Origin of the sequence: Thalassospira australica (assembly GCF_000763295.1) — a bacterium.
In the GTDB taxonomy this organism is placed as follows: Bacteria; Pseudomonadota; Alphaproteobacteria; order Rhodospirillales; family Thalassospiraceae; genus Thalassospira; species Thalassospira australica.
This window is the reverse complement of record NZ_JRJE01000032.1, coordinates 1-57,671: the sequence shown is the minus strand read 5'-3', so window position 1 is coordinate 57,671 and position 57,671 is coordinate 1. Positions and strand designations below refer to the sequence as shown.

Sequence of the window (57,671 nt, the reverse complement as noted above, 5' to 3'; positions counted from 1 at the left end):
TTTGCAATTGGTCAGGCATTCGGCAGGGTGCAGCTCAAAGGGCAGATCACGCGTGGTACAGATTTCCTGCATCTGTTCGAACAGCTTCTTGCCGTGACGCGGATCGGTTTGGCCATCGGCGTTTGATGCCGTGCAGGTGATGCAAATGTTCAGGCGGGACTTGGTGGTCATGGGATCAATCTTTGTTGGGGCTGTGGGATGCATGTGCGATATGCGGGGCGCGCATCCAATCAGCTTGCGGCCCGTTGGGTCAAGTCATCATCAAGGTGCTGGCTGACAAAATCCTGAATGTGACCTGCCAGTTGGCGCGATACCAACGGGTGCGAGTCTTCCTTGACCATCAGGGCAACACCAACTGCCGGAAGTGGGGGAAAGCCATCGCGCCCGTCAAGGATCTGAAATTCATCGGTGACACTTGCAGCCGCCAATGCGGCAACACCAAGCCCGTCGCGCACCAGATGCAAAAGCGATGCGGCCTGTCGGGTGGTGGCAACCAAAGTGAACGGCCGATCGGATTTCGAAATGGCGTCAATTGCCCATGCATGGAATTTGCAATCTTCAGCCGGCAGAACCAGTGGCATTGGATCACGCCTGTGTTGGTTATGAACCGGAGATGTCACCCAGACGCCCGGCTCATGGCGCAGGAAATAGCCTTCCTCACCCGTGGCCGATCGACTGACAAGGGATATATCAAGCTCCCCGTGATCAAGCTGGCGTTGAAGAATGATGGTCGGATTGACCGAAATAAAGAATTTGGCATCGGGAAGGGTGCTTTGAATGGCACGCAGTACCACAGGTAAAATTTTCTGGGCATAGTCATCCGGGCAGCCGATGCGAATCGGGCGTGTCGTCCCTTGTGCGCGCATTTTGCCCATGGCCTCGTCCGTCAGGCTAAGGATACGCCGCGCATAACCAACAAAGGTAATCCCGTCGTGGGTCAGCAAAACATTGCGGCCATCGCGTTCAAACAGCTTTTGATCCACCAGCTCTTCAAGCCGCTTCATCTGCATCGAAAAGGCCGATGGCGTGCGTCCGATCCGGTCTGCTGCGCGGTTAAAGCTACCGCATTCGGCAAAGGCGACAAAGCTTCTTAACAGGTCGGAATCCATTTTGGCTCCTTTGATCAGAATTTATGATCAATAAAGTTGAACAATCAGGTCAAAACTATTCGATTGTTTGACAGTGTTCCAGCGGCAAATATCAAACCCGGCCGGCCAATGCTGAAACGCGAATGTTTTTAACGCATGTGCCACAGGGAATTTTACGATGATTTTGAACGACTATTTGATGTCGGGGAACGGCTATAAAGTCCGTTTGCTGCTTTCGATGATGGGAACGCCTTTTGAGTATGTCGAACGCGACATCATGAAGGGTGAAACCCGCACGCCGGAATACCTTGAAAAGGTCAATCCAAATGGCAAAATTCCGGCCCTTGTGCTGGATGACGGGCGTGTTCTGACCGAAAGCAACGCCATTCTGACCTATCTGGGCGAGGGAACCCGTTTCATTCCCACCGATGCCTTTGCGCGTGCAGAAATGATGGGCTGGTTGTTCTTTGAACAATATGATCATGAACCCAACGTCGCGGTTCTGATTTCCTGGTATGACTTCAAAGGCCTGCCCGAACATGGCGATATTCTCGAACCGATGAAACAGGTCGGGGCCAAGCGTGCGCTTGATCTGATGGAAAAACGATTGTCAGGTCATGACTGGCTGGTGGGGGAGGCCCTATCAATCGCGGACATCGCGCTTTATGCCTATACCCATCGGGCGGAACTTGGAAAAATCAGTCTCGCACCCTATCCCGGCATTCGTGCCTGGCTTGATCGATTTACCGCCCTTCCGGGATATGTGCCAATTACCTGGACCCCTTAAACCAGTTAAAAAAGCAGCCACCACAAACAGGAGTTCCGCCATTTTCATGGTGGGGGATAGGGGAATCTGACCCCTGCCCGTGGTGGCTGAAGTGCCCTGACGTGATTAAGGGAAACGTCAGGGCGGCGGTTAAATGGCTCTTATGCCGATTTCTGAAGTTTTTCGGGCAAGATTGGATCGGTTTGTATGGCTGAACTTCTGGCTTTGAAGCGCTGAAAGGCATCATTGACATTGGGCACATCTGCCAGCATTTCCGGCCCGCCGGGCATGGCATGCAGGTAATGCAGCATCGGCATGATCAGCATGTCGGGGATGGTAAACCGTTGCCCGCAAATCCAGCCATCGCCATAGGCGGCATCAAGAACCGTCAGGTCATGACGGATGACATCGGCAATCTGGTTCATCTGGGTTACGAAGGCGGGATCATGACGTTTTTGGCTGTCGGCAAATACCATCGGGATCACAAAGTTCCGGATGATGTTCTGATCAAGCCGGGTCATCGCCAGACTGATCCATTGGTTCATGCGTGCAAGTTTGTCGGCGCGAACCGGACGCAACAACGGACCAGAAAACTTGTCATCGATGTAGCGGCAAATGGCTGCTGTTTCAAACAGAACAAAGGTGCCATCGACCAGTATTGGCACCTTGCCAAACGGATTGATTTGCACAACAGCCCGCGTGGGAGGCTGACCCGGGGTCTGCACGTTTTTGCTGCTGAATTCAAAAGGTACTTCCTTTTCAAGACAGACAATGCGGACACTGCGCGTCAAGTTGCTGCGCGGCATTCCGATGATGGTCAACGAAGACATGGCACGGTCCTTTGTTGTTCCTGCTGTGGGTAGGGGGTCGTTTGTAAACAGTGCTGACCACCAAACTTGCCAACAGGATTGCTGACCTCATAATATGTTCAAGAACATATTGTCGGGATGTGTCATGTTGGGTCTGTCGCCCAATCCAGTCATCCGATTACGTGGTGGAATTTGAAATGCCCTATGCGCCGACACATAAACCCAAGACCCGCATTCGCATCATCAATGCCGCAGTGGCCCTGTTTAAAAAGAACGGCTTTGAAAATGTCACGATTGATCAGGTGATGGCCGCAGCCGGGCTGACGCGCGGCGGGTTCTATACCCATTTCAGAAACAAGGAAGACCTGTTTGTCGCCTGTGTCGAAAGCGGCATGTCGCTTGTGACATCACCGGTTTTGGCGAAATTGCGCAAGGCAGAGATGCGCGGCAATGATTGGGTGACGTCGTTTGCTGAATTGTATTTGTCGCGCCTGCATATCGAAAACCCGGAAATGGGCTGTGCCTTGCCAACGCTTTCGACCGAAGTTTCGCGATCCGGTAATGAGGCGCGTACTGCCTTTTCCCGCGTGATCCGTCAGGCATCAGACATGCTTGCCTGGAAGTTGGCCAAGGAAGACCAGGTGCCCGGTGTCGATCCGGGCATCAATCTTGATGCTGTCGACACGGCGCGCAATGTGCCGCCGGAATATGAAGAAGAATCAACTGCCATGCTGGCAATGATGGTCGGTGCTGTCGTACTGAGTCGGGCGGTGGATGGCGAAACAGCCGACACCATTTTGGATCATACGCGCAACAAGATCGTGAACAGCCGCGCAAAGCGGACTGAGCGTGATCAGGAAAAAATCAGCTGATCAGTCGTAAAACCCTGACAGGACTTCGGCATAGATTTTTACTAGGTTTTCGATGTCATCGACCATGGCGTGCTCATCGACCTTATGCATGCTTTGCCCGACCAGACCGAATTCGGCCACTTCGGTGTATTTCTGGATAAAGCGCGCGTCCGATGTCCCGCCGGTGGTGCTCATTTCCGGGCGATGACCGGTGACTTTTTCCGATGCATCGGCAATCAGGCCCGCGAGTTTGCCGGGGTTGGACAAAAAGGCCTCGCCGGAAATCTTGACCTTAAGGTCATGGGCACCGGCATGTTCGGCACAGACATCCTCGATCCATTTTTTAAGATCGCTACCGGTGTGCTGGTCATTGAAACGGATGTTAAACGCCGCACTGACCTTGGCGGGAACAACGTTGGTTGCGGTATTTCCGGCATCAACCGTGGTGATTTCAAGGTTGCTGGGCTGGAAATGATCGGTGCCCTGATCGAGTTCGCGGGAATTTAAAACATCAAGCGTCTTGATCATACGCGGGACCGGGTTGTCGGCCAGATGCGGATAGGCAACATGGCCTTGTGAGCCATACACCGTCAGCCAGCCGGTGATCGATCCGCGACGGCCGACTTTCATCATCTGGCCCAGATATTTCGGGTTGGTCGGTTCCCCCACCAGACAGGCATCAAGTTTTTCGCCCTGCTGATCGCACCATTCGACCAGTTTCACCGTGCCATTGATCGCGTCTGCTTCTTCATCGCCGGTGATCAAAAAGCTGATTGTTTCATCGAAATCCGGGTTGGCGGCCAAAAAGGCATCCACGCCGCCGACAAAGCAGGCAATGCCGGTTTTCATATCCACAGCACCCCGGCCAAACAGGCGACCGTCTTTGACTTCGCCGCCAAACGGATCGACCGTCCACGCCGCACTGTCACCGGCGGGTACAACATCGGTATGGCCGGCAAAACAGAAATTGCGGCCCTTGCTGCCAAGCTTGGCATAAAGGTTATCAATGGCATCACTGCCATCACCGTCAAAAACCTTGCGCGTGCAGACAAAGCCCCGTGCCTCAAGCGCCTTTTGCAAAACATCAAGCGCGCCTTCATCTGCCGGGGTTACCGACGGGCAGCGGATCAGGGATTGTGCAAGTTCAAGGGCGGTGGACATTGGCACTCTCTTGGTCTTTGGGTGTTAGACGAATATAGGAATTTGAACCTATATTTTATGTTTCACATGAAACATATCAGGAACAAATATGCATTAAGGGGCGAAACAGCCATCCGTTTCGCCCCTTATATCAGATATCATAATCGCTTCGCGGGCTGAAAATCAGTCGCGCAGAAGTTCGTTGATCGAGGTTTTCGAACGGGTCTTTTCATCAACACGCTTGATGATGACCGCGCAATACAGGCTCGGCCCCGGGGTGCCATCCGGAAGCGGCTTGCCTGGAATGCTGCCCGGAACGACGACCGAATATGCCGGAACGCGACCGACAAAGGTCTCGCCGGTGGTGCGGTCGATGATTTTGGTCGATGCGCCGATGAAGACACCCATCGAAATAACCGCACCTTCTTCGACGATCACACCTTCGACGATTTCCGAACGTGCGCCGATGAAGGCATTGTCTTCGATGATGACCGGGCCGGCCTGAAGCGGCTCAAGCACGCCACCAATGCCCGCACCACCTGAAAGGTGAACGTTCTTGCCGATCTGCGCACAGGATCCAACAGTTGCCCAAGTATCGACCATGACACCGGTATCAACATAGGCGCCAAGGTTGACAAAGGACGGCATCAAAACGGTGCCCGGTGCGACATAGGCCGAACGGCGCACGATGCTGCCTGGCACTGCGCGGAAACCGGCAGATTTGAACTCGGCTTCGCCCCAACCTTCAAATTTCGACGGGACTTTGTCCCACCAGTTGGTGTTTTCGCCCGGACCGCCAGTGATGGTGGTCATGTCATTGAGACGGAAAGACAGCAGAACCGCCTTTTTGGCCCACTGATTGACGACCCATTTGCCGCCGGTTTTTTCGGCAACGCGCAGTTCGCCGGAATCCATGGCGTTCAACGCCTGTTCAACAGCCTTGCGGATTTCGCCCTGTGTGCCGGAGTTGATCTCGTCGCGGTTTTCCCAAGCGACGTTGATCACGCCTTCAAGCTCAGATTTGTTCATTTTCGAGGGTCCTTGCGGTCAGCCAAAATTTCGTTGGCGGAGAATGGTCAATGCGCGCGCGCAAGTCAACTCCGCCAGTTTACGTAGAAACGCCTGTTTCAGGCAGGTCTCCGTTCCTGATCCCTTTTTGCCCGTCTATCCCGTTCTGGGGCGCGATAGACATAGCCGATCACACCGATAAGCTCAATCCTGGAACCATGACAAATCATCCTGGCCACACATTTTGCACCGGCGGATTGTTACGGCGCCACTGACTTCACCGTCGTCATGATTACGACGTGCGCGAAAGATTGCGCAAAAACCCAACGATATCATTGGTGTGATGGTCGATACGCGGGTCGTCGCGGCCATTTTGCGCCCATTCGACATCGGTATCCACCCAAACGGTGGTCATGCCCATTTCTTTGGCAGGCAGCAGGTTTTTGGCCATGTCTTCGAAATAGACTGCCCGTGCCGGATCAATGCCATCGCGGGCAAGCAGCAGGTCATAGGGTTCCTGTTCCGGCTTGGGGATGTAATTGGCATCAACGATGTCAAAGATGGTTTCAAACCGATCGGCAATGCCCAGTCTGTCCATGACACGTTCGGCATGACCGCGCGATGCATTGGTGAAAATCAGTTTGCGGCCGGGCAGATCATCAAGGGCGGTCGCCAAATCCGGTGCCGGTGACACGACGGAGACATCAATGTCGTGCACCTTGGCCAGATAATCGGCCGGGTCAACTTCATGTTCGGTCATAAGCCCGCGCAACGTCGTGCCATAGCGGTGGAAATAGTCCTTTTGCACCCGATAGGCTTCATCCGCTTCAAGACTGAGCGCATCGCGCACATATTTCCCGATCAAGTCAGAAACCTGCGAAAACAGGTTGCATGCCGCCGGATAAAGCGTGTTGTCGAGATCAAAGATCAGAACGCTTTGATCATCAACACGGGGCAGTGCGGCTTTGGGCTTTGGGGCGTTGATCATGGTCGGGCCTTTCGGGGCGGGCTTAGCAGAACGGGCAATGTTGCCAAATGATATGTGCCAGATGTGATTTTCAGATGACCTTTGTAAGCGATCCATACGGACTTGCAAACCATGAGGATCACCCAAGAATGCAAGCGGTCAGATCGGCAGGCCCAAGCAGCACCGGGGCCTGCGAAAATCAGCCGCAGGGGTTTAAAAAATCATGCAAGACCAAACATGTACTGAGGTCTTTGGTCTGCCTTTGTAACTGCCTGGGTGTGTGCACGCCGTTGCGCCGTTTTAAGGTTCTGTAAAACCCTTGTTAAGGACAATGGGCTGATTATGACCAAAAGCCGCAAAGGCAAACAAGGCGATTTCCGTGTTCGGGGGAAGGGAAATTGTCTTTAGATCCGGGCAGCGTGAGAGGGTGCATTGGATAAGCTTGTTAAAACTCGAACGACCGAACTACGCAACGAACGCAACCGTTTTGCCGCATTGGCCTTTGTATGGGGCGATCTTCTTCTGGAGCTGGATGGGGATCTGCGCATCGTTTTTGCCTCTGGCGCATCGGATGGCATTCTGGGCCGCCGACCGCAGGATTTGGCCGGAAAGATGTTTACCGGTTTTCTGGCAAAGCAGTTTCAGCCGCTGGTGACAGAGATGCTCCAGGTTGCCCGTCGACGGGGGCGGATGGATAATATTCAGGTGCGGTTCACTCAACAGGATGATCTTCTAAGCCCGCCCGTATCCATGAGCGGCTATTTCCTGCCTGATCTTGGCGATCATTTCTTTGTCGCCCTGCGTGTGGCGATCAATTCGCTTTCCCCTGATGTTGCGGCTACCATCCAGCGCGACAATGCCACCGGGCTTTTGGATGAGGAAAGCCTTTCAAGGGTGGTTACAGAACGGCTTGTCGCGCAGCGTGAAACCGGGACTGAGCACCAGTTTACCCTTATGACGCTGAATGCTTTTGATCCGCTGTGTGCGCGGATGAAACAAATAGAACGTGCGGAGTTGCTTTCCAGTGTTGGTGCGTTTTTGCGGGCCCATTCTGTCGCCGGGGACACGGCCGGTCGGCTGGGGACAGAACAGTTTGGTATGCTGCACAGGTCTGACGTGCCGATTGGGGATCTGGAAAAGCGGATCGGTGAATGCATTCGCGATGCCGATCCTGCCGGGGTCGGGGTTGAGGTCAACTCAAACGTGACTGATTTCACCGCCGAGGTGATGCCACCGGGTGATCTTGCACGCGGTGTGCTTTATTCCATTCGGCGTTTTTGTGACCGTCAGGAACACAACTTTACCTTTTCGCGCCTGATGGGGCAGGCCGACAATCTGGTGAATAATACCTTTTCGGCCATGCAGGATTTTGGCATGCGGGTCGATCAGCTTAAATTTGATACGGTCTATCAGCCGATTGTGCGTTTGCCCAATGCGGAAATCCATCATTTCGAAGTGTTGGTCCGCTTCTATGACGATGACGGAAAACTGATCCCGACCCAAGAGCTGATCGCCTTTGCCGAGCAGGTCAATATGGTCCATCGACTTGATATCGCCATGTTGCGCCGAAACATCAAATGGATCAGATCGCAACTCGATCAGGGAATAACAGCACGGGTTGCTGTGAATATTTCCGGTCATTCGTTGGAAAATCCGGAATTTTGCCAGTCGGTGATTGCGCTGTTTGAACGCAACCGTGACGCGCTTGGTCAATTGATGCTTGAGATTACCGAAACGTCAGAAATCCATGACATTGAAACAGCATCAAGATGGATCAGCCGGTTCCGCGAATTCGGGGTGGAGATCTGCCTTGATGATTTCGGGACGGGGGCGTCCAACTTCCGGTATCTAAGTGCGATGGAAGTCGATTATGTGAAGATTGACGGTGAATCCATTCGGCAATCGATGAAGACAACAAAGGGGCTGGCGTTCCTGCGGTCGTTGGTCGAACTGTGCCATGAAATCAAGGTTGAAGTCGTCGCCGAGATGGTCGAGACCGAAAAAATGCGGGAACTGGTGACCAAGGCGAAATTCGATTACGCCCAAGGATATCTTTTCGGGAAACCCGAAGCCGACATCACACTTTATTGGCGTGATGCAATAACCTGGCAGTAACCCGCGACCATTCCCGCCAAGAATTCCGCGGTAACTTCAAACAGGATGATGCGGGGATGTTTGGCGACAGGTGGTCACTTGGGTTCCGGGCAGAAGGGGGCGAGGTGCCTATTCGCGTAAAATCGATGTGTCGGTATCACTAAGGCCGTATTTGTCCAGAATGGCGTCATACAGGCCATTTTCCCGAACGGTTGCAAGGCCCTTGTTGAGTTCGTCCATGATTGCATCGGCATTGTCGATTTTGCGTGTGATGCAGGAATAATAAGGGCTTTCGGAAATCAGTTTGGCGGCAATGTCGACCGTGTCGTTTTCCTGTTTGGCACGTTCGCTCAGCAAGTGGTCCATTGGTGCCTTAAAGGACAGCGCCACATCAATGCGCCGGGTTCGCAGCATATCGACCAACGTGGCCTCGCTGTTGGTTATCAGAACATCCAGTCCGGCTTTTTTGGCGGTTGCTTCAAGGCTGTAACCGTTAACAACCCCAACCGTCAGGTTTGAGGCATCTTCGATCGTCTCAATCCGCGCAAGCATTTCGGGCTGGGTCGCATAGAATGCGACGCGAACATAGCCAAGGGTATCGGAAAAGAGAAAATCCGCGTCGCGTTCTGGCAGGTAACTACAGGAGCACAAGCCATCGACCTGCCCGGTCCTGGCCAGAAAATAGGCTCGCCGCCAAGGATAGAACGGGGTAATGACCGTAATATTGCGTCCGGCAAAAGCCGCCCGGAGGACTTCAACGTCATAGCCCGGCATTGGGCGTTCGGAGGCAATTTTTGAAGGCGGGAAAGGGTTGCAGGCCAATGTGATTGTCGGCTGTTGACCAGCAGGCGAGATCGGCGAATTTTGCGCATTCCCATCCGCGCTTGAGGCAATCAGCCCAAATAGAAACAGGCCGGGCAGAAACAGAGCGGGCAGAACCGTTTTCAGCAGGTTGGGTTGTTGCGGGTCAGAAAGCTGTCCATTTTTGACAGGGTTTCCGACCGCAAGACAACGTGAAATTACGTTTGAAAACAGATCGACCATGCGCGTCATGATTTCGCTTTTACCAACGGCAATGTGAAGCGGGAACAGCACTCTATCACGGTTTTTCACGCATTGCGTGCTTTGAATAATGACATCCGACTTGGGGCTGAATATTTGGGGTAGGGCACTTGGGGTGGATTTTCATCGGACATAAAAAAAGAAGGCCGGTGTCAAACACCGGCCTTCTTTATGGGCAGTTACGCCATGTTTTATTCGGCAGCTTTGACTTCAGCGCTGCTGCGAATGGAAACTTCGCGAACGTCTTCGGTGACATGTTCTTCGAACTTGGTGAAGTTCTTTTCAAACAGGCTGGTCAGATTTGCAGCGGCCTTGTCATAGGCGGCTTTGTCTTTCCAACTGTCACGCGGGTTCAGAACGTCTGCCGGGATATCGCCGCATGCCGTCGGATATGACAGACCGAAGAACGGATCGGTCGCAAATTCGGCATTTTCCAGATCGCCATTCAGCGCAGCATTCAGAAGGCCACGAGTGTAGGCAATCTTCATGCGTGAACCCACACCATAGCCACCACCGGACCAGCCGGTGTTAACCAGCCAGCAATTGGCTTGGTGTTTTTCCATCATTTCACCAAGCAGCTTGGCGTAAACCGACGGATGACGCGGCATAAACGGCGCACCAAAGCAGGCAGAGAAGGCCGCAGTCGGTTCCTTGACACCTTTTTCGGTGCCGGCAACCTTGGCGGTGTAGCCCGACAGGAAGTGGTACATCGCCTGCGGGGAGGACAGTTTTGCGATCGGCGGCAGAACGCCAAACGCATCACAGGTCAGCATGATGATGTTTTTCGGATGGTTGCCACGACCGTCTTCGGATGCATTCGGAATGAATTCGATCGGATAGCTCGAGCGGGTATTTTCGGTGTGACGGGCATCGTCGAGATCAAGCTCGCGCGATTGCTTGTTCATCACAACGTTTTCAAGCACGGTGCCGAAACGCTCGGTGGTGGCGTGAATTTCCGGCTCTGCTTCCTTGGAAAGCTTGATGACCTTGGCATAGCAGCCGCCTTCGAAGTTAAAGACGCCGTCTTCGCCCCAACCATGTTCGTCATCGCCAATAAGCGTGCGCGATGCATCGGCCGAAAGGGTGGTTTTACCGGTGCCCGACAGGCCAAAGAAGATGGCGGTATCGCCGTCTTTGCCCATATTGGCCGAGCAATGCATGGGCATGACGCCCTTGGCTGGCAGGATGTGGTTCAGAACCGAGAAGATAGATTTCTTCATTTCGCCGGCATACCAGGTGCCGCCGATGATCACCATTTTGCGTTCGAAGCTGACCATCACAAAGACGTTGGAGCGGGTGCCATCGTCTTCCGGGTCGGCCTGAAGGCCCGGTGCATGCAGAATGGTGAATTCGGGGGAGAAATCACGCAGTTCTTCTTTTTGCGGCTGGATGAACATGTTGCGGGCAAAAAGGTTATGCCAGGCATTTTCGTTGATCACGCGTACCGGCAGGCGGAAACGCGGATCGGAACCGGCAAAGCAATCCTGAACGAACAGTTCGGTGCCCTGAAAATATGCGCGCACTTTCTGGTACAGGCGCTCAAATACTTCCGGGCTGACCGGGCGGTTTACATCGCCCCAATCAATATCTGCCTTGGTGCTTTCTTCTTCGACGATGAAGCGGTCAAGCGGGGAACGGCCGGTATGTTCGCCGGTCAGCGCAACAAATGCACCGCCCTTGGCGATTTTGCCTTCGTTGCGACGGATCGCATGTTCGTAAAGGCCGGCAGCGTCAAGGTTCCAGTGAACGGCGCCAAGGTTCTTGAGGCCATGAGTTTCAAGGCCTACACGGCTGACAACGGGTCCTGATTGCAGCACGAATCTCTCCTGGTGGGAATTAAAAGCTGGGGGTTAACGTCCTAATTCTACACAAGCAATTGTGGGAAACTGATTGCGTCGAGACATATTGTTACAAAGGTGTCTTAAAAGCAACCGCTCCTTTTGCTTAATACCTAGGAAACCGTAGAGTTTATTGCGTTTGTGAACATTTGGTTTTCAGGGTCGCGGGTAAAATGTTCGAAATGCAAATAGTCCGATTTATGCGCGCGAAATTTTGCACATTTTGACCAAAATCTCACGGGCTTCACCGGGGGTATGGATGGTGCCGGGGAAGTCGATTCTGATTGCCGCGTAATCCCCCTGATTACCCGTCAGAACCATCCCGTCACAATCAATCGTGTGCATCAGCCAGCCTGCGTTTGGATCATGATCCGTGTAATGCCCGGTGATATCAGCCAGGGCATCAAGATGGTCTTGGTTCATATGCGCAACGATATCATCGTGCGCAGTCATAAGCGGATGGCAACCGGCTTCGATGAATTGGGTGCCAGGCAGGCGGCGTTGCTTGCCAAATCCGCCAACCCAATAGATGGCATCGACGATAATGCGGTAAAATCCAAAATCAGCGAAATCGGCATATTGGGCCGCATCGGGATGGGCACGCAAATAGCAGGTGCGCAGAGACGGGGCATCATCGCGTATTGCGCGCCCAAACAGGGTCAGGCGTGCGCTGTCGGTTTCAATGGTGTCTTGCTGGCCGGTTGATGGGGAGGAAAACAGCAACGAAACCCGATTGTCTGCAGCGATATGGCGTGTGTGATCGGCCAGATCGGAAATCAAAAGGATCGGTGTGCCATCAACATCAATGGCGGGCACGACCATGGAAGTCACTGGCCAGCCGTCATCGACCTGTTTGTGCCCAGCGGCAATGGTTGCAAGCGCAGCGGTCTTTGATGTGCGGCATAGACGGCGTAAGTCCTGTGCCGATGGGGTGGCATGGGCGTCCGACATTTTGCTGCTCCTTCACGGTGAGGATATGTCGCAACTATATCCTATGCAGAAGCCTTGTGAGCGCTTTTGCTTTCTTTGCGCCGGTTTGGCAATTTGGAAAGGATGCGTTTTTTGGTGCCGTCGCTTAGTCCCATCCACGCGCCGATTTCATCGCCGGTGCGAAAACATCCCACGCAATAGCCTGATTTTGGATCAAGGACACAGGTGCCGATGCAGGGCGATTTAACGGGCATGGGATTCCAATGCGTATGGCGTAAACGATCAGGGGTAAAACTCATTCAAATCCGCGAGACCGGGTCGGTGATTTGAAAGAGTTTGAATTCTGGCCCATACAAAGCAGCTTCGCCCGCATCGATCAAGCCTGAAGCGATCGATGCGGGCGAAGGTTGTTGTGGTGGCGGGCTATGTACGTGAATTAAAGGGGGGCGCCTTTAAAGGCGCGAAAACCAGTTGCGAACCTGTCGGTCGGCTTCTTCGCGTTCGACGCCATAAGCTTCCTGGATCAGCCCCACCAGTTTGTCGCGCTGACCATCTACGGCACCGACATCGTCATCTGTCAGGCGGCCCCATTCATTCTTAACTTTGCCGCGAACCTGTTTCCAGCGTCCTTCGATTTGGTCCCAATTCATGTTTTTCTCCTGCAATTGTCACCGGTTTGCTCGTTTCGCTGGCTTTTCGCCATATCTGTAGAGTCAACGAAACAGCAATGTGGATGTTCCAAGTTCGGGCGTTATGCAGGGGGATATTCCGGCTGGTTTTCTTGCCATCTTGTGCGCAGGCGGGTATAGCCGCACCCAGTTTCTGTTTATGGAGTTGTTATCGCACCCGCCCGTTTTGGGTTTTGCGTGCGGCACGGAGGAAGATATGCGCGGCTATTTCGGGATTGGAATTGAAGGGGCAAGCAAGCCTTTGAATGTGGGCACCCTGTTTCGTTCCGCCCATGCCTTTGGCGCAAGCTTTGCGTTTACGGTTGATGCGGCGTTTCGTCAGGAACGCTCCAATATTACCGATACCTCAAAGTCGGGCGAACAGATGCCCTACTACCATTTTCCGAACCACGACAATCTTCTGCTGCCAACCGGGTGCCGTCTGGTCGGGATCGAACTGACACCTGATGCGATTGAACTGCCAAGCTTCAAGCATCCGTCTCAGGCGGCCTATATCTTGGGCCCGGAACGGGGAAATCTGTCCGATGAAATGCAGGAACAATGCGATTTCATCATCAAAATCCCGATGAGTTTCTGTGTGAATGTGGCGATTGCCGCCAACATCGTGATGTATGACCGGCTGATCAATCTGGGCCGGTTTGCACCGCGTCCGGTACGTGCCGGTGGCCCGACCGAACCCAAGCCCGAAGGGCAATATGGGGGGTGGATTTCACGCACGCGTGAAAAGCGCAAAGCAGACCCGGAACAATTCCGCCAAACCCCGCCGCCGGATTATTCGGTGATCGACGGCGCACTGGATGACGACGACGCGTAGGCGCGCTTTTGCGATGGCATTTATCAGGTAAACGGCAAGCGGTTGGCTTGTTCGAGCTGTTGATGTGCAAATCGGGCAGGTGGCTGTCCGACCCTGCGTGAGAAGGCGACACTAAACGCGCTGGTCGATCCATAGCCGATCTTTTCGGCAATTTCCGCAATACTATATTGCCGCTGCCGAAGCATGGATTTGGCCAGCGTTATCCGCCAATTGAGGATGTATTCCATCGGTGCCAAACCCAGTTTGCGATTGAACTTCGTGAAAAAGGCGGAACGCGACATCCCTGCGGCCCGTGCAAGATCGGCAACCGTCCAGGCGGTCTGTGGTGCGTCGTGGATTTGGCGCAGAGCGCGGGCAATTTTAGGATCTGAAAGCCCTTTAACCAGCCCTTTGCCGTCGCTGGTTTCACCGGCCGAGCGCACGGTTTCAATCAGCAACACCTGCAGCAGGTGATCGAGCACAACATCCCGTGCCGGGCGTTCTGACAAGGCTTCGTCGCGCACCAGTTTTGCAAGGTTTTCAAGGCGTCGTTCTTTGCGAACGACAAAAAAGTCCGGCAATAAAGAAATCAGCAATTCCGCATCTGGCGCACCAAAATGGCAATAGCCGATCAGAAGCCGGACGTCTGGTTCATCGGCAGCTTGCCCAAGGCGCACTGTGGCATCTGGTTGAAGGACCGGCTGCGTTTGCAGACCGTCAGGGGCGGGCGGGGTGCGGCTCGACATGGCAAAATCATAGGCCGCCGGAATAAGAACAAAATCCCCGTCACCAAGATCAATCGAGTCAGGACCATCGACGTCGAGTTTGCATTGTCCGGCAAGGACCATGCAGTAAAAAGCTTGGCCGACTTCACTTCGCTGGACGCGCCATACGCCAGATGCATTGACCTGTTTCGAATGGCGGGCACTTGGTTGAAGAAGTGCGATCATTTCGGCGAGCGGATCGGACAAACAGTACTCTGACTAAATTATAGTGGACTTCTGATTATAGTGCGTACAGATCTTGCCGTCTAGGATGTGCCCATTCCATTTACGAAAATGAGGCACCGATATGAATAGTGTGATGATCACCGGATGTTCTTCAGGGTTTGGGCATGCGATTGCGTGCGCCTTTCTAGACCGTGGCTGGCGGGTGGTTGCAACCATGCGCACCCCGCGTGAGGATATTTTTCCCACGTCAGATCACCTTCTTGTTTTACCCCTTGATGTGACGGACGAGGACAGCATCGGACGCGCCGTCGCAGCGGCGGGAAAGATTGATGTGCTGGTCAATAATGCAGGGATTGGGTGGCTTAATGCGCTGGAAGGGACGTCCGATGACGTCATCCGGACGATTTTTGAAACCAACACATTTGGCACAATGGCAATGACCCGCGAGGTCCTGCCGCAGTTTCGCGCCCGGGGATCGGGCGTGGTTATCAATGTGTCGTCGACAACCGCCTTGGTGCCGATGGACCTGCTGTCGATCTATGGGGCAAGCAAGGCAGCGGTAAATCATTTTACCGAGACACTGGCACTTGAACTTAAGCCGTTTGGTGTTCGCGCGCGGTTGGTCGTGCCGGGGCGTGCACCGGAAACACCGTTTGGTGCCACGGCGAAATCGCGCATTCAAAAAGAAGGTGGTTTTCCGGAAGCCTATCAGGACCACGTTACCAAGGTTTTTGCCAAGCTTGAGCAATCTTCGGATGGTTTGGTGACCAAAGTTGAAGATGTTGTTGATGCTGTCTGGCAGGCCGCAACCGATCCTGAAAGCCCCATCCGGATACTTGCCGGTGCGGATACCAAGGCACTCGTTGCCTGAGGGGTGTGTGACAGCCCAAAAAGAAAAGCAACGGCCGCGAGGGAGGGGCGCGGCCGTTGCTGTGTTTGATCTGTGCGTTGGTGCCGGTTTGCAGGGGGGGATTGGCACGGCACAGATCAGGGCGTGGTGTTTGTTACATTCAGGCGGCCTTTATGTCGGTTGGGCCGGTTGTGTCTTTGTCATCGGTCGCGTCGTCCTGGTCCGGGACGCGGCCATGCGGATTGCGCAAAAGGTTGGCGATCATGCGCATGCCGACGTCCCCTTGCAGGGTGAGCAAGCTTTCCGGATGGAATTGTACCGCACTGATCGGCAGACTGCTGTGACGAATGCCCATGATCACACCATCATCGCTGCGTGCGGTCACCTTGAGGTCAGCAGGCATTTCGGTGGCCTTGGCAAAAAGGGAATGATAGCGGCCAACAACAATGTCGCCCGGCAGGCCTTCAAACAGTGGGTCGGTTGTATCAAGTTTCACCTTTGACGGTTTGCCATGCATCGGTGTGACAAGCTGACCAAGCGATCCGCCGAAAAATTCAACAATCCCCTGCAAGCCCAGACAGACCCCGAATACGGGCAGTCCCGCGGCCAGCGCACGTTCGATGCTGTCGCGCAGGTGATAATCATCGGGGCGACCGGGACCGGGCGAGAGAAACACAAGATCAGGTTTGAAATCCTCAAGGGCTTCATCGGGGAAACCCGGACGGAGCGTCAGGGTTTCGGCCCCGGTTGCGCGGATGTAGCTGGCAAGGTTTTGCACAAAGCTGTCTTCGTGATCGATCAGAAGGACGCGTTTGCCCACCCCGGAGCTTGCCGGATCGATGGCAACATCATCCTTGGCATCGCGGGTGACGGCATCAATCATTGCCGATGCCTTCAGCACAGTTTCGGCTTCTTCGGCATCAGATTCGCTATCATAAAGAAGGGTTGCACCGGCGCGGACTTCGGCGACACCCTGTTTCAGGCGCACAGTGCGCAGGGTCAGGCCGGTATTGAGGTCGCCATTGCACAGAACCGCACCGATGGCCCCGCCATACCATGCACGGGAACTGCGTTCGACGGCCTCGATATGTTGCATGGCGGCCCGTTTGGGTGCGCCGGTGACCGTCACCGCCCAGCAATGGGTCAGAAAGGCATCCAGCGCATCAAATCCGTCGCGCAGGCGGCCTTCGACGTGATCGACCGTATGGATCAGGCGCGAATACATTTCGATCTGACGGCGGCCAAGAATGCGGATGCTGCCGGGTTTGCAAACGCGGGCCTTGTCGTTGCGATCGACATCGGTGCACATGGTCAGTTCCGACTCGTCCTTGGTTGAATTCAGAAGTGTGCGGATGTTTTCGGCGTCCTCGATGGCATCGCGCCCGCGCGCAATCGTTCCCGAGATCGGGCAGGTTTCAATGCGCTGTCCCTTGACCCGGACATACATTTCCGGTGATGCACCGATCAGATGTTCGCCATCGCCAAGGTTGATCAAAAAGCCATAAGGGGCCGGATTGCGGCGTTTCAGGCGGCGGAAAATTTCTGACGGGGCGGTGGCGCAAGGGGTGCGGAAAACGCGGCTGGGGACGACTTCAAACAGCTCGCCACGGGCAAAGCGCGGCTTGGTGTCTTCAACAATTTTGGCGTATTCGCCGGTGTTCATGTCGTTCTGCACAACGGCATTGTTGCCGCGTGACGGCGGGTGGGGCTGTGATACACGCTCCAGTCCAAGGGTGCTTTGGCCATCCTCGGTGGTGAATTCATATTCGATTTTGGTGGCAACGCGTGAGGCGTGATCGACTGTGACCAGTTGATCGGGCAGGAACAGATGGACGTCCTTATGGTCAGACGGGCGGTCCTGGGTCAGGCTGATTTGTTCAAAATGAAGGGCGATGTCATAGCCAAACGCGCCATACAGCCCAAGGCGTTCATCGCCGGTGTGCCCGAACAGATCGCGGAGCGCACGCACCACGGAAAACAGGCTGGGTTGTTGGCTGCGTTCCTCTTCGGGGAACCAGGAGGCGGGTTTTTTGACCACACCATAAAGCCCGTCTTCGCCGTCGGTCAGGCTTTCGACATGCGGGTGATTGCCCAGGGCATCGGAGATGGTATCCAGCAAGACCCGTCCGCGATCATTTAGCGCACGAACCGAGAAACCCCGTTCGCGTCCGACGATTTCAAGCGGCGGGGCATCAAACCCCATATCCCAACGTGAATAGCGACCCGGGAATTCATAGCTTGATGACAGCAAAACGCCCTTGGTCTGATCCAGGGCGTCGATCAGGCCTTCGGTGGCATCTTCATAGGCAATTTTCGACATGCGGCGAAAGACCGACACACCGCCATCGGTGGTGTAGCGATACTCGCTGATGTCTTCGGAAATGCCGGTTTGCTGATGTGGGGTCGTCACGTTTTTTACTCCTGTCTGGGGCCATTTGCCGCAGGAGCCATGTGATCATCAGGGGAAAGGAAAGTCTGAAAACACAAAGCCGCCTGCAAGAATGAGGCGGCCGGTATGTTTAGGGCATGATTTTGGCCGCCCGCTTAAGCGAGCCACCACCAACGATTGGAAATCCGGGTCGGGTTCATGCTGTGTGTTTTCATGCTCCAACCATGTGCGCAATAAAGACGGGCGTCAAGACTTTTGCGGCGGGGGTGTGGTTTCTGTATCGCGCAGTTCAAGATGAAGGGGCTGATTACAGTGCGGACAGGTCAGGACCTCGTCCCCGGCATTGCGATGAACGTCGCGAATGTCTTCGATGATCGATTGCGCCTGTTCTTCGCTGATGCCCAGTTCTTCCTGATGGGAGCGCAATTTGTGGCGCACCCGCTCGGTCAGGCGTTTGCCCAGAAGCTGGCGGGTTGCCTGATGACGATATTCGGATTCCCGGCGGCGCAGTTCGGCGTTAAAGGCCGATGCCAGAATACCGGCCGGAACCGCAACAATGCCAATACCGGTCAGCGAGATGACACTGGCCAAAAACTTGCCAAAGGGGGTGACGGGAACAACATCCCCATAGCCGACGGTGGCAAGGGTAATGACGCTCCAATACAGTGCATCCAACAGATTGCCGAATTTATCAGGTTGGGCTTCGTGTTCGGCGATATAAATTGCCCCGGCGCTGAATACCAGCATGCAGGCCAATGCCGCACTGGCCGCGCCAAAGACACCAAGTTGCTGACGAAAGACCATCAACATCAATTCGAGCCCGGTGGAATAACGGGTGAATTTCAAAAGACGCAGCAACCGGATGATCCGGATAAAGCGCAGATCAATGCTGGTGAAGAACCACAGGAAGATTGGCAGGATCGCAATCAGGTCGATCAGCGCCATGGGGGTCAGCATATAGCGCAGGCGTGAAAACCGGCCTTCGAAGCGCGGATCATCAGGGGCCGACCAAACACGCAGGCCGTACTCCACAGCGAAAATCAGGGTGCAGATGATCTCGATCGCGGCAAATATCAGATAATAGCGATCTGCAAGTGCCTCGACCGAATCGAAGATGACCGAGACAACATTGATGATGATGGTGCTGGCCAAAACCAGATGAACGAGAACGGAAAATCGTGACTCCCGGTCCACGCCGTGCAGAAGTTTCTGTGTTTTGGAACGCAGGGTCGGTTTCATGGCGTGGGTTCTCTGTCCGGGCAATGGAGCACACGATTGCCCGGAGAGTTTTACGCCAATCATTTCAGAAAAGGTTAAACCACGAGTGCCTCGTGGTCAGTAGCCTTTGGCTGCCTGAATGAAAGCGGCAATCTTGCGCGCATCCTTAACGCCCTTTGTGCGTTCGACACCCGAAGAAACATCGACCCATGGCGCGCCGGAAATTCTCGCCGCCTCGGCCACGTTTTCGGGATCAAGACCGCCTGCCAGCATCCAGTTGCTTTTGAAATTCTGGCCGGTCAGAAGCGTCCAGTCAAAGGACACGGCATTGCCGCCGGGCAGAATGCTGTCCTTGGGCGGTTTGGCATCAAACAGCAGGAAGTCAGCAATGCCATCGTAGTGCGCCTTGGCGTTTTCGATGTCGGTTGCGGTGCTGACCGAGATGGCCTTCATGACCTTCAGGCCAAAGCGTTCCTTGACCTCTGCCACGCGTTGGGGGCTTTCCTTGCCATGAAGCTGAATGACATCAAGGTTGCCGGCCTCAATCGCGTTTTCCAGTGCTTCGTCCCCGGCTTCGACGAAAAGCCCGACCTTATAGATGCTGTTGGGGACGCGTTCGGTCAGGGTTTTGGCCCCGTTGAGCGAAATGTGGCGCGGGCTGGGTGGGAAAAACACATAGCCAAGCGCATCTGCCCCGGCACTCATGGCGGCAATCATTGCATCTTCGCTGTTGATTCCACAAATTTTGACCATGCAGCTCATTGGGGCATCCTGTTCTTGTCGTCGCTCTAAGTTCGGCGACAAAGGTTTGTCGCGTCAGACTGACTTACCAGAAACTGTCCCTTTCCAACAGGATATTTGCGGTTTGTTGTGGCTTTCCACTGGCAGGATAACCATTGCTGCGCTATTTTCCCGGCCATGAGCAAGAATACAGACCCTGCCGCGGGCGAAAACGGCGAAAACACAACCCACTTCGGGTTTCGGGATGTTCCCGAAAGCCAGAAGGCATCCATGGTGCGCGAGGTTTTCGACACTGTCGCGTCCAAGTACGACCTGATGAATGACCTGATGAGCGGTGGTGTGCATCGCTTGTGGAAGGACAGCTTCATCAACGAGCTTAAACCACGTCCGGGCATGAAGTTGCTCGATGTGGCAGGCGGCACGGGCGACATTGCGTTTCGTTTTCTTAAAAACGGCGGCGGGTCGGTTACCGTCTGTGACATCAATTACGAAATGCTTCATGTCGGGCGTGATCGCGCAGCCGATCACGGGATTTTGCAAAACATCAACTGGACGGTCGGCGATGCGCAGAAATTGCCGCTGCCAGACCAGTCGGTTGATGCCTATACCATCGCCTTTGGCATCCGGAATGTGACGCGCATTGACGAGGCACTTTCCGAAGCATTCCGTGTATTGCGTCCGGGCGGGAAATTCCAGTGTCTTGAATTTTCCAAGGTCATCGTTCCGGGCTTTGACAAGCTTTACGATACCTATTCGTTCAAGCTGTTGCCGGAAATCGGCCGATTTATCGCCGGAAATCGCGAAGCGTATCAATATCTGGCCGAAAGCATTCGCCAGTTCCCCGATCAGGAAAAATTCGCATCCATGATCCGGACGGCCGGATTCGAGCGGGTGAAGTACCGCAATTTGTCGGGCGGGATTGCCGCTATCCATTCCGGTTGGCGGATTTGAGGGCGTTTGACGCATGATCCGGTTCGTTCGTAACAGCTTTCGTCTGCTTGCCATGGCGCGCACGCTTGCGCGGTATGATGCCCTGTTCCCGCTTGATCTTGTGCCAGGCGGCAAGCTTGTCGCGTTTCTGGCCCGCCTGACAGCGCCGTTTTCGCGCCGATCCGATTTGCCGCCGGGCAAACGCCTTGCGCGTGCGCTTGAGGAACTTGGACCAGCGTTTATCAAGCTGGGACAGACTTTGGCGACCCGATCCGATCTGATCGGCGATGATGTGGCAGCCGACCTGTCGTCGCTTCAGGACCGATTGCCGCCGTTTTCGGCGAAAATCGCCAAGCGCATCATTACCGAACAATTGGCCGAGCCGTTTGATGTGCTGTTTGACGTGTTCGATGAAGAACCGGTCGCGGCCGCATCCATCGCACAGGTGCATTTTGCCACCACGACCGATGGGCGCGAGGTCGCCGTCAAGGTGCTGCGCCCCGATATCAAGGTGCGCTTTGCACGTGATATGGATCTGTTTTACTGGATCGCCGAACTTGTCGAACTGACCCAGCCGCGCTTGCGTCGCCTAAAGCCGATTGAAACGGTCAAGGCGCTTGAAGACAGTGTTCATCTTGAGATGGATCTGCGTTTCGAAGCGGCAGCTGCATCGGAATTTCGCGATAATTTTGACAGTGACCCGACCTATTACATCCCGCAGATTGATTGGGAACGTACCGCCGAACACGTGATGACCATGGAACGGGTCAAGGGCGTTCGGATTGACAATGTCGAAGCGCTTGATCGCATGGGCATTGATCGGTCAGACCTGTTGTCCAAGGCGGCAGGCGCGTTTTTCCAGCAGGTTTTCCGCGACGGATTTTTCCATGCGGACATGCATCCGGGTAACCTTTTTGTTGATGAAACCGGGCGGGTCAGCCTGGTTGATTTTGGCATCATGGGGCGGGTGGATAAACAAACCCGTCTTTATCTGGCCGAGATGCTTTTGGGCTTTTTGACGCGTGATTATCACCGTGTTGCCGAAGTGCATTTTGAAGCCGGCTACGTTCCGCGCAACCAGTCGCTTGAAAACTTCCAACAGGCCTGCCGTTCGATTGGCGAACCGATTTTGGGCAAGGAATTGTCCGATATCTCGGTCGGGCGCCTTTTGGGGCAGTTGTTTCAGGTGACCGAACAATTCGGCATGGAAACCCAGCCGCAACTTTTGATGTTGCAAAAAACCATGATCGTTGCCGAGGGGCTTTCGCGCATTCTGAGCCCGAACGAAAATATGTGGGAATTGTCGCGTCCGCTGATCGAAGACTGGATGCGTGAAAACCTTGGTCCGGAAGCCAAGGTCAAGGAAGCCGCCCTTCAGGCAGGCACCATGTTGCGCCGTTTGCCCCGTGTTCTTGAGGCCGCCGAACAGGCATCATCGGTCCTGACCGATCAGGGCCTGCGTTTGCATCCCGATACAATCGCCGCCATGCGGGGAAAATCGGGCAATGGCCAAAGCAAGAAAGGCGTCATATCACGCCAGACGCTGGTTCTTTGGGTGGCGATTGCCGCCCTTGCGGTTGCGGTTTACCTGAAATAATCGGCTCATCTTGAGGGGGCTCAAGTGATGGATCGCGGTGATAAAGTCATTGAAATCAGTGCGGATCGGGCGCGGCTTGATCTTGATTACTGCTATGATTTTATTGCGCAGTCCTATTGGGCCGGTGGGCGCACGCGTGGCGAATTTGATCGTTCCGTCGAGATGTCCTTTCCGATTGGGGCCTATTGCGATGGGCGTCAGGTGGGTTTTGCACGTGTGGTCAGTGACCAGATTGCCATTGCCTATGTCGCAGATGTTTTTGTCGACCCGGCATATCGGCGTTTGGGTATTGCCGCCAAAATGCTGGATGCGCTTCATGCCCTGCCTGATTTGGGGCGCGTGAAACGCTGGCTTTTGGCAACCCATGACATGCAGCCCCTGTATCGCCAGCATGGATATACCGATCTTGATGATGTGATGATGATGCGTCTTGACGAAGATGCGCGAAATCGTGATCCGCTGGGCTAAAGCGTTCCGCACCGGAATTGACCGATCACGTCGTGCCTGTAACCACACCCGTTTCGTTGAAATCAAACCGGAAAATCCACTTATTGGTAGGGATTTTTTGATAATTCATACTAATATTCTTATGTAATCCACTGCCGACTCGGATGGTGGGGCGGTGTGGCACGCGCATGTGCCATGCGTCTGGTATGGTGATGGCCCCGGCTTGGTCGTGGCATGGGGCGGGGGAGCGGAATGGCGAAAGCTGCAACTACACGAAAAAAACGGGCAACAAAGAAAACGACAAAGTCTGCAGCGCGCGGCACATCAGCCAAGGCTGAGGCCGCGACAGATGCAAAAGCAGAAAAGGCATCCCCGAAAGCGTCATTAAAGACTGCTGACAAGACTGACGACCTGACGGTGTCGGCAGGCAGTGATGCGACGCGCCAATCGGCAGAAGCCATCGCGCAAAAGCGCAAAAGCGCGGTCAGTGATTTGTTCCAGCGCGGGCTTGCGGCCCATCAGGCGGGCCAGATTGATGATGCGGTACGTCTTTACAGCACTGCATTGCGCCAGAACCCGCAACAGCCAGATGTTTGGAACAATCTTGGCGTTGCGTTGCGCCGAAGCAAAAAATTCGATGCGGCCCTTGTTGCCTATCGCCGGGCGGCGGACCTTCGGCCGGATAATGCCGGGCTGTGGTCAAACATGGGCAATTGCCTGCGCGAAATGATGCGGTTTGACGAAGCATTGGTTGCGCATAAGAAGGCGCTTGAACTTGATGACACAATCAAATCACACACGTTTAATGCCGGGCTTGTTTACCGCGATATGAACCGCTTTGACGTCGCACTTGAATATTTTGAGCGCGCCCTTGCCATTGATCCCGATTATGTCGATGCCAATTGGGACAAGTCCCTGGCGAACCTTGCAATTGGTAATTATGCCGAGGGGTGGGCCGGATATGAGACGCGGCGCAAGCTTGCGGATAATCCGATACGCCCGCTTGAAAGCGCTCCGGAATGGGATGGCAAGGCCAGCCTGCGGGGGAAGCGGATTTTGCTGCGTGCCGAACAGGGGTTTGGCGACATGATCCAGTTCGCCCGTTTTGTGCCACTGGTTGCCAAACAGGCCGGGCATGTGATCCTTGAATGCCGCAAGGAGCTGATCCCGATCATGCGCACGGTTTCGGGCGCGGGCACGGTGATTGAAAAAGGCGGCCCGCTGCCGGAATTTGATGTGCATGTGCCACTTTTGAGCCTGCCTCATGTGATGGGCATCGGGGAAAAGGACCTGCATAAAATCTCGACCGAGCGCTATGTCTTCCCACCCGAAGGCAAAACCGCACGATTGGCCCCACCTCCGGGTACGGCGCTTAAGGTTGGGCTGATTTGGGCAGGCAAGCTTAATCCGCGTGACCGGTCCTGCCCGCTTGAGACACTTTTGCCGATTTTGTCTGCCAAGGGGGCGGCGTTTTACAGTTTCCAGGTTGATGATCGCCGGAGTGACATCGACAAGCTTGGTCTGCATGCCTTTGTGACGGATCTTGGAGATCACATTCATGATTTCGGGGACAGTGCCGCGCTGATGCAGGAGATGGATCTGGTGATCACAATCGACAGTTCGCCTGCGCATCTGGCTGGTGCATTGGGTGTGCCGGTCTGGATGTTGCAGCTTTACACGACCGATTGGCGCTGGATGGTTGAACGATCAGACAGCCCCTGGTACCCAACCATGCGGATTTATCGTCAGGAAAGTCCGGGGGATTGGTCAAAGCCGGTCAAGAAACTGGGCAGTGATTTTTCGACGTTGCTTCAGGCGCGGCTGAAGGCTGTGTGATGATCTGACCAGCGAAGGCTTGCCTTCGCGCCTGACTCGGCGTAGTTAAGCGGCTTGATTTTGTGGAATGCAGGTCTGGATTACGTCGTTTTGGTGATGTCCAGGCACATTCAATTTGGCGAACCGATCTGGCGCAGGAGAATTCTTGTGAGCGAAGCTGCTTATAACAAAGGTTTCCCGGTTTCCTGGGAACAGATGCATCGCGATGCACGTGCATTGGCATGGCGACTCTTGGAACAGGGGCCCTATAAGGGAATCGTGGCAATTACCCGTGGTGGTCTTGTGCCCGCGGCGATCATTGCGCGTGAACTTGATATTCGCCTGATTGATACTGTTTGTGTTCGCAGTTACTCTGATAAGGCACGCGGTGATCTGGAATGGCTCAAGGACATCGAAGGTGACGGCACCGATATGCTGATCATTGATGATCTGGTCGATACCGGCAAAACCGCCAAGGCCGTTCGTGAAAAGCTGCCGAAAGCCCATTTTGCAACGGTTTACGCCAAGCCGCTTGGTCGCGAGGTCGTTGACAGCTTTGTAACAGAAGTATCCCAGGATACGTGGATTTACTTCCCGTGGGATATGGAACTGTCTGTTAACGCACCCATTTCCGAACGCGCACGCTGATCGGCAAGGGACCCGTACCCGTATCCCTTGTATGAGCTTGCCCGCCAAACAAGGAGATCTCAGGATGCGTACATATTTTCGCCCGGACTTCCATCGCACACCGCAACGCGCGCGCCGATGGGCCGGGCGTTTGTGTTTGGGGCTTCTGTTTGGTGGCATGGCGGCGATGGCAAACCTGTCTGTCGCAGCACAAGATGTTTCTGAACGTGTTGCCCGCACGCAATCACTGCTAACGGCTGAAAGTGGCTATCAGCTTTCGGTATTTGCCGAAGTCCCCAATGCGCGGACTATTGCCGTTGCGCCGGAACTGGGTGGGGCATTTGTTGGCACGCGGGGGCCGAACCTTTATTTCGTTAGCGACAAGGACGGTGACGGCGTTGCCGAAGACGTCAAACGGGTCGCCGATGATTTCAAACTGGCCAACGGAATTGTCTATAAGCCCGGAACGCTTTTTGTTGCCGATCAGCACCGGATTGTTTCCTATGACCTTCGCGGTTTTGATGGTGAAAGCCTTGGCCGACCGCGCATTTTGTTTACCAACCTTCCAGATGAACGCCATCACGGCTGGCGCTATGCCACGCTGTCACCGGATGGGGATCGGCTGTTTGTCGCGGTCGGTGCGCCGTGCAATATCTGCAAGGTCAGTGGACTTGAAGGGACGATCATCTCGATCCCCGTCACCGGTGGCGCGCCCAAGGTTTATGCCAGTGGTATTCGCAATTCTGTCGGGCTGACCTTCCATCCGGAAACCAGGGAGCTTTGGTTTACCGATAACGGTGGGGATCACTTGGGCGATAACATTCCGCGCGAAGAGCTTAACCGTGCCAGTGCTTCCAGTCAGTTCTTTGGATATCCATGGTATGCGGGAAATGACACGCGCAGCCCGCAATTTTCCGATGAAAAAATCTCCGAACAGGTAACTTTCCCGGAATTTACCTTTAATGCCCATAATGCGCCGCTTGGCTTTGCCTTTGACGGCGGAGATGCGCTGGTTGCGTTGCACGGATCCTGGAACCGCACGGTTCCAGATGGCTATGAGGTCGTGCGTGTTGAATTCATGAATGGCAAGCCGGTGACATCCAATCCGTTCCTAAGCGGGTTTTTGCGCAACAATGGCGAAGTGATCGGGCGGCCGGTTGATGTGAAGCATTATATTGATGGATCAATCCTGATTTCCGATGACCATGCCAGCGCGATCTGGCGAATGGTGCCTGACAGCTAATTTGCGTGACAATAGTCGGTCGAATTAATTGATCGGGCGTGATGTGATCTGCTTGCGCTGCCCAAAAAAGCGGGCTATAAAACGCGCGCTTCGCGGGTGTAGTTCAATGGTAGAACAGCAGCTTCCCAAGCTGCATACGAGGGTTCGATTCCCTTCACCCGCTCCAAGCTTTTCCCCTAAAACCAATAGTGATCTCAACCAACACATCTGTCGGTAATGTACGCATTTATAAAATATTTGCGAATGATTATCAAAATCGTGTAAGAGGGGTCATTGAAGCTGTTGAGCAAACGAAATTTCCATCGGCAGCCTCAAACGGGGAATCATCGTGTCAGAATCAGCCGAGCAGGTTTCAACAAGTCTAGAATTGGTCGTCGAGAAATATTATGACGACTTGCTGCTTTTTATCGGAAAACGCTGCGGTTCCGAAGCTGTGGCCGAAGAAATTGTGCAAGAAACCTGGGTCCGAGCCAAAAGCGCAGTCGTGACTGTTCCGGAAAACCCGCGCGCTTATGTATTTCGAATTGCACGCAATCTTTTGGCGGATCATTATCGTCGGAGCTACAATTCTTCTGAACTTTTTGGGCGACGGCTTTTTCCTTTTGCGCGGTCCTCATATGCGGACGACGCGCCTGAGATTGTTGAAATCGATCAAGCACCATCACAAGAAGCTGTGGCGGCAGCCCACCAGGAGTTGCGCATCATTGCGCAGACCGTTGAAACCCTTCCGACGAAGTGTCGCCAGGTTTTTCTGATGTACCGTGGTGAAGAACTTTCGATGCGCGAGATATCTGAAAAGCTGGATGTATCCGTGAAGACAGTTGAAAATCATATTCGCAAGGCGATGCTGGAATGCCGTCGCAGTCTTCAAAAAGCACATACGGGAAGTTGAAAGTGTATCTTCGATTTTCGAAACCTGTAGGCTTTTGCAGTGTAAACAGGCTCATCTTCGTTATATTACATCGTAGTACAGCGTTGTTTGGATATCACGAATCTTTGGGTGCGATTGAATGACGGATCGCCAGAACATGTCACCTGAACCGGTTTCAGAGCAGTTATTTGACGAGGCCGTCGTTTGGCATACGCATGTGCGCGAAGCCAATGACGCTGCAAGTTCCGGTCAGCAGAGTGACCTGATCAAACAGTTTGAATTGTGGAAGGCACAATCACCTGACAACGCGCGTGCCTTTGCCGAAGTCGAGCTGCTGTGGGGCAGGTTGGCCTTGCCGGTAAAACGACAGGCGCAATTGTCGGGGCGCGACCAGCCCCTGACGCGCCAAACCGTTCGAAAACGACGTGGCTATATACGCCCGTCCCTGGTGGCAGCAATGGCGGCTTGTCTGTTGCTTTTCGTCGGGCTTGGACACAATAGCTACCCGACCATCATGGGCATGTTTGACGACAACTTCCTTCATGCGGAGCATTCGGTTCTGACCAGGTCTCTTTCCGATGGCACGGTCATAAAGCTGAATGCTGGAAGTACCGCATCGGTCGATTTCAGTGCAGAAACGCGGCGCGTGAATCTCGCGTCCGGTGAAGTCTGGTTTGATGTTGCTCATGACAAAGAACGTCCCTTTGTAGTGCATACCAAGTTTGGTGATGTCACGGCACTGGGCACGGCATTCAACATTCGTTCAGATGCGGAACGGGTTATCGTCAGTCTGGAGGAAGGCATGGTTGCCGTGAACTGGTCTGTCGACGGTTCCGGTGCGCATGGCGACAAAGCTGATCTGACCTTGGTCGCAGGAGAAGCCACGACGCTTTCTTCTGAGGGTGTTGGAACCAGTGTACGATTTGATCGCGTTGCAACGACGGCATGGCGCAAGGGCAAATTGGTTTTCTATCAGACTCCGCTTTCGGATGTGATTGACGTGATCAATAGTTACCATGCCGGACATATCATGGCCGTGAACCCCAAGCTGAATAACATGTCCGTCAGTGGGGTCTTCCGGACAGATGATATCGATCAGGTGATTGATGCGATTGAAGGCACATTGTCGGTAAGGGTCGTGAGACTAAGCAATTATATGATATTGCTAATTTAATTGCCGTAATGTGGGTTCCTGCCCCGAGAGCTGATTTCAGCAATTAAAAAAATTTTCCACAGACTTAGGGGACTTGTCGATCTCTTGCGTCTTTATATGCACGACGTCAATGCGACCTATTCGCATTTGTGTATTCGAAGACTTGGGGGACTGACGTGGTCAGCTTAAATAAAATGAAAATCGGGCGGCAATTGATGATTGGGGTATCGTTGCTGGCCTTTCAAAGTGCGTTTGTGCAAGGTTCTTTTGCGCAAGATGCCAATCAGCAAGCACAAAACCAAAGACTATTCCAATTCGATATTGCAGCGCAGCCATTGCCACAGGCTTTGACAGCATTTTCCGACGTTACCGGGATTCAGATTCTTTATACGGAACAATCGATCTATGAACACAATGCGCCAGCATTGAACGGTGAGTATACCGCAGATCAGGCGCTTGATGCGTTGCTTAAGGGCAGCAATGTCAATTTCAACTATACATCGGAAAATTCGATCACACTTCAGCGTGAGACGGCCAATGGCGATGAAAGTATTCTTACGTTGGACACCATCGAGGTGATTGGTACGCGGCAGTCGCGATATGACAGCCGACATGCAGAAACCGGTACCATGATCCCGAAGGATGTGACTGATATCCCTCGCACGGTCGAGGTCATCCCCGAGCAATTGCTGCTTGATCAGCATGCGCAAGAACTTGAGGAAGTGTACCGTTTGTCGCCAAACGTTGTGAATATGGACGGCTATGGCGGTAGCCGTGAGGATTTCCTTATCCGTGGTTTCCGTCGTCGTGACGATATTTATCGCAATGGTGTACGGCTTAAGACCAATGGTCGCATGAACCCGTCAACGGTTGACAATGTACAGATCGTCAAAGGGCCAGTGGCAGAAATTGGTCAGATGACTCCAGGTGGACTGGTCAATGTTATTACCAAAAAGCCGGGATATGAACAGCAGGCCCATGCCGTTGCGAATTTCAACGAGCATGGCCAGAAACAGGCGCTGGCCGATGTAACCGGGCCGCTTGGACAGAACAACGCGTTCGCATATCGTATCACGACCTCTGCCGAGGATAGTGAGAATTTCCGGGATGCGACCATCGAACGGCAGTTTTTAAACAGCTCTGTGTCGTGGATGGGCGATGATGGTTCACTGGTTGATTTCAGTTATGAATACACCCATGACGAGCGACCCGTTGACCGTGGTGTGGTGACGGTTCCGGGAAGCGGCACCAGTCGCGAGATTGCCAATGTGTCACTTGATACCCGGTTTGATCAGGCCAATCTGAACAACCGTGATGTGACCACACACATCTGGGAACTTGATAACTCTGTCCCGGTCTTTGATGACGACTGGTATCTCGAAAGCAAGCTGTTTTATGCCTATGAGCAGGTCGACGAGCTGCGCAACGAGGTGACGAATGTATCGCAAACGGGGGTACTGACACGTCGCGTACAGGGCAATGATGACCGCGAACTCAGCACGGCGTTCGGGCGTATGCAGCTTCGCGGCGAGGCAGAACTTTGGCGGCCTGTGGACCTGGTTTCCGGGGTTGAGTTGCGCCACCAGTACGAAACCTGGACCAACTTTTCCGGCCAGGATCAGGTAGGGGGGACAATTTCGAACCCGTCATCCTTTACGCTGATTGACAATACCTCTTCAAATCCGCGTTCCAGGCAATATACCGAAGTCGAGCAAATCTCATATGGCCCTTACGCACAGGGCGATCTTCATCTTACCGATGACGTTACGCTGACCCTTGGTGCACGCTATGAGGTCTTTGACAATGAATATAACGCCGAAAATAAATTGACCGGTGCCTTGTCGGGGGCGGACCCGAAACGCGACGGCAAATTGACAAAGTCTGCCGGCCTGTTGTGGAAGCCGGTTGATCAATTGTCGCTTTATGCATCCTTTGCGGAGACTTTCCAGTCGCAAAACATCTATACCGGCAATGAAACAACGACTGTATTTGCACCAGAAGAAGGGCGGCAGTATGAAATCGGTGCAAAATGGTCCGGGTTGAAGGACCGGTTGCTGCTGACCGCGTCCCTGTTCGATATCGAACAGGAAAATGTGGTGGAAACAGTAAATGGGACACCGCAATTGACCGGCGGTATTCGTTCGCGTGGTTTCGAAAGTTCTGTTACCGCGACGCCAGCCAAGGGGCTTAACCTGCGTGGCAGTGTTGGCTTTCTCAATGCAGAAATTGTCAGCGATAACGACAATAATGGCAACCGTCCCGCGAACACACCGGATATGACGGCAAGCTTTTGGGCCAGCTACGAGTTCCAGGATGCTGCCAGTGATTTTAAAGGTCTTGGTTTCGGCGGTGGTTTGACACATGTCGGCGATCGTTACGGCAACAATAGTCACACGTTCGAACTGGACGACTATACCGTTTATGATCTTGGGGTTTGGTATTACCTGCCGATTAAAAATGAGTCGCGTGTGCGTTTTGACCTTGGGGTGAAGAACGTCACCGACGAGGATTACTATGTTGCATCGGGCGGAACCTACCGCGTTAGCGTTGGTAATCCGCGGACCGTGTTTGGAAGCGTCAGAGTCGAGTTTTGATGCTGCGACATCTGAAAATGTCAGTAAAATTGCCAGTCAAACCTATCGGGTTTGACTGGCATAGCTGGATTGGTGTGTATCTGGGACTGATGTTGTTTTCCATCTGCTGGAGCGGATCTTTTGCAACGATGTCATCGGAAATCGATTGGCTTTTGATGGCAGAATCCCGGGTGAGCGCCGCAGACGAAAAATTCGACTTTTCGTCTGCTTTCCGGATTATGGAAAGCAGATATCCAAATGCCAAAATTGAACTGGGTGAAGCGCCGCCAAACCGGTTTTCTGCCGCAAGGTTTACAGTCAAGATGTCGGATGGTGGACGGCATTTTGTCTATCTGGATCCTGCGACACAGGAGGTCACCGGAAGCCAGTCGATATTTACGGTTCAAAGATTCTTTCGCGAGTTCCATGAGGCGTTTTTCGGGCTTTATGGCGTTGGAAAGTTTCTTGTTTGCCTGTTTGCCATCCCGTTGTTTCTGTCGATGTTATCGGCATTTTATTTCTATAAGCGGTGGTGGCAGCGTTTCTTCCAGCTACGTGTTGGTAAAACAAAAATCAGCCTTTGGAGCAGCCTGCACAAGCTTGCAGGTCTTTGGAGTCTTTGGTTCGTCCTGCTGATGGCGGTCACTGGTGCTTGGTATCTGTTTGAAGAAACGCGTTACAAACTGGGGGATGAAAAGTTTGCTCTGGTCGATGTCTATCCGTTGGCCGTTCATCAGATACCCGAACCAAGGGAAACGGGACAGCAGCGGTTGGCAGTCAGTGATCTGATTGAAATCGCACGGTCAGTACGCCCGGATATGAAGATCACAACGATCCAGCCTGATCGTGCGGGTTTTTTTTACGTTATCGGGCAATCTGATGATGTCCTGGTACGGGACCGCGCAAACAAATTGTTCATCAACCCGCATAGCGGCGCAATTGCCTTTGATCAGCATGCAGATGACCTAAGCGCGTACTGGCGGTGGTCTGAAACAGCTGACATCCTGCATTTTGGGGCCTTCGCTGGCCTTGCAAGCAAGATCATCTGGTTTGTGTTTGGCCTTATCTTGTCGGGACTGTCGCTTTCGGGGGCGTGGCTTTATGTACAAAAGCAACGCAACAAAAAGCGACCTAAATGGCCGCAGGCCGATCTTGCCGCAGGTATTGCGTTACTTGTTCCGGTTTCAGCATCGCCGATTGTCTGGGTTTATTTGCATCGTGTTGGCGGAAAAATCGATGGTCAATACAGGATGGCTGAACTGCCGGACGGGGTGGCAGCTTTTATTATCGGATGGGCTGTGGTGACCATGATCATCAAGTTGCTTTGGGTGATCGGTATTTTTTCGTTGCGGCGCAAGACGATTGTACAAAACTGCAAAGCTTGATCATGGGGCAGCATAAGGCTGTCCGACAGGCTGTTGCCGCGACAAGATTTTCTTAGACATCATGCAAGCTAACTTGAAGAAAATGCCGTCATTTCCGTGCGCGGCCCACAGCAGGTTGTATCGTCGGCTCTGTCGCCGTCACTGCCAAGTCTTTGGTGCGGACAGCAGGCAATCAACCGATTACGCAGACGGTTTCGGGCGCGTTGGACCCTTGATTTCACCGTCGGAAGTGCGATGACATTGCGGCTGGCAAAGTCTGTTTGGCGCGTGCCGTTCATATCGATTTCTTCAAGGATGTTTTGATCAGACGGACTTAGGCGCCCAATGAAGCTGATGATGCAGTCATGCAAGCCGGGTTGGTCGTGTTGTTGATCTTGGTCTGACAAAGTGGGGTCATTATTTAGTGCGTGGTGTAGCGTGCGTTCGCGCCCTCGGTGTCGATAAAAGTCTGCTACCTTGTTGCGGGCGATCGCGAAAATCCACGCAGACGGGTTTGCTGCATCACGCAATGAATCCCGGTTGCGGATGATGGTTTCAAGGATTTCGGAAACAACATCATCGGCGTCATCCTTGGGAACGCGGGACAGCACGAACCGATGCAGGCCCGTTTTCAGGGCCTGCCAGTCTGCGGTGGTTTGGGTTTTGGTGTTAAGCTTCATTTTGTTTTAAGCACAACATACCTGATCGGCGCTTGCGTCTTGGGCAGGGGTTTTGCCACAGCATACTCCTTGGGAACTCGTCGCATCCTGATTTTCCGGGGCGTCATCAAGAATATAATACCATTCCCAAGCAAGTCCGTCTGGCTGGGGAACCCAGAATTTTGACTGCTTTGCATGACAGCACCCGGTTTCAGCAACATCCCCGGTCGCAAGCGGGCTTTTGGTCAGGCGTTCGACGGCGGCATCAAACGTGCCTTCGTCCTGGCATTCGACACCAATGTGATTGAGGTTCTCATCAGCGTCGGGATGTTCAAATAAAACGAGCTTGAGCGGTGGTTCGGCAATTTCGAAGTTGGCATAGCCCGGGCGTTGCTTATGGGCGGGGCTTGCGAACATTTCGCTGTAAAACGCGATGGCCCGATCAAGATTTTTGACATTCAGGGCAAGCTGCAGGCGCATTTTCGTCTCCTTTGAAAACAAGTGATGTTCAAGAAGACGCAGCAACGGCGCAAAAGATGCAGGTGATCGAAATTTCTGTGCGGTTTATGGCCGGGTTTATTGTCGGAGTTATGGTGCCGGGGCGCGGTAGTTCAGCTCCATCGCGCGGGCGTCTTCGTCGCTGCAGATATTTTGGGTGTCTGTGCTTTCAGACGTTTCAAAGCGCGGATCAAGGGGGCTGATGTAATTGCCACTGCTATCTGAAACGAACAGGCATTTCCCGGCCTCTCCATCAAGGCGTTTGCCTTTGCGCCAGTCGGTTGGTAGCACCATGTCACTCCCGTGAATGCCGATGTTGGCATTGTCGGCTTCTGCCGACAGGCTGTCATAGCTGTGGGAGTAACCTTTGATTGGCAATGCTTCACCGTCGCTGATCATTGCGGCAGCCACGTCACGTTCGCCAATGCCGCATTCGACAGTCGGGAAACCACCGGATTTGGCAGTATGGGGCTGATCACCGGGCCAGCATTGCACATCGAACGGGGCCATGGCGAAATATTTGCGAAGCTGCAGGGCAGATGACATGCCGCAATCCTGAAAACTGTCGTTATGCCGACATTGCTGCCCAAGTTCGGGCGCATCCATCCCGGCGATATCAAAGACCTGACCGGCGATCATGATTGTGTCGCCATCAATGACGATGATGTCCCGGCCTTTGGCCTTGATCCCGTGGGCTTCTGCGGTTTCGTCTTGCGTTGCGATGTTTGGCTGGTTGGCGGCGGAAACAGGATTGCTGCGCCAATGCAGGCCAAGGGCAATCAGAAGCGGGATGGAAAGAAGGACGATCAGGCGGGAAAAACGGTTCAAGCTGGCCTCGATGGTCTTGGGCAGGATAGGGGGTGGAACATGACAAAACAATTATGGCACCAGAACACGCAAAAAGAACGGCAAAATCATGACACCGTCTTCGGCTAGCGGGTTTATGTTTCCCCGGCATCACGGGTGCCATGCACAATAACCGGATGCATTGAAAGGTGTTTGGCGCTACAAGCAGATTTGTCCTTCGCTGACAGGAAAGCTTGTTTGTTTCGTCTGCAACCCATCTTTTTCGTTGTTGGGGTTATGGTCATTATCATCGGCGTTTCGATGATGGTGCCTGCTGCCGTGGATCTTTATTACGGCAATCCTGACTGGAAAATCTTCGCTCAGGCCTCGATCACGACAATCGGGCTTGGCGGAATGGCGTGCCTTGCCTGCCGGTCTGAAATTGGACCGCGCGTGACTGCCCGACAGGGGTATGTCCTGACGGTTATGTCATGGATTGCGGTAAGCGCGACCGGGGCCCTTCCGCTTTGGTATTCATCCCTTGATATCAGTTTTTGCGATGCGGTTTTTGAAACCGTTTCGGGCCTGACCACGACAGGGTCAACCGTCCTTTCGGGGCTGGATCATATGCCGCCGGGATTGCTGATCTGGCGATCCATCATGCAGTGGCTGGGCGGGATCGGGATTATCGTTACCGCGCTGGCATTGTTGCCGATGATGCGGGTTGGCGGCATGCAGCTTTTCCAGATGGAAAGTTCGGATCGGTCGGAAAAGCTCAGCGGGCGTATGCGCGACATGTGCCTGCAGATCGTTCTGATCTATAGCGCACTGACATTTGTGTGCGTTGTGCTGTATCGGGTGTTTGGCATGAGCTGGTTTGATGCCATCAATCACGGCATGACCACCCTGGCCACCGGGGGATATTCAACGTCGGATTTGTCGTTTGCGAAGTTCGATTCCAGTCTTGCGCTGCATTGGGTGGCGATCCTGTTTATGTTTATCGGTGGCCTGCCCTTTACCGCCTATGCCATGCTGCTGCGCAAACGTGCGATCAAGGCCGTGGTGGGCAACCAGCAGATCAGGTTGTTTTGCCTGATCATTGCCGGGTTCACGCTTCTTTTGACGCTGCGCCTTGTTCAGGTTTCAGATGACAGCATCCTTCGGTCGCTGACCGTTGCGGCATTCAATCTTGTATCGGTGATTACGACAACGGGCTTTGCGTCGGGTGACTACCTGTTGTGGGGGTCCGGGGCGGTGATGTTGTTCTTCTTTGCGACATTTATCGGCGGCTGTTCAGGGTCGACTGCGGGCGGGTTCAAGATGTTTCGCCTGTATGTCGTTTTCACCGGGCTTCGCGCCCATTTCACGCGCTTGCGCAGCCCGTCTGCAGTGGTGGTCAGCCACATTGACCGGCATGAGATTACATCGGACATTTATAACGCTGTTACCGTTTATGTCTGCATGCTGACCATCAGCTATATCGCGGTGACCATCGCGCTTGGCCTGACGGGGCTTGATCTGATTACGGCCATGAGTGCGGCGGCGACATCGCTTGCCAATGTGGGGCCGGGGCTGGGCAACATTATTGGTCCGGCCGGGAATTTCCAGTCATTGCCCGATTCTGCCAAATGGATTCTGGATGTTGCGATGATCCTGGGGCGGTTGGAATTTGAAACCCTGCTGGTTCTTTTGATGCCGTCCTTCTGGCGCGACTGATTATCTGAAAATTTGTGTATGACTTTTTATGGACTGTGACGGTTGCCACAGACCATAGGCTTTGTTTGCGCCACCTTTGGGATCTGTATAGGGTTCAAGGTGCCAAAACCAATAATCAAATAAACACTGGATACGGACATGACACTGCAGAAAAAGATCGCAACCAGAACCGTTGGTATTCTTTCGGTGCTTTTCCTGACGGCGGCTGTTTCCGCATGCTCCCCCGAAGTGGGCAGCGAGGAATGGTGCAGAGACCTTAAGGAAAAACCAAAAGGCGACTGGACGGCAAACGAAGCAGCCGACTTTGCCAAGCATTGCCTGCTGTGACTTTGCGATAACCGCTTGGCGGTTTCTTTTTCAAATGTCTGGGTATGCCGCCCTTGTGGCGGTTAAATCCGCCCTTCGGCACCTGCTTGGCGGTAGTACAGCCGGAGGGCGGATTTTTGCGTTTGCGCCCTTGATTTCGACATGGAACATTCTTTGGGCGGTCACGTTAGATACATAACATTGCCGCGCATAAGTGCGATGCAGCAACGTCGATTTGCGTTGTTTCGATAAATCCCTATAATGCGCGGCCCGCGAATGATCGCGGCAGTCGAATACGACAGTAATTTTTATACGAGGTTAGACAATTATTATGAGTGCCGAAAATCTCCATGTCGGTGTGATCGGCGCAACCGGTGCGGTTGGCGTCGAGCTGATCAACGTTATGTTTGATCGCAAGTTCCCTGTGGGTGAACTCACCCTGTTCGCGTCCGAGCGTTCAGCGGGCAAGACCGTGGAGACTAAATTCGGCACTAAGACCGTTGCGCTGTTTTCTGTTGAAGAAGCCAAGCAGTGCGACATTGTCTTCCTTGCTGTTTCGGGCGACTTCGCCAAGGAATATGGCCCCAAGATCGCCGAAGGCGCTGTGGTCATTGATAATTCCTCGGCGTTCCGTCTGAATGATGATGTTCCGCTGATCGTGCCGGAAATCAATGGTGACCTTGCCAAGACCGCAAAACTGATCGCAAACCCGAACTGCACCACGGCAATTGCCGCAGTCGCACTTTGGCCGCTGCATCAGGCATTTGGCCTGAAGAAAGTCATCGTTTCGACCTATCAGGCAGCATCAGGTGCCGGTCAGCCGGGCATGAACGAGCTGCGCGAAGGTCTGGCAGCCGGTCTTGAAGGCAAGCCGGTCCCGGCAGAGGTGTTCTCATCCCCGCTGGCGTTTAACGTGATCCCGCATATCGATAGCTTCCAGGATAACGGTTATACCCGCGAGGAAATGAAGGTGACCTGGGAAACGCGCAAAATCTTTGGCGCGCCGGATCTTCCGATTTCCTGCACTGCGGTTCGTATCCCGACCGAGCGGACCCATTCCGAGGCCATCGTGGTTGAAACCAAAAAGGTTGTGACCCCGGATGCAGCCCGCGAAGTTCTGGCAAAGGCCAAGGGTGTGAAGCTTGTCGATGATCCGGCAAACAACAAATATCCGATGCCACTGACCGCGACCGAACAGTATGACGTTGAAGTCGGCCGTATCCGCACCAACCTGATCTTTGGGGATCATGGTCTGGAGCTGTTTGTTGCGGGCGACCAGTTGCTTAAGGGCGCGGCATTGAACGCAGTCCAGATTGCCGAGGCATCCATCGCCGACTAAGGCGAACAGGCAATCCACAGATAAAAAAACAGCCCCGACAGAATGTTCTGTCGGGGCTGTTTTGATTCTAACCGGAATGATCATTCAGGCAAGCGAGATACGGTCCCGCCCGGAGGCCTTGGCAGTGTAAAGTGCGTTATCAACCCGTGCCATCAGGGTATCAAGGTCTTCACCTTCGCGGTATTGCGTGACACCGGCACTGATCGTAATCGGAATGTGATCGCGCCCGAAGCGAACCGGGGCTTCGCGAACCTGATCGGCAAGATCACGCGCCTTGCTCAAGGCATTCTTGCGTTCCTTGTTCGGGAACAGAATGACAAATTCATCCCCGCCCCAGCGGCATATCACATCGGTTTCTTCAATGTGCTGACGGATCAGGGTCAAAACTTCGCGCAGGGTGGCATCCCCGCCCGGATGGCCATAGTTGTCGTTGATATCCTTAAACCCATCGAGGTCAAAGCACATGATCGACAATGGCGTTTTATGCCGGGTTGCTTTTTGCACCGACTGATCAAAGAGCATGTCAAAGACCTGTCGGTTAAACGTGCCGGTCAGTTTGTCGCGCGATGCCAATTCTTCGAGGCGGGTTTGATAATTGCGTACCGTCAGAAACGCGATCAGCCCGACAATGACCGTGATCAACAGCGAAATGGCGATATTGATGAACAGGGTGTTTTGCAGGCGTACGTCGGATGAATAATCGCTTTGTTCGACAATCAGCAGCCAATCAAATTCAGACACAAGGCGGCTGTTGACGAAATAGGTGTGCCCGCCGTCTTCATAACTGATGGAGGTGCCAGGCGACGTCAGGATTTTGGTGGCTTGCTGGCGCATGCCGGGGCGATCCTGCAGGGTCTGTGCATCGCCAAAGCCGCTGCCGCGCAGCGTGACATGGCCTTCCTTGTCGATGAAATAGATCGTTCGACCATAACGCGCCTGATAGGTTTCAATCAGGTTGGTAACAGCATTGACCGACAGGCCAACCCCGGTAATGCCAATGACATTGCCATTATAATCACGCACCTGATAATTCACGAAAATAGACATGCGTGACCGATCCACCGTGTCGTGGTCGATATTGATTTCATAGGGTTGCTTGCCATCACGGGCCCGAAAATACCATTCATCGGCCGGATCATTTTCATCAATCTGTTTGATTACGCCGGTCTGATGATAGTAGTTCCGGGTTTTCTCGGAGATGAAATAGGATGTGATGGTGTCGTAGCGCGACTGGATTTCAGCAAGATACTTGGTGATCTGTTCGCCGTTCTGTTCGCCCGAGAGCACCCAGTCGCGAAAGAACGTGTCATGGGCCATCAAGGATGAAATAAAGATCGGTCGCAGCAGATCGCGCTGAATTTCTGAATAGATATTGTCGCTTGTAAGCGGCAGGGTGCTTTCAGAGATTTGTTCTTCAAGTGAGTCGCGTGCAACGTAAAAGCTTACAAAGCTGGTGGTTAGAAAGCCCACCGCAAGCAAAACGCACAAAACAATCGCGAAATATAGTTTCTTTCCCCGCACGGGAAGCTCCCCAAAAGATAGTCAAGGCACGTACTGAATTTTGTTTTCAGCGTTTTAGAAGGGACTAACCTACGGGAAAGTTCCCCGTGTTGCACGGATCAAAATGCCGCCCAAACGGCGTGTGTCTTTTGACGTGTTTGATGGTGTGAGCAACAAAACTGCCAGTTACATTAAAGTGATTCCAAGGTGGTATCTATGTGCTAGCAAACAGTGCGTAAAACTGGGATATGTGCGCGTTAGAAGCATGGGATGCATCGCGACGTGCCGGTGTGAACAAGTTTGCAGGGCAGCCCGGTCGCGGGGTACGCCAAATGGTGTGATGGTATCCGGTCCATGATCGTTTTGCCTGGGGCAGGACCGGGTGTTTGGGGCGTGTTTTGGTCTGATACCCACAAACTGGACGATTGAAAAGGGCTGGACATTATTGCTGTGTGTGCCAAGAATTTCGCTGTTTGCGATGAATGGGGTACATATCAACAGTGTTTTCGGGTATGCAGTGTCCCCCAAGTACCAGAACATAAGACGCACCATATGCCGTTTGTCCGGGGGGATTTCGCGGTTTATGTGCCAAGAGGCGTTTCATTGATCGATTTCCGTCCCATTCTTTTCATCGTCGGCATTCTGCTGTGTACGTTGTCGGTTGGCATGTTCATACCGGCACTGGTTGATCTTTATTATGATCAAACCGATTGGGTCGTGTTTTCTGCGGCATCGCTTGTTTCGCTGTTTGTCGGCGGGGCGCTGGTCATGATGAACCGCATGGACAATCTTAAGATCAACTCACGCCAGGCATTCATCTTAACAACGCTGAGCTGGCTGGTATTGACCGCGGCATCAGCCCTGCCGTTTGCCTTTTCCGATCTCGATATGTCCTATACCGATGCGTTTTTTGAGGCGATGTCAGGTATTTCCACCACCGGATCGACAGTGATTGTCGGGCTTGATAGCGCCCCGCAGGGTATTTTGCTGTGGCGGGCGCTTTTGCAGTGGCTGGGCGGGATCGGGATCATTGTCATGGCGATTGCGGTCATGCCGATGCTGCGTGTTGGTGGTATGCAGCTTTTCCGGATGGAAAATTCCGATAAATCCGACAAGGCCTTTCCACGGGCAACCCAGATCGCCATGGGCATCGCAATGCTGTATCTGGGCTTTACGGCCCTGTGGGCGATCATGTTGTGGTGGGCTGGAATGCCGCCGTTTGATGCGATTGCCCATGCCATGACAACGATTGCGACCGGCGGTTTTTCGACCAAGGATGCATCGGTTGGCCATTTTGACAATGCGACGATTGATGTGATCATCACCCTTGGCATGGTGACCGGGGCGCTGCCGTTTATTCTGTATCTGCAGATGTTGCGCGGACGGGGACAGGCACTGTTTTGTGACAGTCAGGTGCGCTGGTTCCTGGCCATTGCCGTCACGATTGTTGTCGGTCTGGCCTATTGGCATTCGGAAACCAACAACGTCGGTTTCCTGACCGCGTTGCGCTATGCGTCGTTCAACATCATGTCGGTCATGACCGGAACGGGTTATGCCACCACTGATTACGGACTTTGGGGGCCGTTTGCGGTGACGGTGTTCTTCTTTGTCATGTTCATTGGGGGCTGTGCGGGATCGACGACCTGCGGGGTGAAGATCTTCCGGCTTCAGGTTCTCTATGAGATCGCCAAGATTCAGCTTTCGCATATGCTGCGCCCGCATGGGGTGTTCATTGCCTACTATAATGGCAAACCGCTGTCCGAAGATGTTACCGAATCCGTACTCAGCTTCTTTTTCCTGTTTGTGTTCTGCTTTGTCGTTCTGGCCGCAGGGCTTGGGGCGATGGGGCTTGATTTCATGACCGCTGTGTCAAGTGCCGGAACCGCGATCGCCAATGTCGGGCCGGGGCTTGGCCCGATTGTTGGTCCGTCGGGCAATTTTGCAACCCTGCCTGATGGGGCAAAATGGTTGATGTCCATCGGGATGCTGATTGGGCGGCTGGAAGTCTTTACGGTTTTGGTCCTGCTGTTCCCGGCCTTCTGGCGCGACTGATCTTTCGAAATTTACACATGCATTTTCCACCCTCTGCAAGCAGGCCTGCAGAGGGTTTTTTTGCGTATGTTGACAATTTAGGACGTTTGTCCTAGATTGAGATTAGGTCAATTGTCCTAACGGTGGGCTGATCAGCGTAACGGAGAGCGAAGTGGTGGCAGAAACACGTGAGCGTATTCTGGAGGCAGCGGACCTGCTGTTTTATCAGCGCGGGTTTGAGGCGACATCCTTTGCCGATATTGCCGGAAGTGTTGGCATATCGCGGGGCAATTTTTATCACCATTTCAAAACCAAGGACGACATCCTTGATGGGGTGATCAACCGGCGTTTGACAAATACCGAACAAATGCTGGACCGTTGGGAAGTGACCGGGGCAGACCCGGCTGAACGTATTCGTAGCTTTATCCACATCCTGATCGTCAACGGCGAGAAAATCCGAAAGTTCGGCTGTCCGGTCGGTACACTTTCATCGGAACTTGCGAAATTAAACCATGCTGCGCAAAGCGATGCGGCAGGGCTTTTTACCCTGTTTCGGAGCTGGTTGTGTCGCCAATTTGAACGGCTGGGCTTTGGGGAAGGCTCAGATGAGCTTGCGATGCATGTTCTGGGCCGCAGTCAGGGTGTTGCGACCCTTGCCAATGCCTTCGACGATGACGGTTTTTTGCATCGTGAAGTCGATTTGATGTGCGTCTGGCTTGATGATCAGATTGCACAGCTTGGTACATCTTGAACCTTCGCTCTGAACAGGGAATTGAACATGTTTGCCATCTTTTTGAAGTTTGCTGAAAACCGTGCAAAAGCCCCGGAATTCATGGACGCCCACAAGGCCTGGATCAAACAGGGGTTTGATGATGGGGTGTTTCTGATGGTCGGCAGCGTGCAGCCCAATATGGGGGGCGCGGTTCTGGCGCATGGGGTGTCGCGTGGGGAGATCGAAGCGCGCGTGAATGATGACCCGTTCGTAATTGAAGGGATTGTGACAGCAGAAATTCTTGAAATTTCGCCTGCGCGCGCCGATCCGCGTCTTGAATTTCTGATGGGGTGAAGAATGAGCAACACAATTATTGGGCGCGATGGAAAACGGCGTTGCTCATGGTGTAACGCAGCCCCGGAATTTGATGCCTATCACGATACCGAGTGGGGGTTTCCTGTTACCGATGATATTCGCCTGTTTGAGAAGATCTGTCTTGAAGGGTTTCAGTCGGGATTGAGTTGGCGCACCATTCTGGCAAAGCGCGAAAACTTCCGTGCAGCCTTTGCCGGGTTTGATTTTCGCAAGGTGGCATTGTTTGATGACGCAGATGTCGAGAGGTTGCTGGGCGATGCGGGCATTATCCGTCATCGTGGCAAGATCGAAGCGTCGATCAATAACGCCAAACGTGCCTGTGAAATGGTGGACCAGGAAGGATCGCTTGCGGCCTATTTCTGGCGGTTCGAACCCGATCCAGACGCACTTGGTGCGCCACAGACGATGTCGACTTCACCGGCCTCGGTTGCCCTTTCAAAGGACCTTAAGAAACGGGGATGGAAATTCCTTGGTCCGACGACAGTGTTTGCCTTCATGCAGGCCATGGGGCTGATCAATGATCACGCAGAAGAGTGTTTCTTGCGTGCGCAGATTGACGATATCCGTGCATCGACAGAGCGGCCAGCCTAGGGAAACCTGCAAAAAAGACACCCCTTGCCAGGGGAAATGGCAAGGGGATTTGAGGGTGGGGACAGATGAACGTCCCCAGAAGATAATCCGGCAAGGATTATGCTGTGTCGCCGTCATTCACATCAACCGCAAGGCGCATGACCGGTATATTGCCGATCAGCTGATCTTCTTGCAGACGTCATGAATTTGGCGGAAATCGGTTGGGCGATACCGAACCTTGGGTCAGGAGCGGATCGGGGATCGGGATTAGGTCCGGCATCGCCTGAACCCAAGGTGGCAAATATCGGCCGAAAGATAAAATCGAATATAAAATAAACATCGATAGTTTAAATCTATTTATTGAGTGCGCTGCGGTGGTGCGACGCGAAAGACTCAGGCTCCAAAAGGCAGCTTTACGCTGAAAACTGCGCCGTCTGGCCCTGTTGCATTGAGGCGAAGTTCCCCGTTATGGGTGCTGATCAATTCCCGTGCGATGGCAAGTCCAAGTCCGGTGCCGCCTTCGCGTCCGCTTCCGGCAAAGGGAACAAAAAGGTTCTTGATGGCTTTTTCCGGCAATCCGGGGCCGTTGTCGGTGATGAAAACTTCAATGAAACTGCGTGCCTTAGCCGATTCGTCTATTGTGTCGGCAACCATTCCGATTTTGTGGGTAATGGTGATTGCTGTTGCGCCAGCTTCAAGCGGGTTGCGGATCAGGTTGTTAAAGGCGCGAAACAGCATGTCATAGTCCGCTTCGAGCATGATGTCTTCTGGCAGGTCGATATCAATGCGCGCCAAACAGGGTTCTGCGTCGCCCGAACCATCGGTAATTGCGCCATCGATCAGCAGTTCGGATTTTTGAAGCAGGACATGTTCGCGGACTTCTTCAACCAGTTCGATCAGTGTGAAGGTCGCCAGATCACGTGGTGGCGGGGTTTCACGGGCAAATGACAGGGTTTGTTCGCTGATATAGACCGCACGTTCCATCGACGATAACAGGCGCGGGACAACTGCCCGGACCTCGTCATCTTCGCTTTTGGCGAGTTGTTCGGTCATGAGCATCGAGGTTGCCAGCGCATTGCGCAGATCATGGCTGATCTTGGTGGCTGCTGTGCCAAGGGCGGCCAGCCTGCGCCGCTGGTTGAGCATCGCCTGAATATCTTGTTGCATGATTGCCAGTTCCTGGCGCGCCACGCCGATTTCATCATCACGTTCGACCGGTGTGATGATTGCTGATGGATCCTGTGGATCTTCGCGAAAGCGGATCATGTCACGGGTCAGGATACGCATCGGGCGCACAAGCAATCGGTTGAGGGCGAAATACACCAATCCGGCGGTAAAGAACGAAATCATCAGCGACAGGCCAAACACACGCCAACCGAAATTGCGCATGGCATCTGTCAGGCTTTTTTCGTGAACAAGCACCTCGATCTCAAAATCCGGTGCCATGGAGGGCATACCAACAACACGCAAGACACGGTCGCCTGTTTGCAACAGGGTTGATAGCCCTTCCATCAAGGCCATCGGGATGGAAAAGTCGGTCAGGTGGATATCCTTGTCGACCTTGGCGGGCATGTCGTCACGCTGCAGCAACAGTTTGCGGTCTTCGCGGCGCAGGATGACGGCCTCAATCCCGGCATTGGACAGCAGTTCCTTTTCCAGATCATCGGGTATCATCTGATCGGGGGTGGCTTCCAAGGCAAGGGCAGCAAGGTAACCGGAATCAAGATGAGACTTCAGCCAGTCAATCCGAAAGCGCGCAACCGATGGGGCAAAGACGAAAATTTCCGCAAGCATGACAAAGCTGACCGTCAGCACCAAAAGGCGTGCCGAAAGCGACTTGGCCCACGGGGGCAATTTAAGATGCGGACGTTCCATCAGGTGATGTTAGGCCAAGAGCATGAAAAAAGTACAGCAATAGAGGTGCTTGACATAAGGCACGCCGAAGCTGCGATCGTTATCCCAGATTCAAAAGAAAGCGGACTATCTTGCGTGTTTTGGCGCTAAACAGGCTGGGCGTGTACCAGGCACCGGCAACACGTTTGGAAAGTTCGCCCAATGTGGGATAGGGCGCGATCATTCCGGCGATTGCCCCGATCTTCATCTTTTGCGAGATCGCCAGCGCCCAGACACCGATCAACTCACCGGCCTGACGCCCGACAATCCCGGCACCGAGTATCCTGCCCCTTCGGGTGGTGACGACCTTGATGAAGCCTGTTGTGTCGGCCTCGGCCCGGGCGCGGTCATTTTCGGCATAATCCCACGTGACAACGCGGATATCGTCACCAAATTTCTGCCGTGCGTCGGTTTCCGTCATGCCGACCTGTGCCAGTTCCGGGTGTGTATAGGTCACCCATGGAACCGCGCTGTGATCAATCTTGGCCGGAAGGCGGAACAATGCGTTACGGATTACGATGCCCGCGTCATAGCCCGCCATATGGGTAAATTGCAGCCCCCCGGTCACATCGCCAATGGCAAAGACCTTGCGGTTTGAACTGCGAAGGCGCGCATCCACAGAAATGCCACGCTGGTCATATTCAATGCCGGCGTTTGACAGACCCAGGTTTTCAACATTGGGTTTGCGCCCGGTTGCCAGCAAAAGATGACTGCCTTCAAGCGTGATTTCGATGCCGTCATGTTCGATGACAACACGGATGCGGTCGGCAACTTCAAGGATTTCCTTGGTTTTTGCTTGTTCATACAGGCTGATACCACTTGCCTTGATCTGTTCGCGCACGACGGAAACCAGATCAGGGTCATCCTTGGGCAGGATGTTCATCATTTCGATCACGGTGACCTTGGCGCCGAGTTGTTGATGGGCCTGGGCCATTTCAAGGCCAATTGGGCCGCCGCCAATAATGATCAGGTGGTCGGGGGAGCTCCGGTTTTCGAAAATGGTTTCGTTGGTGAAGTAGCCAACAGCCTCAAGCCCCGGGATCGGTGGCACTGCCGCGCGTGATCCGGTGGCGACAACGAACCGTTTGGCTTTGACGGTTTTATCACCGGCGATAACTTCACCCGGCCCGGTAAAGCGGGCCTCGGCCTGAATGACCGTGCAGCCAAGTTCTTCGAACCGTTCAACCGAATCATGGGGGGCAATCCCGGCAATGACGGAATGAACATGATCCATCGCCGCGCCAAAATCGACCTCTACCGGCCCGGTAGATACGCCAAAGTGCGATGCTGTTCTGGCGTTTTCTGCGGCATGTCCGGCGGCAAGCAATGCCTTGGACGGAACACAGCCGGTGTTCAGGCAATCGCCGCCCATTTTGCCCTTTTCAATCAGGACCACGTCGGCCCCCATTTGAACCGCACCTGCCGCAACCGACAGACCACCTGATCCGGCGCCAATAACGCAGATATCGGTTGTGATGACCTTATTCATTGATGGGGGCCTCGTTCTTTGGTTTGCGCAGTTTCTTGTAAGCAACCGGCAGCAGTGCCAGCACCGCCAACCCGACGATCGGTGTCAGGATGCGTGGTTCAAAGATGATGCCAAGATCAGGCGTCTTGCCCTGATCAAACAGCGCGCCCAACCCATCGCCGATGGAGGCATAGACAAATGACCCCGGAATAATGCCGGTCATGGTGCCCAGTACAAAGGAGCGCAGTTTTACCCCAATCAACGCCGGGACAAGGTTAACCAGCCAGAATGGAAAGATCGGGATCAGGCGCAAAACCATCAGATAGCTAAAGGCATTTTCAGCAAAGCCTTGTTCCATTTTGCGAACGGCGTTCCCCGCCTTGGCGCGCATCAGGTCATAGAACGCATAACGTGCCGCAAGATAAACAATCGTTGCCCCAATCGTTGCAGCAACCACAACATAGGTCGTGGCAAAAACCGATCCAAACAGGAAACCGCCTGTGATGGTCAAAACCGACCCGATCGGCAGCGACAGGGCAACCGAAACAATATAAAGCCCCATAAAGAACAGAACGCTCGAAAACGGATTGTCTGCGACAAAGCCCTGCAACAGGTCGCGATTTTCGCGCAATGTATCAAATGACAGCAGATCCAAAATCCCGCTTGCCCAGGCCACAGCCAGTCCTGCGACCAAAACCAGCACGGGCAAAAGTTTTCGCCAAAGCGGCTTTTGCTGCGGGGTTGTTTCTGGGGCGTTGTCTGATTTCTGATCGGGCAATTGTGACGCCATGAAGCTGGTCTTGGTCATTGATTTCAGTCTCTTGCAGGGTCTGTTTCCATGGGGCGAAATGCAGACCCTAGCAAACAGGATCGCATTATTTGCCCCAACATTAGAGAGAAAATTCAAAACTTGCTCATGAACTGCTTTCACCATTGCGTGAGGGGAATTTGTTCACAGCCGGGCTTGAGCCGATATTGAAATGCGTAAAAGTCCTGATGGCGAGGTGCTTGACGCAGGGGAAAACTGGACGTATCGTTTGCGCATCGTGGGATTTGTCGACCGGCTTGCGGCCACGTAAAAAATCGCTAAAGAGGGGTAGGAAGGCTTCAGCCCTGACCCATTCATGCCGGTCAGGGTTTTTTTTGTGTCCGGACCGCACCATATCCGGGCATGTAGGAGCAAGACGATGACGACCGAAAAAAAGGCTTCCGATAACTGGCGCGCGGCGACCCGATCTGTTCGGGGTGGTACGGCCCGCAGCGGCTTTTCCGAGACTTCAGAAGCCATCTATATGAATTCCGGATATGTGTATGACACCGCAGCAGAGGCCGAGGCGTCCTTTGATGGCAGCGGGCCGGAACGTTATGTTTACTCACGTTTTGCCAATCCGACCGTTGGCATGTTTGAAGAGCGGTTGGCGCTGATCGAAGGGGCGCAATATTGTCGGGCGACGGCATCGGGGATGTCGGCTGTCTGGAATGCGTTGGCGGCCTGTACAAAGGCCGGTGGTCGTGTTGTTGGATCGCGTGCGCTTTTTGGGTCATGCGAATTTATTCTGACCACCCTGTTGCCCCGGTTTGGTGTGGAGACGGAACTGGTGGACGGCACGGACCGGGCTGCTTGGGAACAGGCGCTGTCGAAACCGGCAGATGCGGTGTTTCTTGAAACTCCGTCCAACCCGACGCTTGAGGTTCTTGATATCCCGTTCATTGCGGATCTGGCGCATAAGGTTGGTGCAAAGGTCGTTGTTGATAACGTTTTTGCCACCCCGGTCCTGCAAAAGCCGATGGAGCTTGGGGCTGATATCGTTGTGTATTCCGCGACCAAGCATATTGATGGTCAGGGGCGCTGTCTTGGCGGGGCGATCCTGTTTAATGACAAGGAATGGCATGATGAACATCTGACCACCTTCCTGCGTCATACCGGCCCGACCATGAGCGCATTTAACGCGTGGGTTCTGCTTAAGGGGCTTGAAACCCTTAACCTGCGTGTAGACCAACATATCCGCAATGCATCGGCATTGGCCGAGTTTCTCTCGGAACAGCCGCAGGTGTCGCGCGTTCTGTATCCGGGACTGAAAAGTCACCCGCAGCATGAATTGGCCATGAAACAGATGTCTGGCCGTGGTGGTGGATTGATCGCGATTGAGCTTGCCGGTGGGAAGAAAGCGGCCTTCTCGCTTCTTGATAACCTTAAGCTGATTGATATTTCCAATAACCTTGGTGATGCGAAAAGCCTGGCGACCCATCCTTGGACGACGACCCACCAGCGTGTCCCGGCCGAGGATAAAATTGCGATGGGAATCACCGAAGGAATGCTGCGTCTTTCTGTCGGTCTTGAAGATGTTGATGACCTTAAGGAAGACCTGTTGGCTGCTCTTGCCGTTTAACGCAATGGCATGACAGTAATCCTGATATCGATCAGGCCCGTACAAAGTGCGGGCCTTTCGTTTACCGGCACTGGCAGTTTGGTGTCGGATTATCTACATAAAAGGTCCAACCATCGAAATCTTGGCTGACGCGCATTGAATTGAACACTATTGGCCCGGAGACGAGCATGTATTCGACCGTAACCCACGACATCAAGGTGTCGGTGCAACCGATGTTCCTTGAAGATGAGTCCGATCCGGACACCCATCGTTACATTTGGGCGTATCGGATCGAAATCGAGAATCTTGGATCAAAAACCGTTCAGTTGTTGAACCGGTTTTGGCAGATTACGGATTCGCGTGGCGAAACCCAGGAAGTAAAAGGCCCCGGCGTTGTTGGTGAACAACCTGTTCTGGCGTGCGGCGAAAGTTTCAATTACACAAGCGGCGCGCCACTCACCACGCCAAGCGGCTTTATGGTCGGGACTTTCGAGATGACAGACATGGATGGAAATCACTTTGATATTGCGATCCCGGCCTTTTCGCTCGACAGTCCGCATGGGCAACATACGGTGAATTGATTTAGCGCCGAATATTATCGATTGGTATCGCGGGTCAGGAGCCCCACCAAGGCGGGATAAAGCCCGCAAGGATATGACAAAAGGATTTGGTATGTGCAGCGAACATAACCCGGTGAAGCGTCCGACACGCGAAGAAGCAGAAGAAGCGGTCCGTACGCTTTTGCGTTGGGCAGGCGATGATCCCGAGCGCGAAGGTTTGCTTGGCACGCCTGATCGCGTTGTGCGTTCTTATGGTGAATTCTTTGCCGGCTATCAGCAGGACCCGGCCGAGATTCTGCGTCGTACCTTCGAAGAAACCGATGGCTATGACGAAATGGTGGTTTTGCGCGACATTCGCGTTGAGTCCTATTGCGAACATCACATGGTGCCGATCATCGGGGTGGCGCATGTCGCCTATTTGCCGCGTCGTCGCGTTGTTGGTATTTCCAAACTAGCCCGCGTGGTCGAAGTATATGCAAAACGCCTGCAAATTCAGGAAAAAATGACCGCACAGGTGGCCAACACCATCCAGGAAGAACTCGATCCGCTTGGTGTGGCTGTGGTGATTGATGCCAACCATCAGTGCATGAGCACACGCGGGATACATAAAACCGGCGTTTCGATGGTAACCAGCCGCATGCTGGGCGCGTTCCGCGATGATCCGATCACGCGCCGCGAATTCTTTGCCATGATCGGCCGCTGATCACGATCCGGTTTTGGATGAACAGTACCTAACGCAAAGGCCGCAGCTTTAAGCTGCGGCCTTTGTCTTGTGCGGGTTTTGGCCAAATGGCCGGACGTATTATTCGCGATAATCGCTGTGACACGACTTGCAGGTTTTCAGCATGGTGCCCAGTGCGGCCTTGAAGTCGCCTTCTGCCCCGCCGTTGGCCGCAACAGATTTTAGTGCTGCTGCCGTCGCGTTCAGTTCATCGGAGAGCGCCTTGAAGTCTGACCAGTCATCCCAAATGTCTGACAGGGCTTCGGAAGGGTGGCCGTTGCTTCCTTCCGGGAAAAGGGCGGTAAATGTTTCGCCGGAATGGCTTTCAATGATGCCGGCTGATTTTTCAACCTGCACCGGATCATAGGGGAGCGTCCCCTTAAGCATTGGCACCATGATTTTGACTTGCTGGCCAATCGACTTCATGCCTTCCATGCGTTCCTTGACCACACCGGTTGCACCTTCGTGGGCGATGGCGGCGATGCTACACCCCATGGTCAGTGCGATGGCCGCACCTGCGACAATTTTTCTCAACTCACTCGTCCCCTGTTTTACGTGGTTGTCTGATCGTCGATACGGGATTTCGACGGTTTATTGACCAAATCGGCTAAGGATATGGTCAATTGATCCAACATAAGACCCGCCAAACAGGCGAACGTGGACCAATAGCGGATAAAGATTATACAAATCGCGGCGTTCTTCAAAGAATCCCGATTGAATTGGCAGTATTTCATTATACCGGGCGAAAAAAATCCTGCGATAGATCGCCAAACAAGGTTCCGAAGGCCAATTCAATTTCGCGATCGCCATAATAAATTGCCGGATCGATCAGCCCGGCAAGCATGCCGTTCTGACACAGGATGTTGCCACCCCACAGATCACCATGCAGAAGCGACGCAGCCGGGGTGGTCGGCAAATATTGATCAAGTCGGTCAATCAGCCCGTCAATCCGCTTTGCAATGCTGGCCGGAAGCCGACCTTCGTGTGTTGCGGCCCTGGCCATATGGCGCAACCGATGTTCGCCAAAAAACGTGATCCAGTTTGTTTCGGATGTATTGGGTTGATGCAGCCCGCCAATCAGCGTGTCAAAGCCAAGCCCGAAGGCCTCGGATGTAACGTGATGCTGGGCGGCAAGCTTTGCAGCCAGATCACGTTGCACGCCTTGGTCCATGCGATTGTCATTGGCGATAAACGACATGATGAGGCAAGTGTCATCGGCATATAAAACATCAGGACAGGCAATCGGCGAATGGGCTTTGAAATAACGCAGCATCTCAGCCTCTATCACCAGGCCTGTGGCGTTATTGTTGCCTTGCTTGATGACCAGTTTCCGTCCGTCTTCAAGAATGGCTTGCACGACATTGGCAACGCATCCCCCCGCAAGGGGCGAGATGGCCTGAACATCCACGCCGGTAACCCTGTTGATCAGTGCGTTTATCTGGCTGCTGTGCATTGTTTTGTTTTTATCTGTGGGGTTCTTCAGAGGCCGTGTTAGATGCCGTGTTTTTGGCAAATATGGTCAAGCAGCCTGGCAGATGCTTCTTCGATCATGTCAAAGACATGCACAAACCCGTTGGCACCGCCGTAATAGGGGTCGGGCACGCTTTGGCCTGCCATGGTCGGATGATAATCAAGAAACAGTTCAATCCGGTTCTGTCGGGTGGACGGCGCCTGGCGGCGCATATCGCGCAGATGCCCGTCATCCATCGCCAAAATGTAGTCAAACTGGTCATAGTCGCCCGGTTTGATCTTGCGGGATCGAATATCTGTCAAATCGATGCCGCGACTTTCCGCCATTTCCCGTGATCGCGGGTCGGGCAATTCACCAACATGATAGGCCGACAGACCACAGCTATCGACGCTGATGTGGTCATCAAGTCCTTTGTTGCGAACCATCTTGCGAAACACGCCATCGGCGGTGGGAGAACGACAAATATTGCCGGTACAGACGAAAAGAACCTTGATCACGTTATCAATCCGCATTGTTTGGAAGTGCCAGGATGAATATTTTTAACACTGACATGCCCTGCACATCGGGGCAATACACCTGTGCAGGGGCAATTACGGGTGAGGTATCATGCGGTTAAGCTGGAAGATGATTGTAACAGCTTCGTGACATTTTGGATCGCCCACTGACAGCTTTGCCATTAGCTTGTATGATCGCGCCAACCTTCGATGTTTTGGCGTGCGTGAATGCAGGAATTCGTTTCATTTGGTTTGCAAGTTGCCCTGATCCGGCAACTTGCCTGGTTGCCGCGGGGCTATGACCTTGTTCCGGGCGGTACTGTTGTGACTTCTGCCAAGTTGCGCAGTATTATGCTGGCCTTGGAAGAGATCAACGGGCCTGCGGTTCTTGTGCGCTTGGGACGTCATCTTGCGGCCAAGGAACAGGAAGCGATCCTGACCATGCTGCGCCATTCGGCAACGCCATCCATGATTGCCGATCGTTGGCGTCGACTTGAGGGGTATTCACATGCCCGTGCGCGTAGTGAATTTACCGTCACCGGAAAATCAATGACCGTGCATCGCGGTGTCGTAAGGGGTCAACCAACGGCACGGGTTGAAAACCTGTTGTTGCACGGGTTCCTGATTGGATTGCTTGAAGCCGCCGGGGCGGAAAATATCGATGGCACGATCCTGCCAAGTCATGGGCCTGCAATACCGGTGATGCGCAATGGGCGGATCAGTGACACGCTGGCATTTTCCGGGCGGGGTCTTCGTTTCCGGATCAATTGGCGCAGTTTCGAGCCGGTTTCATCGGGATACCCGTTTATGGCCAATATGCCTGGCTCCGCCCCCTCAATTGGCGGGCAGCGACCAGTTGTGCAGCAGCTATGTACGATTCTTGAACAGGATATCGGTCGGAGCTGGACGATTGATGAGGTCGCGCAGTCTCTTGAAACATCGGGCAGAACCTTGCAACGTCGATTGCAGCAGGCAAACAGTCGGTTTTCCGACCTGCTGCGACTGGTTCGCGTACGTGAAGCCTGCCGTTTGCTTTCGGGCACAAGTATGTCGGTCGGTGAGATCGGCTTTTGGTGCGGTTTTACCGACAATGCCCATTTCTCGCGTGATTTCAGGCGTTTGATTTCCATGCCGCCGTCGGTATATCGCGAAGCCAGTATCGGCCATGCCGGTTTGACCCGCGCCTGATGGTACTGTGCGAACGAAGGTTGCTGAGATTCAAGCCCTTCATTTTTGCAATTTTGGCTTTTGGCAATACTGGGCCGTGCGATTGACCTGACAGGCCGGCTTGGGTATCAGCAGGACCATGCGCGATTTTATTCGTGCCCCATTCGCACCCAGAGGCTGCCATGACCGACGCCCCCAAAACCAATAACCAGTATTCCGGTTTCCTGCCGCCGCGTTATCGCAACCGGCCGGATGGGGATGACGTCATGATCAAGACCTGGGCGGTGGGCGATGCCTTGTCCGATCATTCCGTGCCGGAAATGCCATCTTCGCTTTCGCTGTTTTTTGATTTGGTGGCCCCGGCAGCCGGGCGGGCAGGGGCATGCGGTTTTGCCATGTTGTGGCTTGATCGTCACCCGCATGAACAACCTGGTTGGCGGCTCTCGATTGGTCATGTGGGATCGGTTGATGATCTGGAACGGGCAGTGGCAAAGCCGCTGGCGCGTTTGGTCGATGCAATGCCCTTGGCAACGTTTGAATGCGAAAACTGGCATGTGACCCGACCGCTTTGGCGCAAACGGGCAGAGCCGGTGAAACTGGTTTTCTGGGGCGATTTTGCCAAACATGCACGTGCCATTCTTGATCATGGGGATGGGGCTGCTTTTTATCAGCCACTTGGTGCGGGTTTGCGCTCTGATCATGTGGCTGCATCGCTGCCGTTGCTTGAAGACATGCTGGGGGATCCGTTCCTGATCGGGGGGATGGGATTTGAAGATGCCTTGCGCCTTGGGGTGTCGCTTGGGCGTGCGCATTTGATCGAAAGCTGGATCGAGGCAGGCGGTGCGGAAAAGGAACCTTATTTCCGCCCGATGCGACTGTGGCATCAGGCGTGGCTTGCCAATGCGCTGATTGATCCGGCGGTGGCAAGTCTTGCCATGTCGGGCATGCCGCCGATGCCCGCACTTGATTTTGCCTCTGATGGCACACCGGCTAACCGGCGTGCGGCTCTTGATGATGTGTCATCATGGTTGACCACTGTGTTCTTTGGCGATGCACACCCGGCCCTGCGCAATGCCTTTGTTGCCGGGGTGCAAAACGCGGTCTGGCTTGATAGCGATCTTCAACAATATCTGCAGGCGCAGCAGCGTTCCGAAATTCTCGAAGGTCTGATGCCCTATTGCCGCTGGTTCCTTGCCATGGCGCTTTATAACCATCTGGACAATCTTGCTAACGGCACCGCACGTGACGATCAGATCACCTTTTATGCAACCGTGGTCGATGCCTTGCCGGAATTGGCCCCGCTTGGTGAGCTTGCTACTCAACGCGATATCGAACAGCACATCATTCGCATTGATGCTGCGCGTGCGGCGTCTGCCTTTGATACGCTGGTGCTGCCGTTCTGCGATCTTTTGATGCCGCGCCGCCAATTTGACGCCGCGCGCTCCTAAGCGCCCACACAGTACTAAAATGAAAGAAGCGCCGTCGGATCGTTCCGGCGGCGCTTCTATATATATGTGCAGATCAGAAACAGGCGGGCGTCGCCTTAGGCCTGTTCCTTGAGTTCGGGGATTTCGCGTGAGGACACGATCAAAAACCGGATCGTCAAACCGCTCACGGCAACAAGGCTTGCAATCACGATCCCCCAGAACAAGCCGGGCACGCCCATTTCCCTGGTGAAGGTCAGATAGTAGCCGACAGGCACCATCACAAAGATATACGACACCAGATGCAATACCGTCGGCACCCATTTGTCCCCGGCACCGCGAAGCGCACTAATGGCAGCATTTTGCCCGCCATCGGTCGGGAAAATGATCGGCATCAGGATCAGAACCGACACCGTGGTCGCAATCACGCTGATATCCTGGGTAAACAGGTGGGTGACCGCGCTCGGAAACAGATAAAGCGGAATGCTAAGCGCAAACATGACAGCCATTGTGGTCAACAGCCCGATCCAGCCTGCAAGCGCCATATCCGGGCGGTCCCGCCTGCCATAGGCGATGCCGACCCGCACAGATGTTGCCGATGCCAATCCAAGGGCGACCATAAACATCAGGGCAAGCAGGGTCATGCTGATGCCATAGCTGGCCGCGGCCGTCACGCCAAGACGCCCGGCAAAAAGCTGCATGGCAGCAAAGGCCCCGGTTTCCATGCCCTGACTGGCCCCTGCGGCATAACCAAGATGGCGGGCGTTGCGGGACGCACGCCACCAGCCGGAAAAGCCATTGCGAATGCCATACAGGTGATGGCTTTTCATCAGAAGGATATAGCCAAGCAAACTAAGCGCCATGAACCAGCGAATGACGCTTGATGTCCATGCAGCCCCCTCCGCCCCGAGTTCGGGCAGGCCGAATGCGCCGTAAACCAGACCGTAATCAAGAACGAGGTTGATCAGATTGGCAACGATCATCATCACCATGCCCGGAAGCGGGCGCTGCAATCCCTCAAGGAAAAAAGCACAGGTAATATAGATCATTACAGCGGGCATGCCGATTGCCAGAATTCTGGCAAGTTGTCCGGCATTTTCCGCGATCTCTTGTGGTTGGCCGGTCACGGCAAACAGCCAGTCGGACTTTATCGTCAGGATGGTAAAGACAATGCTGACCAGAACGGCATAAGGCATCGCATTGCGCCACACAGCGCCTGCGGCCATCAGGTTGTCGCGCCCCTTGGCATGGGATGTCATGATCATGACACCGGTCAAAAGCCCGACACCTGTGACCATCAAGGAGGTGAACGGGGCATGGGCAACATTAAGGTATGCCAACCCCGCACTGTCATAATTGCCAACGACGATGGTATCGACGACGGCCATGATCAACATGCCCAAACGCGCAATCGTGACCGGCAGGGCCAGACGGAATAATTCGCTCAGATGGCGTTTTACCCGATTGTCGGGATAAAGCGGGGTCGGTGAGACATCCGGTTCTAGTGGCGGTGGACCCACTGCACCGTCTTGTGGGGCGATTGTCATTGGACTGTTTCCTGTCTTTTATTATCTCGACATCTGGTCAGGTGGTTTGGTGGCGTTCCAACCGTTATGTCGTTTTGCCCCTATGGGCATTTCTATCTGTTTGCGGCAAACGGACGACGCGGTATCGCCATCAGCAATTTGGCCGGATCATCGGTAATCACCGATGTCGCCCCCCAGGAGAACAGCTCCTTGGCCCGCTCGACATCATTAATGGTATAGCAAACCAGTGGGACCCCGGCATCGACAATCTCTGCGGCACTTACCGGGGTGAGTGCCTTGTGATCGATATGCAGGGCGGACGCACCAAGTCGGTCGTATTCGGCCTTCCAGTCCTTGGGCAGGGTTTCAAGCAGCCAGCCGCATGGCAGTTCAGGCATATGCTGGCGCATCTCTGCGACGGCCACATCATCAAAGCTTGAAATCAGGATCGATGGCAGGGTGCGCGATGCCTTTAGTTCGGCAATCACTTCCTGACACAGGCGCACCGGGTCGCACCCCGATGGTTTGATCTCAAGATTGGCACCCATTTCCATGAAATAGAGTGTTTCAAGCGTGTCTGACAGGGTCGGGATACGTTCCCCTATATATATGTCTGAAAACCATCCCCCGGCATCAAGGTTGCGCAAACTTGCAAGGTCGCTTTGGTGAATCGGGCCGGTGCCATTGGTGGTGCGTGCCAAAGTATCGTCATGGATCAGGACGCACTTATCGTCGGAACTCAGCGTGACATCACATTCAACCCATTTGGCGCCGCGTGCGCCTGCCACCCGGAATGCGGCAATGGTGTTTTCCGGTGCTTCAATCGAAGCGCCGCGGTGGGCGACAATATGCGGGATATCGATCACGGGCGTTGGCCTTTTGTTTGTAAGGGGCTGCAATAACGTTCATGCGATTCTCTTACGCCACTTGGTTTGTGTGAAAAAGCGAAAATCTTGTTGCGATTTGAACGGTTTCATTTTCGTTTTTGCCCCGAAGTCATTGGACTCCATATTGGATTTGATGCGTATAAGTCGAATTACCCCTTGGTTTTCCGTGTTATGCGCGGATGTGGGTCGTGCCATGCATTGGGGTGATTTCTACGTAAAACCCCCGAAAGCCAAGGGTTTGTGCGGGCCGTTTCGGGACTGCAAAAAACAATCGGTCAAAATCTCCAAGAATCTCGAAAAAAGGTGTTTACAGGTCGGAGTTAGGGCCCTATAACCCGCCTCCACCGACGCAGTGCGGCGCCAACGATTGGGCGACGCGGGGCGGCCGGGACGGGG

Annotated in this window: 55 protein-coding genes, 1 tRNA gene and 1 riboswitch (1 of these 57 running past the window's edge); of the genes, 28 read left to right on the top strand and 28 right to left on the bottom strand. The window is 53.8% G+C overall.

Annotated elements, in window-relative coordinates:
- A protein-coding gene (locus JF44_RS0116350) for a DUF1636 family protein (protein ID WP_033070590.1) crosses the window boundary here: on the bottom strand, positions 1-171 show its 5' portion. It extends 198 nt beyond the left edge of the window; only the first 171 of its 369 coding nucleotides appear in the window; its start codon is at positions 169-171; its stop codon lies beyond the left edge, outside the window.
- 59 nt (positions 172-230) lie between these two features.
- On the bottom strand, positions 231-1,109 hold the full coding sequence (locus tag JF44_RS0116345) for a LysR family transcriptional regulator (RefSeq protein WP_033070072.1): 879 nt from the start codon (positions 1,107-1,109) through the stop codon (positions 231-233).
- A gap of 157 nt (positions 1,110-1,266) precedes the next feature.
- On the opposite strand from JF44_RS0116345, the gene JF44_RS0116340 reads away from it, so the two are divergent.
- Positions 1,267-1,875, top strand: a complete 609-nt coding sequence (locus JF44_RS0116340; protein WP_033070071.1) for a glutathione S-transferase family protein — start codon at positions 1,267-1,269, stop codon at positions 1,873-1,875.
- A 140-nt stretch (positions 1,876-2,015) separates the two neighbouring features.
- Here the strand turns inward: JF44_RS0116340 and JF44_RS0116335 are convergent, their stop codons facing one another.
- Positions 2,016-2,684 (bottom strand): glutathione S-transferase family protein, encoded by a 669-nt coding sequence (locus JF44_RS0116335; protein ID WP_033070070.1) that lies wholly within the window; start codon positions 2,682-2,684, stop codon positions 2,016-2,018.
- Between the two features lie 176 nt (positions 2,685-2,860).
- Here JF44_RS0116335 and JF44_RS0116330 point away from each other — a divergent pair, with 176 nt between their 5' ends.
- Entirely contained in the window at positions 2,861-3,535 is a 675-nt protein-coding gene (locus JF44_RS0116330) for a TetR/AcrR family transcriptional regulator (protein ID WP_033070589.1), read from the top strand.
- Here JF44_RS0116330 and dapE read toward each other — a convergent pair whose 3' ends face one another.
- The 3 genes from dapE to JF44_RS0116315 form a co-directional block, all read right to left on the bottom strand.
- Positions 3,536-4,675, bottom strand: coding sequence for a succinyl-diaminopimelate desuccinylase (dapE, locus tag JF44_RS0116325; protein ID WP_033070069.1), 1,140 nt, complete (start codon positions 4,673-4,675; stop codon positions 3,536-3,538).
- A gap of 162 nt (positions 4,676-4,837) precedes the next feature.
- Positions 4,838-5,683, bottom strand: a complete 846-nt coding sequence (gene dapD / locus JF44_RS0116320) for a 2,3,4,5-tetrahydropyridine-2,6-dicarboxylate N-succinyltransferase (RefSeq protein ID WP_033070068.1) — start codon at positions 5,681-5,683, stop codon at positions 4,838-4,840.
- A gap of 271 nt (positions 5,684-5,954) precedes the next feature.
- Positions 5,955-6,650: a pyrimidine 5'-nucleotidase gene (locus JF44_RS0116315; RefSeq protein WP_033070588.1), complete on the bottom strand. Its 696-nt coding sequence runs from the start codon at positions 6,648-6,650 to the stop codon at positions 5,955-5,957.
- Positions 6,651-7,061: 411 nt separating this feature from the next.
- Between JF44_RS0116315 and JF44_RS0116310 the strand changes: the two genes are divergently transcribed.
- Complete coding sequence (locus JF44_RS0116310; protein WP_033070067.1) at positions 7,062-8,744, top strand: EAL domain-containing protein; 1,683 nt, start codon at positions 7,062-7,064, stop codon at positions 8,742-8,744.
- A gap of 108 nt (positions 8,745-8,852) precedes the next feature.
- Here the strand turns inward: JF44_RS0116310 and JF44_RS0116305 are convergent, their stop codons facing one another.
- The 5 genes from JF44_RS0116305 to JF44_RS0116285 form a co-directional block, all read right to left on the bottom strand.
- Entirely contained in the window at positions 8,853-9,836 is a 984-nt protein-coding gene (locus tag JF44_RS0116305) for a substrate-binding periplasmic protein (RefSeq protein ID WP_156111711.1), read from the bottom strand.
- 140 nt (positions 9,837-9,976) lie between these two features.
- On the bottom strand, positions 9,977-11,602 hold the full coding sequence (locus tag JF44_RS0116300; protein ID WP_033070065.1) for a phosphoenolpyruvate carboxykinase: 1,626 nt from the start codon (positions 11,600-11,602) through the stop codon (positions 9,977-9,979).
- 219 nt (positions 11,603-11,821) lie between these two features.
- Positions 11,822-12,574, bottom strand: coding sequence for a HugZ family pyridoxamine 5'-phosphate oxidase (locus JF44_RS0116295; RefSeq protein WP_033070064.1), 753 nt, complete (start codon positions 12,572-12,574; stop codon positions 11,822-11,824).
- 41 nt (positions 12,575-12,615) lie between these two features.
- On the bottom strand, positions 12,616-12,852 hold the full coding sequence (locus tag JF44_RS0116290; RefSeq protein ID WP_238318481.1) for a DUF1289 domain-containing protein: 237 nt from the start codon (positions 12,850-12,852) through the stop codon (positions 12,616-12,618).
- Between the two features lie 153 nt (positions 12,853-13,005).
- Positions 13,006-13,203, bottom strand: coding sequence for a CsbD family protein (locus tag JF44_RS0116285; RefSeq protein ID WP_033070062.1), 198 nt, complete (start codon positions 13,201-13,203; stop codon positions 13,006-13,008).
- 235 nt (positions 13,204-13,438) lie between these two features.
- Here JF44_RS0116285 and JF44_RS0116280 point away from each other — a divergent pair, with 235 nt between their 5' ends.
- On the top strand, positions 13,439-14,056 hold the full coding sequence (locus JF44_RS0116280) for an RNA methyltransferase (protein ID WP_033070587.1): 618 nt from the start codon (positions 13,439-13,441) through the stop codon (positions 14,054-14,056).
- Between the two features lie 23 nt (positions 14,057-14,079).
- On the opposite strand, the gene JF44_RS0116275 is transcribed toward JF44_RS0116280, so the two are convergent.
- Positions 14,080-15,006: an AraC family transcriptional regulator gene (locus JF44_RS0116275; protein WP_033070061.1), complete on the bottom strand. Its 927-nt coding sequence runs from the start codon at positions 15,004-15,006 to the stop codon at positions 14,080-14,082.
- Positions 15,007-15,106: 100 nt separating this feature from the next.
- On the opposite strand from JF44_RS0116275, the gene JF44_RS0116270 reads away from it, so the two are divergent.
- Positions 15,107-15,856, top strand: a complete 750-nt coding sequence (locus tag JF44_RS0116270; protein WP_033070060.1) for an SDR family oxidoreductase — start codon at positions 15,107-15,109, stop codon at positions 15,854-15,856.
- 139 nt (positions 15,857-15,995) lie between these two features.
- Here JF44_RS0116270 and JF44_RS0116265 read toward each other — a convergent pair whose 3' ends face one another.
- The 3 genes from JF44_RS0116265 to JF44_RS0116255 form a co-directional block, all read right to left on the bottom strand.
- The gene (locus JF44_RS0116265; protein WP_033070059.1) at positions 15,996-18,245 is read right to left on the bottom strand and encodes an anthranilate synthase component I; all 2,250 of its coding nucleotides are present in this window, start codon (positions 18,243-18,245) and stop codon (positions 15,996-15,998) included.
- A 225-nt stretch (positions 18,246-18,470) separates the two neighbouring features.
- Positions 18,471-19,463, bottom strand: coding sequence for an ion transporter (locus JF44_RS0116260; RefSeq protein ID WP_033070058.1), 993 nt, complete (start codon positions 19,461-19,463; stop codon positions 18,471-18,473).
- A gap of 96 nt (positions 19,464-19,559) precedes the next feature.
- Positions 19,560-20,204, bottom strand: a complete 645-nt coding sequence (locus JF44_RS0116255; protein ID WP_033070057.1) for a phosphoribosylanthranilate isomerase — start codon at positions 20,202-20,204, stop codon at positions 19,560-19,562.
- Between the two features lie 156 nt (positions 20,205-20,360).
- On the opposite strand from JF44_RS0116255, the gene ubiE reads away from it, so the two are divergent.
- The 11 genes from ubiE to JF44_RS0116200 all read left to right on the top strand — a co-directional run bounded on the left by ubiE (position 20,361) and on the right by JF44_RS0116200 (position 32,824).
- The gene (gene ubiE, locus JF44_RS0116250) at positions 20,361-21,134 is read left to right on the top strand and encodes a bifunctional demethylmenaquinone methyltransferase/2-methoxy-6-polyprenyl-1,4-benzoquinol methylase UbiE (RefSeq protein ID WP_033070056.1); all 774 of its coding nucleotides are present in this window, start codon (positions 20,361-20,363) and stop codon (positions 21,132-21,134) included.
- Between the two features lie 13 nt (positions 21,135-21,147).
- Positions 21,148-22,710, top strand: a complete 1,563-nt coding sequence (gene ubiB, locus JF44_RS0116245; RefSeq protein WP_033070055.1) for a 2-polyprenylphenol 6-hydroxylase — start codon at positions 21,148-21,150, stop codon at positions 22,708-22,710.
- Between the two features lie 27 nt (positions 22,711-22,737).
- Positions 22,738-23,178, top strand: coding sequence for a GNAT family N-acetyltransferase (locus tag JF44_RS0116240; protein ID WP_033070054.1), 441 nt, complete (start codon positions 22,738-22,740; stop codon positions 23,176-23,178).
- Between the two features lie 231 nt (positions 23,179-23,409).
- Positions 23,410-24,993 (top strand): tetratricopeptide repeat protein, encoded by a 1,584-nt coding sequence (locus JF44_RS0116235; RefSeq protein ID WP_033070053.1) that lies wholly within the window; start codon positions 23,410-23,412, stop codon positions 24,991-24,993.
- Positions 24,994-25,140: 147 nt separating this feature from the next.
- Positions 25,141-25,620: a xanthine phosphoribosyltransferase gene (gene gpt, locus JF44_RS0116230; protein ID WP_033070052.1), complete on the top strand. Its 480-nt coding sequence runs from the start codon at positions 25,141-25,143 to the stop codon at positions 25,618-25,620.
- Positions 25,621-25,684: 64 nt separating this feature from the next.
- Positions 25,685-26,842: a PQQ-dependent sugar dehydrogenase gene (locus JF44_RS0116225; protein WP_052065998.1), complete on the top strand. Its 1,158-nt coding sequence runs from the start codon at positions 25,685-25,687 to the stop codon at positions 26,840-26,842.
- A gap of 92 nt (positions 26,843-26,934) precedes the next feature.
- A tRNA-Gly gene (locus tag JF44_RS0116220) sits at positions 26,935-27,008 on the top strand.
- Between the two features lie 162 nt (positions 27,009-27,170).
- The gene (locus tag JF44_RS0116215) at positions 27,171-27,734 is read left to right on the top strand and encodes an RNA polymerase sigma factor (protein WP_052065997.1); all 564 of its coding nucleotides are present in this window, start codon (positions 27,171-27,173) and stop codon (positions 27,732-27,734) included.
- 118 nt (positions 27,735-27,852) lie between these two features.
- Complete coding sequence (locus tag JF44_RS0116210) at positions 27,853-28,887, top strand: FecR family protein (protein WP_033070051.1); 1,035 nt, start codon at positions 27,853-27,855, stop codon at positions 28,885-28,887.
- A gap of 155 nt (positions 28,888-29,042) precedes the next feature.
- Positions 29,043-31,460, top strand: coding sequence for a TonB-dependent receptor (locus JF44_RS0116205; RefSeq protein WP_156111710.1), 2,418 nt, complete (start codon positions 29,043-29,045; stop codon positions 31,458-31,460).
- Positions 31,461-31,477: 17 nt separating this feature from the next.
- A complete protein-coding gene (locus JF44_RS0116200) occupies positions 31,478-32,824 on the top strand; it encodes a PepSY-associated TM helix domain-containing protein (protein WP_162181418.1) in 1,347 nt (448 codons plus the stop codon).
- 68 nt (positions 32,825-32,892) lie between these two features.
- On the opposite strand, the gene JF44_RS0116195 is transcribed toward JF44_RS0116200, so the two are convergent.
- The 3 genes from JF44_RS0116195 to JF44_RS0116185 all read right to left on the bottom strand — a co-directional run bounded on the left by JF44_RS0116195 (position 32,893) and on the right by JF44_RS0116185 (position 34,788).
- Complete coding sequence (locus JF44_RS0116195; protein WP_033070050.1) at positions 32,893-33,483, bottom strand: sigma-70 family RNA polymerase sigma factor; 591 nt, start codon at positions 33,481-33,483, stop codon at positions 32,893-32,895.
- A 6-nt stretch (positions 33,484-33,489) separates the two neighbouring features.
- Positions 33,490-33,942 (bottom strand): ArsI/CadI family heavy metal resistance metalloenzyme, encoded by a 453-nt coding sequence (locus tag JF44_RS0116190; protein WP_033070582.1) that lies wholly within the window; start codon positions 33,940-33,942, stop codon positions 33,490-33,492.
- 108 nt (positions 33,943-34,050) lie between these two features.
- Entirely contained in the window at positions 34,051-34,788 is a 738-nt protein-coding gene (locus JF44_RS0116185; protein ID WP_033070581.1) for a thermonuclease family protein, read from the bottom strand.
- A 216-nt stretch (positions 34,789-35,004) separates the two neighbouring features.
- On the opposite strand from JF44_RS0116185, the gene JF44_RS0116180 reads away from it, so the two are divergent.
- The 3 genes from JF44_RS0116180 (at position 35,005) to JF44_RS0116170 (ending at position 38,107) form a co-directional block, all read left to right on the top strand.
- On the top strand, positions 35,005-36,462 hold the full coding sequence (locus JF44_RS0116180; RefSeq protein ID WP_033070049.1) for a TrkH family potassium uptake protein: 1,458 nt from the start codon (positions 35,005-35,007) through the stop codon (positions 36,460-36,462).
- 138 nt (positions 36,463-36,600) lie between these two features.
- Positions 36,601-36,789, top strand: a complete 189-nt coding sequence (locus tag JF44_RS0116175) for a DUF3012 domain-containing protein (RefSeq protein WP_033070048.1) — start codon at positions 36,601-36,603, stop codon at positions 36,787-36,789.
- A 310-nt stretch (positions 36,790-37,099) separates the two neighbouring features.
- Positions 37,100-38,107 (top strand): aspartate-semialdehyde dehydrogenase, encoded by a 1,008-nt coding sequence (locus JF44_RS0116170; RefSeq protein WP_033070047.1) that lies wholly within the window; start codon positions 37,100-37,102, stop codon positions 38,105-38,107.
- A gap of 84 nt (positions 38,108-38,191) precedes the next feature.
- Here JF44_RS0116170 and JF44_RS0116165 read toward each other — a convergent pair whose 3' ends face one another.
- Complete coding sequence (locus JF44_RS0116165) at positions 38,192-39,628, bottom strand: sensor domain-containing diguanylate cyclase (RefSeq protein ID WP_033070046.1); 1,437 nt, start codon at positions 39,626-39,628, stop codon at positions 38,192-38,194.
- A gap of 582 nt (positions 39,629-40,210) precedes the next feature.
- On the opposite strand from JF44_RS0116165, the gene JF44_RS0116160 reads away from it, so the two are divergent.
- The 4 genes from JF44_RS0116160 (at position 40,211) to JF44_RS0116145 (ending at position 43,316) form a co-directional block, all read left to right on the top strand.
- Positions 40,211-41,659: a TrkH family potassium uptake protein gene (locus tag JF44_RS0116160; RefSeq protein WP_081944514.1), complete on the top strand. Its 1,449-nt coding sequence runs from the start codon at positions 40,211-40,213 to the stop codon at positions 41,657-41,659.
- A 154-nt stretch (positions 41,660-41,813) separates the two neighbouring features.
- Positions 41,814-42,389 carry a TetR/AcrR family transcriptional regulator gene (locus JF44_RS0116155; protein ID WP_033070579.1) on the top strand — a complete coding sequence of 192 codons (576 nt, stop codon included), beginning with the start codon at positions 41,814-41,816 and terminating at the stop codon, positions 42,387-42,389.
- Between the two features lie 27 nt (positions 42,390-42,416).
- A complete protein-coding gene (locus tag JF44_RS0116150; protein WP_033070045.1) occupies positions 42,417-42,704 on the top strand; it encodes a YciI family protein in 288 nt (95 codons plus the stop codon).
- A gap of 3 nt (positions 42,705-42,707) precedes the next feature.
- Positions 42,708-43,316, top strand: a complete 609-nt coding sequence (locus tag JF44_RS0116145) for a DNA-3-methyladenine glycosylase I (protein ID WP_033070044.1) — start codon at positions 42,708-42,710, stop codon at positions 43,314-43,316.
- Between the two features lie 372 nt (positions 43,317-43,688).
- Here JF44_RS0116145 and JF44_RS0116140 read toward each other — a convergent pair whose 3' ends face one another.
- From JF44_RS0116140 to JF44_RS0116130, 3 genes are all read right to left on the bottom strand, one after another.
- Positions 43,689-45,170: a sensor histidine kinase gene (locus JF44_RS0116140; RefSeq protein ID WP_052065994.1), complete on the bottom strand. Its 1,482-nt coding sequence runs from the start codon at positions 45,168-45,170 to the stop codon at positions 43,689-43,691.
- 79 nt (positions 45,171-45,249) lie between these two features.
- Positions 45,250-46,677 (bottom strand): dihydrolipoyl dehydrogenase family protein, encoded by a 1,428-nt coding sequence (locus tag JF44_RS0116135; protein WP_033070043.1) that lies wholly within the window; start codon positions 46,675-46,677, stop codon positions 45,250-45,252.
- A complete protein-coding gene (locus JF44_RS0116130; RefSeq protein ID WP_052065993.1) occupies positions 46,670-47,464 on the bottom strand; it encodes a TVP38/TMEM64 family protein in 795 nt (264 codons plus the stop codon). The genes JF44_RS0116135 and JF44_RS0116130 overlap by 8 nt, the downstream gene beginning before the upstream one ends.
- 228 nt (positions 47,465-47,692) lie before the next feature.
- Positions 47,693-47,767: riboswitch (SAM riboswitch) on the top strand.
- A gap of 76 nt (positions 47,768-47,843) precedes the next feature.
- On the opposite strand from JF44_RS0116130, the gene metZ reads away from it, so the two are divergent.
- From metZ to folE, 3 genes are all read left to right on the top strand, one after another.
- Positions 47,844-49,046: an O-succinylhomoserine sulfhydrylase gene (gene metZ, locus JF44_RS0116125; RefSeq protein WP_033070042.1), complete on the top strand. Its 1,203-nt coding sequence runs from the start codon at positions 47,844-47,846 to the stop codon at positions 49,044-49,046.
- A gap of 167 nt (positions 49,047-49,213) precedes the next feature.
- Positions 49,214-49,606, top strand: coding sequence for a Co2+/Mg2+ efflux protein ApaG (apaG, locus tag JF44_RS0116120; RefSeq protein WP_033070041.1), 393 nt, complete (start codon positions 49,214-49,216; stop codon positions 49,604-49,606).
- A gap of 91 nt (positions 49,607-49,697) precedes the next feature.
- Positions 49,698-50,288 (top strand): GTP cyclohydrolase I FolE, encoded by a 591-nt coding sequence (folE, locus tag JF44_RS0116115; RefSeq protein ID WP_033070040.1) that lies wholly within the window; start codon positions 49,698-49,700, stop codon positions 50,286-50,288.
- Between the two features lie 99 nt (positions 50,289-50,387).
- Here the strand turns inward: folE and JF44_RS0116110 are convergent, their stop codons facing one another.
- From JF44_RS0116110 to JF44_RS0116100, 4 genes are read right to left on the bottom strand one after another with little or no spacing between them, the layout of a single operon-like run.
- Positions 50,388-50,840 (bottom strand): c-type cytochrome, encoded by a 453-nt coding sequence (locus tag JF44_RS0116110; RefSeq protein ID WP_156111709.1) that lies wholly within the window; start codon positions 50,838-50,840, stop codon positions 50,388-50,390.
- A 57-nt stretch (positions 50,841-50,897) separates the two neighbouring features.
- A complete protein-coding gene (locus JF44_RS20655) occupies positions 50,898-51,116 on the bottom strand; it encodes a fructosamine kinase family protein (RefSeq protein ID WP_272945645.1) in 219 nt (72 codons plus the stop codon).
- Positions 51,040-51,759, bottom strand: coding sequence for a fructosamine kinase family protein (locus JF44_RS19775; RefSeq protein ID WP_272945644.1), 720 nt, complete (start codon positions 51,757-51,759; stop codon positions 51,040-51,042). Before JF44_RS19775 ends, JF44_RS20655 begins: the two co-directional genes overlap by 77 nt.
- A 38-nt stretch (positions 51,760-51,797) precedes the next feature.
- Positions 51,798-52,274: a low molecular weight protein-tyrosine-phosphatase gene (locus tag JF44_RS0116100; RefSeq protein ID WP_033070575.1), complete on the bottom strand. Its 477-nt coding sequence runs from the start codon at positions 52,272-52,274 to the stop codon at positions 51,798-51,800.
- 225 nt (positions 52,275-52,499) lie between these two features.
- Here JF44_RS0116100 and JF44_RS0116095 point away from each other — a divergent pair, with 225 nt between their 5' ends.
- On the top strand, positions 52,500-53,459 hold the full coding sequence (locus tag JF44_RS0116095; RefSeq protein WP_033070039.1) for a helix-turn-helix transcriptional regulator: 960 nt from the start codon (positions 52,500-52,502) through the stop codon (positions 53,457-53,459).
- A 161-nt stretch (positions 53,460-53,620) separates the two neighbouring features.
- Positions 53,621-54,886 (top strand): hypothetical protein, encoded by a 1,266-nt coding sequence (locus JF44_RS0116090; protein WP_033070038.1) that lies wholly within the window; start codon positions 53,621-53,623, stop codon positions 54,884-54,886.
- 95 nt (positions 54,887-54,981) lie between these two features.
- Here JF44_RS0116090 and JF44_RS0116085 read toward each other — a convergent pair whose 3' ends face one another.
- Positions 54,982-56,409 (bottom strand): MATE family efflux transporter, encoded by a 1,428-nt coding sequence (locus JF44_RS0116085; RefSeq protein ID WP_033070037.1) that lies wholly within the window; start codon positions 56,407-56,409, stop codon positions 54,982-54,984.
- A gap of 92 nt (positions 56,410-56,501) precedes the next feature.
- Positions 56,502-57,254: a glycerophosphodiester phosphodiesterase family protein gene (locus tag JF44_RS0116080; protein WP_033070036.1), complete on the bottom strand. Its 753-nt coding sequence runs from the start codon at positions 57,252-57,254 to the stop codon at positions 56,502-56,504.
- Positions 57,255-57,671 lie beyond the last annotated feature (417 nt).

Bases quoted from the DNA above. Each gene is read 5' to 3' on its own strand.
- JF44_RS0116345 (WP_033070072.1), bottom strand. From the start codon at position 1,109: ATGGATTCCGACCTGTTAAGAAGCTTTGTCGCCTTTGCCGAATGCGGT.
- JF44_RS0116340 (WP_033070071.1), top strand. From the start codon at position 1,267: ATGATTTTGAACGACTATTTGATGTCGGGGAACGGCTATAAAGTCCGT.
- JF44_RS0116335 (WP_033070070.1), bottom strand. From the start codon at position 2,684: ATGTCTTCGTTGACCATCATCGGAATGCCGCGCAGCAACTTGACGCGC.
- JF44_RS0116330 (WP_033070589.1), top strand. From the start codon at position 2,861: ATGCCCTATGCGCCGACACATAAACCCAAGACCCGCATTCGCATCATC.
- dapE (WP_033070069.1), bottom strand. From the start codon at position 4,675: ATGTCCACCGCCCTTGAACTTGCACAATCCCTGATCCGCTGCCCGTCG.
- dapD (WP_033070068.1), bottom strand. From the start codon at position 5,683: ATGAACAAATCTGAGCTTGAAGGCGTGATCAACGTCGCTTGGGAAAAC.
- JF44_RS0116315 (WP_033070588.1), bottom strand. From the start codon at position 6,650: ATGATCAACGCCCCAAAGCCCAAAGCCGCACTGCCCCGTGTTGATGAT.
- JF44_RS0116295 (WP_033070064.1), bottom strand. From the start codon at position 12,574: ATGTCGGACGCCCATGCCACCCCATCGGCACAGGACTTACGCCGTCTA.
- JF44_RS0116290 (WP_238318481.1), bottom strand. From the start codon at position 12,852: ATGAGTTTTACCCCTGATCGTTTACGCCATACGCATTGGAATCCCATG.
- JF44_RS0116285 (WP_033070062.1), bottom strand. From the start codon at position 13,203: ATGAATTGGGACCAAATCGAAGGACGCTGGAAACAGGTTCGCGGCAAA.
- JF44_RS0116280 (WP_033070587.1), top strand. From the start codon at position 13,439: ATGCGCGGCTATTTCGGGATTGGAATTGAAGGGGCAAGCAAGCCTTTG.
- JF44_RS0116270 (WP_033070060.1), top strand. From the start codon at position 15,107: ATGAATAGTGTGATGATCACCGGATGTTCTTCAGGGTTTGGGCATGCG.
- JF44_RS0116260 (WP_033070058.1), bottom strand. From the start codon at position 19,463: ATGAAACCGACCCTGCGTTCCAAAACACAGAAACTTCTGCACGGCGTG.
- JF44_RS0116255 (WP_033070057.1), bottom strand. From the start codon at position 20,204: ATGAGCTGCATGGTCAAAATTTGTGGAATCAACAGCGAAGATGCAATG.
- ubiE (WP_033070056.1), top strand. From the start codon at position 20,361: ATGAGCAAGAATACAGACCCTGCCGCGGGCGAAAACGGCGAAAACACA.
- ubiB (WP_033070055.1), top strand. From the start codon at position 21,148: ATGATCCGGTTCGTTCGTAACAGCTTTCGTCTGCTTGCCATGGCGCGC.
- JF44_RS0116240 (WP_033070054.1), top strand. From the start codon at position 22,738: ATGGATCGCGGTGATAAAGTCATTGAAATCAGTGCGGATCGGGCGCGG.
- JF44_RS0116235 (WP_033070053.1), top strand. From the start codon at position 23,410: ATGGCGAAAGCTGCAACTACACGAAAAAAACGGGCAACAAAGAAAACG.
- JF44_RS0116225 (WP_052065998.1), top strand. From the start codon at position 25,685: ATGCGTACATATTTTCGCCCGGACTTCCATCGCACACCGCAACGCGCG.
- JF44_RS0116210 (WP_033070051.1), top strand. From the start codon at position 27,853: ATGACGGATCGCCAGAACATGTCACCTGAACCGGTTTCAGAGCAGTTA.
- JF44_RS0116200 (WP_162181418.1), top strand. From the start codon at position 31,478: ATGTCAGTAAAATTGCCAGTCAAACCTATCGGGTTTGACTGGCATAGC.
- JF44_RS0116195 (WP_033070050.1), bottom strand. From the start codon at position 33,483: ATGAAGCTTAACACCAAAACCCAAACCACCGCAGACTGGCAGGCCCTG.
- JF44_RS0116190 (WP_033070582.1), bottom strand. From the start codon at position 33,942: ATGCGCCTGCAGCTTGCCCTGAATGTCAAAAATCTTGATCGGGCCATC.
- JF44_RS0116175 (WP_033070048.1), top strand. From the start codon at position 36,601: ATGACACTGCAGAAAAAGATCGCAACCAGAACCGTTGGTATTCTTTCG.
- JF44_RS0116170 (WP_033070047.1), top strand. From the start codon at position 37,100: ATGAGTGCCGAAAATCTCCATGTCGGTGTGATCGGCGCAACCGGTGCG.
- JF44_RS0116150 (WP_033070045.1), top strand. From the start codon at position 42,417: ATGTTTGCCATCTTTTTGAAGTTTGCTGAAAACCGTGCAAAAGCCCCG.
- JF44_RS0116145 (WP_033070044.1), top strand. From the start codon at position 42,708: ATGAGCAACACAATTATTGGGCGCGATGGAAAACGGCGTTGCTCATGG.
- JF44_RS0116140 (WP_052065994.1), bottom strand. From the start codon at position 45,170: ATGGAACGTCCGCATCTTAAATTGCCCCCGTGGGCCAAGTCGCTTTCG.
- JF44_RS0116135 (WP_033070043.1), bottom strand. From the start codon at position 46,677: ATGAATAAGGTCATCACAACCGATATCTGCGTTATTGGCGCCGGATCA.
- JF44_RS0116130 (WP_052065993.1), bottom strand. From the start codon at position 47,464: ATGACCAAGACCAGCTTCATGGCGTCACAATTGCCCGATCAGAAATCA.
- metZ (WP_033070042.1), top strand. From the start codon at position 47,844: ATGACGACCGAAAAAAAGGCTTCCGATAACTGGCGCGCGGCGACCCGA.
- apaG (WP_033070041.1), top strand. From the start codon at position 49,214: ATGTATTCGACCGTAACCCACGACATCAAGGTGTCGGTGCAACCGATG.
- folE (WP_033070040.1), top strand. From the start codon at position 49,698: ATGTGCAGCGAACATAACCCGGTGAAGCGTCCGACACGCGAAGAAGCA.
- JF44_RS20655 (WP_272945645.1), bottom strand. From the start codon at position 51,116: ATGGCGATCGCGAAATTGAATTGGCCTTCGGAACCTTGTTTGGCGATC.
- JF44_RS19775 (WP_272945644.1), bottom strand. From the start codon at position 51,759: ATGCACAGCAGCCAGATAAACGCACTGATCAACAGGGTTACCGGCGTG.
- JF44_RS0116095 (WP_033070039.1), top strand. From the start codon at position 52,500: ATGCAGGAATTCGTTTCATTTGGTTTGCAAGTTGCCCTGATCCGGCAA.
- JF44_RS0116090 (WP_033070038.1), top strand. From the start codon at position 53,621: ATGACCGACGCCCCCAAAACCAATAACCAGTATTCCGGTTTCCTGCCG.
- JF44_RS0116085 (WP_033070037.1), bottom strand. From the start codon at position 56,409: ATGACAATCGCCCCACAAGACGGTGCAGTGGGTCCACCGCCACTAGAA.